Source organism: Streptomyces purpurogeneiscleroticus (assembly GCF_020024005.1).
Taxonomy (GTDB): Bacteria; Actinomycetota; Actinomycetes; order Streptomycetales; family Streptomycetaceae; genus Streptomyces; species Streptomyces purpurogeneiscleroticus.
On the sequence record NZ_NHSG01000178.1, the window covers coordinates 18261 to 75931 of the forward strand.

Sequence of the window (57671 nt, forward strand, 5' to 3'; positions counted from 1 at the left end):
GACGGAAGGCCGCGACCTGGGTGTCGTTCCACAGCCCCAGGTCATACGGGCTGATGCGACCCTCGGGGCTGACGGCGGTGGCCTCGGTGATGATCAGGCCCGTGCCGCCGACGGCGCGGGCCGCCAGGTGCTGGAAGTGCCAGTCGTTGGGCACACCCTGCTCGGGGCCCTCCGGCGCCGCCGAGTACTGGCACATCGCGGCCATCCACAGACGGTTCGGAATGGTCAGCTGCCGGAGAGTGATCGGCTCGAACAGTGCGCTCACAACGGGCTCCCTGGACGTGAACGAAGACGGGACTCCGGACAGGGCGAGGCGAGCCCGAAGCCTTGGTACGAAGGACATCGTAGTACGGAAACCATCGAACTAAACAGACCGCCCGACGACTCGATGCCGAACTACGACGCCTCTCGTACAACGGGGGCGGGTCGGGGATCATTCCTCACCCGGCCCATCGAGATCCCCGTCACACACCACTCCAGCTCTCGACATTTCGCTTCGACGTGCAGCCGGACAAAGACGGTCCGGGATCACTCGGGCCGCTGGCATTACCGCGATCGCCAACGGTTGCCGGAGCCGAGCGGGCCTCTGGTCTCATGGGACCTGCCTCAGGTCATATGCCGCACCCCGAGACCATCCGCGTGGGGCGCAGGGAGCGCCTGACGTCCGGCCCGAAAAGAATCGCCACGTCAGGGACATCCCGCAAGCGCGGGGAGTACTACGCCGCTCATCTCGCGCTCAGTGGCGATTTGGGGCCACCCCTCGCGAGTGCGGGGAGCACATCCGGAAGGCAGACACGGCGGCGTCGGCACAGCGCGTGGCCCCCTGTACGTGGGCCTCTCGGTCAGGACCGGCAGTCGCTGCACTCCGGGATCAGCCCGCCGCGCCGCGCCATCTCCAGGCCCGCCGAGCCCGGCTTCTGCGCAGATGAGATGCCGTCCGCGACGACCCCCGCCCAGCCGGAGCCGCCGTGCGGGCCAAGGCCGATCGGCGTCAGGAAGCGACCGGCCCACGCAAGGCTGTCCGGGTCGGTTCGACGCGGGACATCGAGAGCCGCACCCGCCCGCCGCGGCTTCCGCGCCCGCCCGCGCCACCGCTGCTGGAATCCGGCGCCGGGCGGTCGCTCAGCCGTAGAGCGGATGAAGACGCCCCGACAGCGAGGCGTTGGGGCGTTGCTCGTGGCCGGTGCGGGCGAATGCGCCCGCCAGTCGGCCGCCCACCACGCCGAGGGCAAGGTCGTGCCGGGGCGCGGTGCCCGTCGAGCCGGTGGCGAGCCGCGGTCCGAGGACGTACGCCTGCACCAGCCAGCCCTCGGCGGCCGCCCGGCCGACGGCCTCGCCACAGCGTGCCGAGTCCCCAACCGTCGACGCCAAAGCGCCTTGCCCATCAGACGAGCAGTTCGGCCCGCGGATGCCCCCAGCAAGCCGCCGTTGGCGACCGCGCGTCTCCTCACGCCGGGTTCGTGGCTGTCGGCCGGGTCAGAAGAGCATCGGGCAGAACGGTGCGGGATCGTGATGAAAGGCGTGTGTGGTGGCGGCCAACGCACCGGCGCGGTGCTCCGTGACGCGACCGGCCGCGGCGAGCTGCTTGAGGGACGTGCCTCCCAAGTAGACGGCGCCCAGTTCCCAGGCCGACAGCGACAGATCCGCGGCCGCGGTGGTACGCGCGCAGTCGCCGCCGTCGACGCCGGTCCGCAGCCGCCAACGCCCCTGGTTCCAGGGGCAGTCAGTGTCGGCGACTTCGATCACCACGTCGACCTCGGCCGCGTATCCGCGTTCTCCCAGGGCGCGTCCGAGGTCGACCACGCGCACGTAGAGCTGATCGCGCACGACGGGCACCGCGCTTCGCGGATCGGCCAACAGAGCCAGGACGGGGTCGTCGACGGGCCGGTCGGCGTGCACCGCTCCGGCGAGGTCGATGTCGAGCAACGCGCGCCATACGCTCGTGTACGCGAGGGGGTCTTCAGCGAACAGCTCGCGGACATGCACGTCGTAGCGCGGGTAGGAGTCCTCCCAGCGGGCGGTCAGCGAGTACAGCGCGTATCCGCGCGGTCGGCTGCTCTCGTCCCGGTCCTCGGCGAGCACGCACAACAGGCGGCCTGCCTTGCCGCGGCGTTCGGGCAGGTCCAACAAGGCGCGACGGGTCCACGCATCGTCGCGGTGGAAGGCTCCGGGACGTCGGTCCGGCGCTCCTTGGTGGATGCGCGCGATGTCCGGGACGCACTCCGCGGGGTCCACGACGCTTACGGGCAGCGGCGGTTCATTGTGCGGGTGCGTCATGTCGCGGGCATGGCGCGGAATTCGCAGGTGGATCGCGCGGGTGGCGCTGCCGAACCCGAAGCGTCCGTAAATCGCCGGTTCGGTGGTGTGCAGGGCGGCGACGGGCTCCTCGCCGCGCTCGTACAGGCGGGCGAACGTACGCACCATCAGGCCGCGCATCAGACCGCGGCGCCGATGTGCCGGGTCCGCGGTGACATAGCTGATGCCGGCGACGGGGCGTCGGCCGCCAGGCACGCCCATGTCGAGGGAGTAGACGGCGAGCGTGGCGCAGGTGCGGCCTCCGCGGTGCGCGAGCAGCGAGCGTTGCGGCTCGAAAACCGCGGCGAGCACGTCCTGATACGCGGAGGCGGCGTCGTATCCGCCGTAAGCCAGTGCCACCGTGTCGGAAAAATGATCCCAGGAATCCGGGGCGGCGAATTCGTACCCATCGGCACACACGGACGTCTGATCCACGGGCGGCCACACCTCACAGACAAGGGGAGCTGATCATCGGATTTCGATCCGGTGATTTTCAGGTTCTTCACGTCGAATCGGTGATTTTCGGCGTCGGCCGATCCACGGCCCTCGGCCTCAATCGGGCATTCGACCGCTCAACATGCTTCATACGACACGGACAAACTGTCAAGGCTCGTTGCGAGTCTTCACCGGAACGGGCGTGCGGCAGACCGGCGCATTCGGTAGCACCGGAACAGACCATTCGAAGCGATGGTGTCCTGGGCAACGGAGGAGACCATTCGACTCAGGTCCAGGAAGATTGACTTCGTCGCCCTATGATCTCCAGAACGCGACTACATCGACGTGGACACCAGCGCGGGCGACTTCACGGGGGCCCGGTTTACACGGCGAATTTATGCGGCCGTGACTCGATGCAGAAGAGCACCGGCGGCAACACCATCGACGCGAGGTTCCACAAGGCACTGGCGCGTACTGTCCGAACCGAGCTCGTCGGACCGGACGCTCGCCGACGCCCTCGCCCTTCTGCCGACGGCCGACCCAGCAGAACGGGCGAACGCGACCGACCACGCCCACAGCGGCGGACTGGGCGACGTCCTCCGGGACGGCACGGCGCGGTTCTCGACCACGCGCACCCCGAGAGCCTCGCGCGCCGGATCGGATGGCGACTGCCGGTGTTCGACACCTTGGGGCTCGGTGACGCGCAGCCTCTTCACCGAATCCGGGTTCCCCGCTCGCGGACCACCGTATGGCCGCCGGACTCGGTCGTCGCGAAGACCGGAGGCTGCGGACGAACCCACACATGCGCGAATGGCATGTCATAGGCACCCACGCACCCCACCAGGACCAGGTCTTCCGGCCCGAGCAACGCGGGTCCCGGCACCCCGCGTGCGAAGACGTCGCCCTCGTAGCAGTTGTTGCCATACACGTCGAACGACTCCGAGGCAGGCATCGCATCTGCGTTCGATGGCGCGTCGGCTCGCACGAACTCGATCGGGTGCGGGCGCGATTTGACCGTGCGGGAGAGATTGGTCCCGGCGTCGAGCACCACGAGGTCGGGGGCGTCGGTACGTTGCTTGCGCACGGCCACCCGGGCCACGAGCACACCGTGTTCCTCCACGAGGCTGCGCCCCGGCTCGATCACAAGGCGTACATCTTCGGGCGGCAGGCCGATGAGGCGGCACTCCTCGGCGACCTCTGCCGCGAAATCCCGCCATGGGGCTCGGGGGTCGGCGGTAGCGCGGCGAGGTGGGAAACCGCCGCCCAGGTTCAGGACGAACGGCTCGCCTGATGCCGCGGCCCACACCCGCAGGGTCTCGCACCACCGACTCACTGCGGCGCGGTACGTCTCGGGGCCACTGGCCAGCGTGCCCACGCCCAAGTGCACGCCGCGCACTCCGATGCCGGCGTCGGCGAGGAGACGCCACGCGTGCGGCGCCTCGCCGGGCAGCAGCCCGAAGCGCGACCACCTCCCCGACGCGGTCGGCATCGCGAGCCGCAGACACACGCGTGGCGTAGCGCCGAAATCCCGGGCTGTAGCGGCGAAGTGCTCGGCCTCGCTCAAGGAGTCGACCTGGACACCGACGCCGAGGGACACGGCGTGCGCCAACTCGGCGGCATTTTTCACGGGGCCGTCGAAAAGAATATTCCGCGGCGCGAAACCGTCTTCGAGCGCGGTCCGTAATTCCGCTCCGGAAACCACCTCGGCTGTCGCTCCCAGGGAACACAGAAGCTGTGTGAACACCGTGAGTGGGTTGCTCTTGTACGAGTACGCGAGCGTGAAACGAGGAAACCATTCACGCCACGCCTTGTCCATCGCCGAAAAATCCCGTTCGACGCCGCCCGGATCAACCACGTAGAACGGCGTCGGCGTTACCAGAGCCAGCTTTTCGGCCAGATACTTAAACCGCTTGGCTATCAAGATCGCTCTCCCGGAACTCCCGCACAATGACTGTGACGCGTTCAATGTAGAGCATCCAATCAGGGAACCCGTCGACCCCATGAGGGAAATGACCCGGGGCCCACACTGCACAGCGCAATGTCGCAAAGTCACCGCTCTTTCGACGAAATTTCGACGATTGATGACCACGTGCACTGGGCGCCCTGCTCACCTACGGGCTCACCGCCGCCCGCCTCTGTGACCACGCCCGTCACTGGGAACACCGCACCCAGCACCCCACACCGGTCCATTGAGTGCGCCGGGAAGGCCGTCGTGTCATGAACGGTGGACACAGCCACATGCTCCACACCGATCTGACCAGCAGCGCGGGAGAAGGGTTCGAGCAGGTCCGAGTGACCGTGCCGGCAGTTCATGTACTGGCGTTCAAGGTCGTCGCACGAGCAGTCCGCATGAACAACATTGTGAGGCGACTGGAGACATGACTGCGTCTCAAGGCACTTCCAGCTACGAACCGTTGCAGATGTTGGGTAGCTCAGCTCGCCTGTGCTTCATCGGCGGCGATAGCGGCGCCGCGCATCGCTGGGGGCAAGCCCAGGTGCTTATCGACGTTGCACGTCAGGTAGGCCGGCAGGCGAGCGAAGAGGGCGCCTCCTCCATGGACACCCACGTGCCGGAGTCGGCGGAAGATCGCTGGCCAGTTTGCCGACCGCTGTGATCGCGGGTATCCGCGGAGCGGCAAGTGAAGTAGAGCGAGTGGCTTGCTACTCGTGTCTCGAACGGGCCAAGCCGACGCTCTGAACGCAGCGTCGAGATTGAGGCGAAGCCTCGATGCCAGTACTCGGTGAGGAGCCATGAACGGAGAGCTCAGGCGGCGAGCGCGAGAGTCTCGCGAGGCGTGGCCTGAGAGTTGATGCAGCTTGCGTGAGCTATCTGAATACCGACGATCGCGCCCTGCGCCTTGATGAAGTCGGTGATGCGGCGGAAGGCGGCGACCTGGGTGTCGTTCCACAGCCCCAGGTCGTACGGGCTGATGCGGCCCTCGGGGCTGACGGCGGTGGCCTCGGTGATGATCAGGCCCGTGCCGCCCACGGCGCAGGCCGCCAGGTGCTGAAAGTGCCAGTCGTTGGGCACACCCTGCTCGGGCCCCTCCGGCGCCGCCGAGTACTGGCACATCGCGGCCATCCACAGACGGTTCGGAATGGTCAGCTGCCGGAGAGTGATCGGCTCGAACAGTGCGCTCACAACGGGCTCCCTGTACGTGAACGAAGGCGGGACTCCGGACAGGGCGAGGCGAGCCCGAAGCCTTGATACGAAGAACATCGTAGTACGGCAATCATCGAACTAGGAAGCCGCTCGACGACTCGTTACCGAACTACGACGCCTCTCGTACAACAGGGACAGGCCGGGAGATCATTCCTCGCCCGGCGCATCGAGACCCCGTCACACGCGACTCCGGGTCTCGACGTTTCGCTTCGGCGTGTAGCCGGACAATCACGGTCGCGAATCGCGCGGGCCGCCAGCATGACCACGACCGCCAACGGCTGCCGGGGCTGAGCGGGCCACTGGCCTCATGAGTCACCCCTGCCTCAGACCATATGCCGCGCCCCGAGACCATCCCTGGGGGCGCGGGGAGTACCTGATGTCCGACCCGCAGAGAATCGCCATGTCAGGACCATTCCCGTATATGTGGGCCTCTCGGTCAGGACCGGCTGTCGCTGAACGCGCCATCTCCAGGCCCGCCGCGCCCGGCTTCTGCGCATGTGCCGTCCGCGACGGCCCCGCCCGGCCGACGCCCCAGCCCGGGGCCGCCGACACCAGGCTGCGCACCTCACCGAACAGCTCCGGACGCCGAGCCCGCGGCGCCTCGGCCGCCGCCTGGATCTGCGCCTCGTCCGCGTCCTCGTCATCCACGGCCAGCAGTCGCTCCGCGTCAACCAAGTCGTCGCCCTCGGCGCCCAGTGCGCCCGCCATCGGGGTCGGATCAGGTCTGGGCCATGGCGTTGCACCCCGGAGACAGGCTGCGCGCATGGGCCCTTGCCGGGGATGGGAAAGCAGTCCTCTGCCGCCCGAACTACCCGACGGCCCGGCCACCTTCGTGCTCGCAGGACGGTTCGCCAGTGGCCGGATTGTGGCCGGGTTGTGGCCGGAGCCCGCGGAAGCTGAGGTGGGTCCTGACACTCCGGCGCCTCGGATTCATGGCGTGCTGCCGTGGGCGTTTGGGTTCAGCCGGCGGGGGTGCGTTTGTCGGTCGTCACTGCGACGCGGTGCATCACTCGCCGGTGGGGGAGATAGTCGGCGACCGCGTAGTGCTGCGTCCCACGGTTGTCCCAGAGGGCGACCGTGCCCGCTTCCCACTTGATGCGGACGTGGAAGTCGGGCCGGTTGATGAGGTCGAACAAGTAGGTCAGGATCCTGGCGCTCTCGGGAGCCGAAAGACCGATCAGGAACCGCGTGAACGACTCGCTCACGTTGACGTAGGGGCGTCCGGTCACGGGATGGTGCGCGATCACCGGATGCACGGCCGTTCCGGCCTTGGTGAGTGCTTCACTGATTCCTTCGTCGCCTCCTTGCCGGTATGCGCCGGTCCGGAACGCTCCCATGTCGTGCACGGCTTCGAGCTGCTCGAGGTCGCGCCGCAGCCCTGGGTCAAGGGCGTCATGCACGGCGAACATGCTCGCCCAGAGCGTGTCGCCGCCGACAGGAGGGACTTCGACCGCCTTCAGGATCGAGGCGAACGGTGGCTGGGGCCGGTAGGTCATGTCGGAGTGCCACTCGGCAGCGTCCGGCTTGTCCTCGCCGCCCCATGTCAGCACGACGACGTCCTCGAAGTCCGGATGGGTCGTATAGGAGTGGTGCCGGGCACCGAGGGTGCCCAGCGCCTCCCCGAGCTGCACCATGCGTTTCGCATCAAGGCCGGCGTTCGGGAAGACCAGGACGGAGTGCTCGGTCAGGGCGGAGTGCACCATGTCGGCGACCTCCTCGGAGACGTCACCGTTTTCCAGCGGCAGCGTTGCCGTCGCGCCGAGTGCGGGTGTGAGTCGAGTGCAGGAAAGCTTCATGATGGGGAGGCTAGGAGGTCGGGCGCGGCTCGGACAGACGTCGGCCGGCTGGCCTGCCCCAACCAGAGGTTGGGGTGAACGTCAGATGGGAGGGTGCTGTGCGCCTGCTGGTCCGCGATGTCCGACAGTTGCAGCGGCTTGTCGTTTTCGAGGCGGTGGGCCGCCTTGGCAGCTTCGCCGCCGCAGCTGTCGAGCTCGGCATGTCCCAGCCTGCAGTCTCCAAGCAGATGAAGGCTTTGGAAGGCTCGTTGCGGACCGCGCTCTTCGACCGGGGGGCCAACCGATCGGAGATGACGCGGGACGGGGCGTTCCTGCACCAGACCGTCACCGAGGCGTTCGACATCCTGGAAGCCCGGTTGTCCCGGCTGCGAGGGCGCGTCGACCAGTTGCGCGTCGCGGTACAGCCGTCGGTTGCCGAGAGCTGGTTCGTGCCGCGCCTGGGCGACATGCGGGCCGCAGTCGCACCGACGGACGTCCACCTCACCATCTTCGACTCCGAGCACGAGCTCACCGACATCGATCACGACGTGAGCGTGCGTTTCGGCGACGGCCCATCGCCGGGGTTGCGCTCGGAGCAGCTGGTCACCGAAGCGGTGGTCCCTGTCGCCTCTCCCGAGCTCGCCGACAAGCTCGGCCTCACACCGCACTCTCCGGCCGACGCCCTGCTCACGGCGCCCCTGCTGCACGTCGACCGCACCGGTCGGAGCTGGCAGGACTGGGCATCCTGGTTCGCCGGGAACGGCCTGGCGTACGCCACTCCTGCCAACGCGGTGGTGTACCCGACGTACGGGAGCGCCGTCCCACTCGCCATCAGCGGCAACGGCGTCCTGCTGGGCTGGCGCACGCTCATGGGTGACCATCTGCAACGCGGACTGCTGCTCGAAGTGGGCCCCGTGGTCACGCAGCCCAACCGAGGCTACTTCCTGCAGTGGCCTCCCGCGCTCACGCGCGACGCCGGATTCCAGCGCTTCCGAACATGGCTGAGGAAAACAGTCTCCAGCCAAGGAAAGGAAGACCTCCGGCGCTAGCTGAGCTCATGGCGGCCCAAGGCGCTGGCGTGCGTGGGCCAGCCGCGCGAGTCGCTGGACGTGCCGTCCGGCTGATGGCGGGGTGAGGCCGGCTCGGCCGAGCAGGTACAGCACCCAGGCCGGTTCGAAGACGTCGATCGGGCAGACCTCCGGCAGTCCCCCGTCGCCGGTGGAGTCGGTGGCGCGGTGGCTGCGAGCGTCCGTGGGCCGACTCGGCCGGGCGGCCCGTGTGCCGGACGCACTGGTGGCAGCTCCAAAGCACGGCGGCACACTTGAAACCCGGCTGTGCGGCCTCCACGAGAGGCTTGGTTCGTCTTGACCAGGATGATGCCATCGGAGCCCTTCTTCGCGTAGATGCTCGTGGTGTCGCTTTTCAGCACGAGCCATCTGTCGTTCCCGATGCGCACTCCCGCAGCCTGCGTTGCTGCCGGATCGCTGAAGAGATCCGGAACGGACTTGGCGAAAGCAGCTGTGACAGGGGACTTTGCCGACGAGGCCAAGATGGCCCATCGGCACCGGTGATGGCGGCGTGAGTCATGCCGGCGCCGAGCAGGCTGCCATTCACGTACGTCTGCCATTGATCCGACATCGGTCTCCTCCTATGACGGCTGGGGCTGCCGATCGCACGCGGCATCGGGAGCTTGTCCACCGCGATCTCAGCGACCAGGCCCGGCTCCACCAGCGTCACGTCCAGCGGCTTTCGCGAACACCACGACGTCGTGAAGCGCACCCCCTCCCACGCGTGCCCCGGCCCCGCCGGCCGCAGGCGCCCGGCCAGTTCGCGCACGGCGTCCGGGCACAGCGGTGTGCTGCGCCCGACCGCGCGCAGCTGGCCGGTGTCGTCGTAGCGGCCCAGCACGAGCGTCTGCGGCTGGCCCAGCCTTCCCGTGATGGCGCCGATGACAGCCTCGGTCGTGTCCCGGCGGCGCACCTTGTACAGCGCGCGGGCGCCGCGCAGATAGCGCTGCTCGCTCCCCGGATGATCAGCCCCTCCACGCCAGGAATCTCGGTCCAAGACATGAGCCAGTCCTGCGCTGTCGCGAGGTTGTCCGTCTCGGGGCACAGCGTCCAGGGGGCGTGCAGAGCGTGGTCGGTGAAGAGCAGTTCCAGGCGGGCGCGGCGCTCGGCATACGGAACGTGCAGCAGCTCCTCGCCGTCGACCTGCAAGCCGTCGAAGACGATCAGGTGGGCGGGCAGCTCCTGAGCGAGGCGGGGGGGCGCTGCGGTGGCCGGCGGCCGCGCGCCGCTGAAACGCCTCGAACGACATCCGGTCCCCCGCCCACACGACCAGTTCGCCATCGAGGACCAGGCCCTTCGGCAGCATCGTGGCCGCGTGCACCAGCTCGGGGAAGCGGACATGGATCAGGCTGCCCCGGCGGGACTGGATTCGCACGGGCGCGGTGAAGAGCAGGGCGCGGTAGCCGTCGAACTTCGGCTGAAAGATCAGACGGCCCGGCAGCACACCGGGCGCAGGCACCGTGTCACGGGCCTGCGCCAACATCGGCTCCACCGGCGGTCGCAACACCATACGTCCGGTCAACGGGCTGAGGGTTGTTCCCGCGACCGGGCGCGGCCAGTGGCATCGAGGACCGTCCGCTTCATCGATGGTCAGGCCCCAGCGCATCTTGTCGGCGATCCAGTCGGTGACGTACTTGCAGCGGTAGCCCTCGGCCGGCGGCAGCCAGGTGGGTTCCTGGTCCGCCTTCGCCAGGCGCGCGGGCCCTGGCGGTAGCGGTCGTTGTACGGGCTGTAGTGCTCTCCCCCGGTTAACGTGCAGTACGACCCCTGCTCAAGGGCGATCAGCGCCTTGGCCTTGAGGACCTCGGCACGGGTGGTGCAGCCGTCCTTCTCCGCGTCGATCCAGTACTGAAGGCGGCGCACGGGTCGCGTTCAGTCCGGCGCGCCGGCCGCCAAGAGCGTTACGCGTGGATGCCTCCGGGAATATCGATGGCTGCGCGGACACGCCAGCCTCCGTCTTCCTGATGTGCCTCGGTGTGGTCGGCAAGGAATGTGACGATCCCCAGACCGCGGCCATGCTCATCGTCGTCTGCATTGTCATCGCCACAGTGTGTACGTGGTGGTGCGGCACGTTCGCCGAAGTCAGCCACCTCCACCTGAAGCAGGCGACCCTCCAAAGAGACCGTGACGGCCATGTCGGCCCCTCCATGCTGGGCCGCGTTGGTTGCCAACTCACTGACGATCAGGAGGACCGAGGCGCGGTCCTCCTTGGTGACGCCCCACCGGATCAGCAGGTCCTCGGTGAAGCGGCGTGCGGTGCGAACGTGGAGTGCCTGGGCGGGCAGCACGATCGTGCGGCACTTCGAAAAAACGGTGACGCCGGTGGCCTTGGTTGCGTTCGGACACGACTGGGCGGCTCGGTGCCTGTCGCCGCCTGGGAGCCTGGGCGCAACTGGTGATGCCTCTCGCAGAGGGCTTGCGACTGTGTCGGCCATGGGACTTCCTTCGGTTAGCCCGGGCTGAATCGGGCCTCCAACCCCGTTCCTCATACAAGGCCGCCCAGGAACGTTCCCCCATGGCCTTGGGGACGAAGTTCTCTCCTTTCCTGTGCATCTTGCACAAAGGGTTCGTGGCGGGCCCTGGACAAGACAGAGACGCGTGTGTCGCAGGTCTGCTTTCGGCGGCCCTGGAACGTGCCTGGTGACGTCCACCTGCAGCGTCAGGTTTAAGGAGCCCCCGCGGGTTCCGTTGTCGATGGTGCACAAACGGCCGCCGCGATTTGTCGACGTTTGACATGGGCCCGAGCCTTGAGTCTCCCTACTGTTCCGGTCACGAAACATCGCCGCGACGTAGAGGTGAACTCGGTGACCATCGGATATTTGCCCTGGGGCCGACCGGAGCGGGTCATGTCCCGCCCTTGTCTGCGCGATCCCCGCCACGAACTGACGTACGCCGAAGTGGCCCGCCGGGCTGATGCCGTCGCGACCCAGCTGTCCGAGCACGGAATCGGCGAGGGCGACGTCGTCGCGATCATGTTGCCCAATCGGGTCGAGCTGCTGCTGGTGATGCTCGCGGCGTGGCGCCTGGGCGCGACCGCCACACCGATCAATCCGGTCTTCACAGCCAACGAGGCGGAATATCAGTTGCGTGACTCGGGTGCCGCGCTCGTGGTCAACAGCGGCCCCGGGGCGCCGACCGCCGGCCTGCCGTCGATCGCCGTCGAGGCATTGCGGGCAGAGCCCGCCGATGCGTTGCCCGGCCGCGAGGTGCGTCCCGAAGAGCTGGCCCTGCTGATCTACACGAGCGGCTCGACCGGACGCCCCAAGGGTGTCATGCTCGAGCACTCGCAGCTGCTGGCGATGACGTCAATGCTGTCCGGGCACCTCCGACTGACCGATGGCGACCACTGCCTGCTGGTCCTCCCGCTGTTCCACGTCAACGCCATCTGCGTGAGCTTCCTTTCGTCGATGCTGGCCGGTGGACAGCTCACCGTGTTGGAGCGATTCGCGCCGGTGCCGTTCCTGGAGGCGGTCGAACGGCACCGGCCCACCTACTTCGCGGGCGTACCGACCATCTACGCGCGGCTGGCTGAGCTTCCGGCGGATGCCGTGCCCGACACCTCGTCGCTGCGGTTCGCCATCTGCGGGGCGGCACCGGTGTCGAGGGAACTCCTCGAGCGGTGCGAGGAACGGTTCGGCTTCGTGATGGTCGAGGGGTACGGGCTCACGGAGGGCACCTGCGCCTCGACATGCAACCCCGTCGAGGGCGTGCGCAAGCTCGGCACGGTCGGACCCGCACTGCCCGGGCAGCAGATCGCCACCATCGCGCCGGACGGCAGCATCCTCCCGCCCGGCGAGGTGGGCGAGGTCGTCGTGCGGGGCCCGAACGTGATGCGCGGCTACCTCAACCGCCCGGAGGAGACCGCTGCGACGCTCGTCGACGGATGGCTGCGCACCGGCGACGTCGGTCGGGTCGACGAGGACGGCTACCTCGTGCTCGTCGACCGGGTAAAGGACATGATCATCCGCGGGGGAGAGAACCTGTACCCCAAGGAGATCGAGTCCGTGCTGTACGGCCACCCGGCTGTCCTCGAGGCCGCCGTGGTCGGCGCCCCCGACCCGGTCTACGGCGAGACCCCCATCGCCTACGTCGTCGCCTACTCCGACGTGTCTGTCACCGCCGGCGAACTGCTCGACCACTGCCGGCAGAACCTCACCAAGGTCAAGCTGCCGGTCGAGGTCCACCTGCTTGACGCGCTGCCGAAGAACCCCGTCGGCAAGATCGACAAGCCGGCCCTGCGCAGGGCCCTGCAACCCCGATAACCCAGACCGTTACCGCACCGAATCGAGATCCAACTCCGTTCGGCCGGTACCCCCTTGTCTTCGAAGGAGCCGCACGTGGGGTTCAAAACAGGTGATTTCCCGCCCGTCGACGTCGAGACGTTCCTGGACAAGCCGTTGCGTGAGCGGATCAGGACGCTCGCCCTGCACTGGGTGGAGTACGGGTTCGGCTCACCCAAGGTGATCCATACGACCTATGTCGTCAAGCTGCTCGTCCTCTACATGCTGGGCGGCACGGCCGTGGCGACCTGGACCTCCGGGCTGGGTCCGTTCTGGGACGTGGCCCATTGGTGGAACGAGCCGATCGTCTACCAGAAGTTGGTGCTGTGGACGGTGTTGCTGGAGACGCTGGGACTCGCTGGTTCCTGGGGCCCGATCGCCGGCAAGTTCAAGCCGATGACCGGGGGCATCCTGTTCTGGGCCCGTCCCGGCACGATTCGTCTGCGGCCGTGGCGACGGGTGCCGTTCACATCCGGCGACCGCCGCACGCCGGGTGACGTCGTGCTCTACCTCGCCCTGCTCGCGACTCTTCTGGTCGCGCTCCTGCTGCCGGGCGTCCCGAGCGCCACGCTGTCGGTGGTCCTCCCGGAGAACACCACCGGACTGGTGAATCCTGAGCTGCTGATCGCGCCCATGGCGTTGCTGGTTGTGTGCGGACTGCGCGACAAGACGATCTTCCTGGCGGCTCGTGGGGAGCAGTACCTGCCGGCCCTGGTCTTCTTCACCTTCCTGCCGTTCGTCGACATGATCATCGCGCTCAAGCTGCTGATCGTCGCCGTGTGGGTCGGCGCGGGCGTGTCGAAGTTCGGGCTGCACTTCTCCAACGTCGTGCCTCCGATGGTCTCCAACAGCCCCTGCGTACCCGCGAAGTGGTTCAAGCGCGCCCACTACCGCGACTTCCCGCGCGACATCCGCCCCTCGAAGGTCGCTGGGGCCCTGGCGCACATCGGCGGCACCACCGTCGAGATCATCACCCCTCTGGTGCTGCTGTTCTCCACCGATCCCTACGTGACCCTGGCCGCCGTCGCGCTCATGGTCCTTTTTCACCTGTTCATCACCTCGACGTTCCCGCTGGCGGTGCCGTTGGAGTGGAACATCCTCTTCGCGTTCGCCTCGGTGTTCCTGTTCTGGGGCTTCCCCGCCTGGTCCGGCTACGGCATCGGTGACGTTTCCTCCCCGTGGCTGACGGTCGTGATCGCAGGCGGGCTGCTGTTCTTCCCGGTGCTCGGCAACCTGCGGCCCGACCTGGTGTCCTTCCTGCCGTCGATGCGCCAGTACGCCGGCAACTGGGCCTCGGCGCTGTGGGCCTTCGCGCCTGGTGCGGAGGACAAGCTCAACTCCATGGTGCACCGGCCGACGAAGAACCAGGTCGACCAGTTGCAGGCGATGGGCTACCCCGCCCCGGTCGCCGAGGTCACCATGCAGCAGACGATCGCCTGGCGGGCGATGCACAGCCAGGGCCGCGGCCTGTTCTCGTTGCTGATCAGGCACATCCCCGACCTCGACCGGTGGACGGTGCGCGAGGCGGAGTTCGGCTGCAACTCGCTGATCGGGTTCAACTTCGGTGACGGCCACCTCCACAACGAGGACCTGATCCGCGCCGTGCAGAGCCGCGTCGGCTTCGCGCCCGGCGAGTGGATCGTCGTGTGGGTGGAGTCCCAGGCCATCCACAGCAAGGTCCAGCACTACAAGGTCATCGACGCCGCCCTCGGGGTGATCGAGCGCGGGACGTGGCGGGTCGCCGACGCCGTCCGTGAGCAGCCGTGGCTGCCGAACGGGCCGATCCCGACCCAGGTCACCTGGTCGGCCGCCGCACAGCCGGTGCTCGCCCGGCGCGAGGGCGAGAACGGCTTCGGCGAGAGGACGCCTGCATGAGCACGGCTGTAGTGGTCGGCAGCGGACCCAACGGGCTCGCGGCCGCCGCCCTCCTGGCCCGGGAGGGCGTGCAGGTCACTGTTCTCGAGGCTGCCGACGCGATCGGCGGCGGCACCCGCAGCAGCGAGGCGCTCCTGCCCGGGCTCCTGCACGACCACTGCTCCGCCATTCATCCGATGGCCGTGGGATCGACGTTCTTGCAGAGCCTCGACCTGGCCCGCTACGGCCTTGAGTGGAGGCTTCCGGAGATCGACTGCGTGCACCCGCTCGACGGCGGTACGGCCGGCGTCCTGCACCGCTCCCTCCACCGGACCGCCACCGGTCTGGGACTGGACGGCGGCCGGTGGCGCCGGCTGTTCGGCGGTCCCGTCGCCGCCTACGACGAGCTGGCCGAGGACATCATGGGTCCGCTGCTGCGGATCCCGAGCCACCCGCTGCGGCTCGCCCGCTTCGGGATCCCCGCGCTCGTCCCGGCCACGGTCCTGGCCCGGATGTTCACGACCGGGGAGGCCCGGGCCCTGTTCGGCGGCGTGGCGGCGCACGCGTTCCAGCCACTGCACCTGCCACTGAGCTCCAGCATCGGTCTGGGGATCCTCACCGCCGGGCACCGACACGGCTGGGCGGTCGCCGAAGGCGGTTCGCGCTCGATCACCGATGCCCTGGCGGCGCTGCTCGTCGCCCTCGGCGGCACGATCGAGACCGGCGTCCGGGTGAGGTCGGCCTCCCATCTGCCGGCCACGGACGTCACCCTGTTCGACCTCGCGCCCACCGCGGTGGCCGACATCCTCGGTGACCGGCTGCCCCCACGCATCGCCCGCGCCTACCGGCGCTTCCGGTACGGACCGGGTGCCTTCAAGGTCGACTTCGCCGTCGAGGGCGGCGTTCCCTGGACGGCCGAGCCGGCGCGCCGGGCCGGGACGGTGCACCTCGGCGGCACGTTCGCCGAGGTGGCCACCACCGAGCGGGAGATCAGTGCCGGACGGATGCCAGAGCGGCCGTTCGTGCTGGTGGGCCAGCAGTACCTGGCCGACCCGGGGCGCTCGGTCGGTGACGTTCACCCGGTGTGGACCTACGCGCACGTGCCGAACGGTTACACCGGCGATGCCACGGAGGCGATCACCGCCCAGATCGAGCGGTTCGCCCCGGGCTTCCGGGAGCGGATCGTCGGCCGTGCGGTACGCACGACCTCCGACTTCGCCGAGTACAACCCGAACTACGTCGGCGGGAACATCATGACCGGCGCCAAGAACATCCCTCAGCTGGTGTTCGGACCTCGCCTCACCCTGAACCCGTACGAGGTCGGATTGCCCGGCCATTACCTCTGCTCGGCAGCGACCCCGCCCGGACCCGGAGCGCACGGTATGTGCGGCGCCCATGCCGCCGAGGCCGCCCTGCGGTACCTGAATCGCGCGGCTCGCACCCGGTGATTCCACCTCCTGTCAGCCCGGAACGCAGGACACCCCATGTCACGGGCGGTGTCGACAGACAGAACGTCGGCAGCCGGGATGCGCCGCACCGTCCGGGATCGACACAAGCACTCCGTCCGTCAGGAAGCCACATGCATTCCATCACCAGTCTCGGCGTCGTCGGCTGCGGCCTCATGGGCTCCGGCATCGCCGAAGTCGCCACGCGCAGCGGTCTCGACGTCCTCGTCGTCGAGGCCGACCGCAACGCCGCTGAAGCCGGCCGCCGTCGCATCACCGCATCCCTCGACCGTGGGGTACGGCGCGGCAAACTCAGCGAGGAACAGCGCGATCACGCACTCGACCGCCTCACCTTCACTCACGACCTCGGCGACCTGGCCGACCGCGAGTTCGTCATCGAGGCAGTTGCGGAGAACCGTGATCTCAAGGTCGACGTCATCCGGTTTTTGGACAAGATCGTCGAAGACCCCGCGGCGATACTGGCCACCAACACCTCCGCGATCCCCATCGTCGACCTGGCCGCTGTCACCGATCGGCCCGAGCAGGTCATCGGCATGCACTTCTTCAACCCCGTGCAGGTGCAGCAGTTGATAGAGCTCGTCCCCGCCCTCACCACCAGCCGGGAAACCACGGAGCGTGCTCGCCACCTCACCGGACAATTGGGCAAGCGTGCCATCCAGGCGCCTGACCGCTCAGGGTTCGTGGTCAACGCCCTGCTCATCCCCTACCTGCTCGGCGCGGTACGGATGGTGGAGTCGGGGGGCGCACTCCCGGACGACGTCGACCGGGGCATGGAACTCGGCTGCGCCCACCCCATGGGACCGCTCCGTCTGCTCGACCTCATCGGCCTGGACACCGCCCAGGCTGCAGCCGAGTCGATGTACGAGGAGTTCAAGGAACCGCTGTACGCGCCGCCTGCCCTGCTGCGCCGCATGGTCGCCGCCGGCCATCTCGGCCGCAAGAGCGGCCGGGGTTTCTACCACTACGCCGCTTGACCCGACCGAAGATCCCGACGAAACAGATCCGCGTCGCCCGCCTGACGTCGGGAGCCTGAAGGCGAAGGTGTCCGTACCCCTTCACGGGCCGATCGAAAGTCTTGAATCATGCCTCGCGCACAACTGCACGCCTACGTTTCGCCAAGTTCCCCCGCACAGGAGAACGCCTTCAACAAGTGGTTCGACGAGATCCACATCCCGCAGGTCGTGGAGCGGATTCCCGGGATCATCGGCGGCCGCCGCTACCGACTCAGCGAGACACAACTGGTGCCCGCCGAAGACCTGCCCACCCGCCGCTACCTCTCGATCTACGAGATCGACACGCACGATCTGCCGGCCGTGGCGGACCAGCTGGTCCAGGCCCTGGGGGACGGAACGCTCGACATCACCGACGCCATCGACATGCACGTCCTGGGCCCGGTCCTCCATTTCTACGAGTCGGTGTGAACCATCCGCCCCGAGCATCGACCGGCAGCACATCCGTAGTGATCACCAGCGGTGCCTCGTCATCGGAGGCGACGGACTGATGCCGGATGCCCGGCGCCCGACACCCCCCCCCGGGGGACGGCGCCGCGTCGCTCACGGCCGTGGGCTGGGAAACTTATGGTGGACAGGTCCTCTCCAGCGACCCCGCCTGCATGCCCACGGCGCCGCCGACCGGCGTGGACGTACTTGGAGGTGCGATGACAACCGGGACGGACGAAGAAATCCTGCGACTGGTGGCTCAGACCGCGCGGCGACTCAACGACGGCCAGCCCGACATCGCTCTCGCCATGAGCCGACGCCTCGCCCGCCAGATCAGCCACCTGGACGAGGACCAGCGGCTCGTCGAGCTGCTCGAGGCCAGCGTCGATGCCAATGTGAAGACGATCATTCACATCCTCGCCAACGACATTCCCATCCAGCACCTCCAGCCCACCACCGCCGCCACCGAATACGCCCTGCGCCTCGCACAGCGCGACATCCCCGCGCACTCCCTGGTCCGCGCCTATCACATGGGCCAGAACAACTTCATCGAAGCGAGTTTCCCGGCAGTGCAGCAGCTGGACTGCCATCCCGACCTGAAACTGGAGGTACTGCGCCATATCTCCGGTGTCGTCTACCAGTACATCGACTGGATCTCGCTGTACGTGTTCGACACGTACGAAAAGGAGAAGAGGCGCTGGATCAGCGCTCGCGGAAACCTGCACTCCTCCCTGATCCACAAGCTCATCGCCGGCCAGCCCCTGAGTACCTCCCTCTTCGAGCACGAGACCGGCTACCGCCTTGACCAGTTCCACGTCGGTGCGGTCGTCTGGAACACCGAGGCCGCGCTCAGCCCGGACGATCCCCGCAACCTCGAACGCTTCGTCCTCAGACTCGCCGCCAGCTGCGCCTGTATCGGCCCTCCGATCATTACAGCGGTCGATCCCAGCATGGTCTGGGCATGGTTGCCGTTCGGGCCGAAGCCGCCTTCGCTCGACATGGACGCCGTCCGCGACGCCACCGTCCACCTGGTCAAGGAATGCCGGCTCGCCCTCGGCCTGCCGGCCCGCGGCTTGACGGGCTTCAAGCGCACCCACGAACAGGCACAATCCGCCAAGGCCGTCGCTCTCGCCTCCAACGGCCGGACCCCTGCCGCAGTGAGCTTCGGCGACCCCGGGGTGGCCATGGTCTCGCTGCTCGCCAAGGACATGGACTCGACCGGTCAGTGGGTGCGCGAAGTGCTCGGTCCGCTCGCCCGCGACGACGACAACGCCGCCGAACTGCGCCGCACCCTCCATGTCTTCTTCACCATGGGCGAGAACTACGGCAAGACCGCCGAACTGCTCAACGTGCACCGCAACACGGTCAAGTACCGGGTGAGCAAAGTGTTTGACCCGCCCGGACTCCTCCCCGCACACAATCGTATGGACATCGCACTCGCCCTGCAGATCTGCCACTTCCTCGGTCCGGCAGCGCTGTCCGGCGGCTGGCAGGGAGAGTGATGTCACCTAGGTAGCGTCTGGACGATCACGCCTCGAGCCAGATGAGCGTGCTGGCCAGGGTGATGGCGGCCAGGTAGCGGTCGGGCAGCTTGTCGTAACGGGTGGCGATGCCCCGCCATTGCTTGAGGCGGTGGAAGCAGCGCTCGACGACGTTGCGGCGCCGGTAGACGGCTCAGTCGAAGCCGCAGGGCCGTTCACGGCGACGTCGTCGGCCCGCGAGCTGGTCTACGCGTTCGGGAATGGTCGCTTTGATTCCGCGTCTGCGCAGGTAGGCGCGGAAGGTGCGGGCCGAGTAGCCCTTGCCGGCGACCACCCGCTCCGGGCGGACACGAGGCCGTCCCGGTCCGGGCCGGAGGACGCGGATCTTGTCGATGACAGTCTCGGCCTGGGTGCAGTCGTTGCGCGTGCCGGCCGTGACCGTGAAGGCCAGGGGCCGGCCACGTCCGTCGCAGGCCAGGTGGATCTTGCTGGTCAGCCCGCCGCGGGAGCGTCCGAGCCCACGTTCGTCGAGCCCCCTTTGGCGGCCGTGTGCTGGTGGGCTCGGACCATGGTGGAGTCCAGCGCGACCAGCCAGTCCACCTCCGCCCGCTGCTGGGCGGCCAGGAGTCGGTCGAAGGTTCCATCAGCGGCCCAGCGGGCGAAGCGTCCGTGCACGGTCTGCCAGAGACCGAACCGCTCCGGCAGATCCCTCCAGGGCACACCGGTGCGGAACTTGAACACGATGCCCTCCAGGACCTGGCAGTGATCCCGCCACCTGCCCCGGGCACGACCCGCTGGCGGCAACAACGGCTCGATCACCGACCAGGCGGCGTCAGTTATCTCCCCATCCCTCACGACCAGTCCAAAGATCGGATGATCGGAAAGACACTACCTAAGTGACGGGGAGGATAGCCGCGAACATCTTTTCCGGGTTCTGTGGCTGAGGGTTGACCACGATGGGCTTGGGGTTCGAGGACCCGTCCTCGGCCGCCCTGCGACCGATGTACGTGTTGGACGCGAGGTTGCGCAGGCGGTAGTGGGCCCCGTCGTCATCTTCGGATGGGTCGAGGACCCACACGGCGTTCGGCGGGTAGAAAGGCGGCAAGCTCTTCCCTACGGGAATGAAGCCCACTTCGACCTGGGCGTCCGCCTCCTCCGGATCTGCGAGCTTGAGTCCCTTACCGAAGCCCTCCACTGCGTCGATGATGACGAAGTGGTTCTCACCCCTGGCCTCGTCAGAGACGAGCTTCCACGAGCCGGCGGGGGGCTCGGGCGTCAGGACTGCGAACGCTCGTCCGTCGATCCCCGCGACACCTCCTCCGGCGAAGTGGATGCGCACTTCCGTGTCACGGAGCTGGTCCAAGCTGCCCATGCCGCCTCCTCGCCATCGACTGGACCGCCGACCGGTCCGAGCCGGAAACGTCTCAGGAGCTCTGAAGTTACGCCACAGGGCAGCGGACCACCTGAACGAAAAGAAACTTCTGGCCACGGGCTCAGGGGCTCAGCGGGCCTCGGGAGAACCCGCGGGGTGTCGCGCAACTACGACACCCCCTACTACTCCTTCACACTGCTTGGTGGGACGCCCGGTCGGTGGCCCACCGGTCCATCCTCACAGGACCGGCGCGGTGCCCGGCGTCGGGTGCCGGGCACCGCGGAGGTCTACCGGGCCGTGCTGTCGTCCCTGCCGGGTCGGCAACCCGCTAAGAAAAGCGCGGCTACATCTAGCTGGGAACTGTCACCGCAGCAGCCCCCATCATGTGGCTCCGCACATGATCGCCCGGACAGGGCCTAGACGACCAAGATCGATCTCAGCGCCAACCACGGTTCCATCCCCGGGACCGGTCTCCCGGGGGGCGACTGTGTCCGGATGCGGATGGCTGATCATCATCTCGCGCTGTCCGGACGGCAGCCACCACAGTGGCGCGATGGACGCAGGACTTGCCGCCGTACTCGGCACCACCGTCGGAGCCATCGGTACGCCAGCAACAGGCGCCACCGCGGCGCTCCTCAGCCGCAGCACAGCCCGTGACCAGGTCAGGACCGAAACCTTACGGGCCCTCCGAGAGGCACGGCGGGCCACCTACGCCGGCTTTGCCGAGACGGCCGGCCGCTACGTGGACATGCTCGCCACCACGCTCATCCCCCTCGAACGCGTCGATCGGTTCCCGGAGCAGCGCGAGGCGTGGATCGAGAACGCGCACAAGCACTGGAAGAAGGCGCTCAGGTTCAGGCAGGACGAGTTCCAGCAAGGGCGGATCCTTCTCTACCTGGACGCCGCACCCCCGGTGGCCGGCGGTGTGCTGGGGACGACCGCACAGACCGTGTTCAACAACGACGACCGGCCGTGGAACTTCTACTACGGCGCTAACTGCGAAAACTTCGCGTATGCGCTGGCAGAGGGCGAGCACAACCCCACCGACAAGGTGTTCAGCTGGAAGTAGCCCTCGGCAACGGCTTCGCCCCTGCCCCGCATGACGGCGGGGCAGGGGCGAAGCCGTCAGATCGAGGCGGGAGGTCGCTTCGTACGCGGCATCCGGACTCATCTGCCGCCGGCACACAGCCGACCAACCTGGCGCTCTGCCGGCGAAGCCCCTGCCGTCGGAGGACTCCGCGCGGTCGAAGGGGACGGAGCCGCCGCGTAACTTTGCGCCGCGGAGACCGTGCCGCCGGAGATCTCCACGTTGCGGAAGGAGACCTGGCCACCGGAGAGCTTCGCGCCGCTGACGTCGGCGTTTGCGCCTTTCGCTCCGCGTGGCGGCGAGGAGTCAGGCGGTGGCCGGTGACGGCGTGTGGGAGACGGTCACCACGGCAGGCACGGAGTGGCCTGTCGTCCGCAGCGCATCCCCGGTCGCTTCGGTCAGCCACGCTGCCACCTCCGGAGACCACTCCCGCGCGCGGACCACGAACTGTGCCATTGGCCGGGTTCCCTGCAGCAGCTCGCCGCTCGTCCCGCGGCGCGCAAGATGCGCCGCGTCGATCCTCGAAGGCATACGCGTCTCGGCCGCCGTGCCAAGGCGCTCCTGCACAGCGGTGAGCACACGCGCTGGCTCCTTCGGGGCGTCCCATGCTGCGGTGGGGGCTGCGGAGACCGTTACGCGGACATCGACGGGCGCGGACGGGGAGGCCAGGGAGAACCACTCCCGCATGTCGTCCAGGTCATCGGACGCGTCCCCGGCGGTGATCTGGAGCGGAAGGTAGGTGCACAGCGCGGTGAACGCGACGTCCCCCACCCGCCCGAGGGCGTCGAACAGCATCCGGGTCATCGGCAGCACCGGCAGACGCGGGTGGCGAACGTCTTCGGGAATGTCGGCCCGCATCCAGGCGAGTTCGCGGACTTCGTCGCCGCCGGCCCAGTCACCGCCCTTGTCGCATTCCAGCCAGCGCTCCGGGTCGTGAAAGAGCTTCTTCCCCTGCGGCGTGCGCCAGCCGTAGGGCGCGTGCCAGCCATATGCCTCCGCGCGCACCAGGGCAAGATCCATCACCGTCTCGCGGAACTCCTCCGTGTCAGCGTTCTCAAGCCAGGAATGCCGGTTGAGGACCCCGTGCACTCCCACAGTCATTCCACAGTGCATAACAGCTCCCCAACCGGCTTCCCGTGCTCACGTCACACGCCGCAACGCAGCTTCACGGTCTTGGTGTACGCCTTCTCCGGCGAGTCATTGACACCGACGACGTCGACATCGATCAAGCTACGCCACTGACGCGTCCTGTGGTTGTTGCACTTCTTCAGCGCGGTGGTGCTCGGCTTCCGGCTGCGCGGCTTGGCCGGCTTGATGGTCTTCACGCCCTTGGCGACCGTGTGCCAGCGGCTGCCCTTCTTGGCCCTCACCTGCAGCCACACGGTGACCTTGGCCTTGCTGCCGTCGTCGCTGAACTTCCGCCACCAGCCGTGCGCCGAGGCAGTACGCGGCGCGGAGCTGGAGACGTGCACCCTGTCCCCGTAGGTGCGGAAAACACCGGCCCCTTGGGCGTGGACGTCACCGCTGGTGCGGGTCGCGCCGGCTCCGTCGGAGTCTGCGTGAGCCGGGACGGCCGCACCGGTGGTCAGCAGCACCGCCATGGCGGTGGAGGCGCCGACCGTTGCTTCGGTCCTCCAGTGACGACATTCACGTATCCGCTCGACTGCTCATTTCGTTTGAGGCAACAGCCAACCTCTCTTCCACGCGCAGCTGTTGTGCGTCCCTCGCGATCACCCGAACCACACGAGGCGCCCCGGCCGCCCTAAGCGGGAGCCCCAAGTGCAGCGAAAGGGGCGATGCCCCCAACAAGTAACGAAGAGACGGAGTTCTCAAGCACAGAGCGCCAGAGAACTGCACGTAATGACTTGAAGGTTGGTGCAGCTTGCGTGAGCTATTCGGACGCCAGCGGCGGCACCCTGGGCCTTGATGAAGTCGGTGATGCGCCGGAAGGCCGCGACCTGGGTGTCGTTCCACAGCCCCAGGTCATACGGGCTGATGCGACCCTCGGGGCTGACGGCGGTGGCCTCGGTGATGATCAGGCCCGTGCCGCCGACGGCGCGGGCCGCCAGGTGCTGGAAGTGCCAGTCGTTGGGCACACCCTGCTCGGGCCCCTCCGGCGCCGCCGAGTACTGGCACATCGCAGCCATCCACAGACGGTTCGGCATGGTCAGCTGCCGAAGAGTGATCGGCTCGAACAGTGCGCTCACAACAGGCTCCCTGTTCATGAACGAGGGCGGACACGACTCCGGACAGAGCAAGCCCGAAGCCTTGATACGAGAGACATCGTAGTACGGCAACCATCGAACTAAGGAGATCGCCCGACGACCGACTCGCCACCGAACTACGACGCCCCTCGTACAACCGAACCCCGCCGGGGAGCATTCCTGATGCGCCGCGCGTGTCGCCAGCGTCACGGCCGACCGGGCGAGGGTGGCGTGACGGAGGGGTGGCCCACCACGACCGGACAAAGGGCTATGCCTCATAGAGATGACTCACATAAAGGGAAGCCCCCTGGAAAGGGGGCTTCCCGCACCAACCGACCATCAATGAGCGTTTTCGTACGCCTCACGGATCTCCGCAGGGATACGGCCGCGCTCGTTGACCTCGTAGCCGTTCTCCTTGGCCCAGAGCCTGATCGCCGCAGTGTCGCCACCGGCGCCTGCGTCAGCCTTGCCGCGCGGGGCACCACCGCGCGCCTTCTTCACACGTCGGCCGGCTTCCATGAAGGGCCGCACCGCTTCCAGGAACGAGTCGTACGAGTCCGAACCGAGGTCGATCTCGTATGTCGATCCGTTGACCGAAAAGGTGTGAGTTTTGGCGTCCTCGATTTCCTCACCGGTCAGGTCGTCCGTAATGACCGTGATGACCTTCTGAGCCATACCCATCCCTCCACATATTCCGCAGTGATAATGCAAGGGATGCTAAGCCCGCAAGGCCAAAAATGCCAACAGAACCAGATTAGACTTCCGTCACGGCAAGTAACCGGAACGCTCTCAACAGATCCCGCACACACTCCAGTAGGCCAGGACTGCGCCCCACGAACCATACCGCCCTGCAACGAATCAGTCGGCCTCGCACTCGGTGCGGCGGCACCGCCAGCCGGACAGCACTTGTGCACTAAAAGCCGCACTGAACCAGTTCCACAGCTCCACGAGCCGGGGGTCCACAGCACAGAGGTTCTTTGCCGATTTGCAGCCAACTGACGAATTGCAGCGAGAGACAGGTGACCTGTACAAAACAGGCGCCAACGCCAGCACAATCCGCCCGTACCGATCACCCGGCTTCACGGCGACGGAACTCGCACATGAGTCAGCAGGGAAGAACGGACTGCACGAATTCTTAATGCCCCCAACGGGCACGATACCGCTCACAGCCGCTGACGCCGCGGAGGCAATCCCGCGGCCACGGGGAGCGCAAGAGCGGGCCAGCGCAGACACAGTCATGGATCGGACCACCTCCGCGGAGGCGGGGACACGCGATCCCGGGACATCGACCCGTGCACTGGACCAACACCGCAGCGGCGGGGGACAGCCGAAGATTTCGACACGGATCTCCACGATGCCAGGGCCGTACCCGCAAGCACGGGGAAGTCTGCCTGGCAACTCATGTGCGAGCCGAACCAACCATGCTCACTATTAGTGTGAGTCCCGGCCACTCGGGTGTTCTGCACAGAAAACAGCTCGACCACTGTTTCATCACAGCTGGTCCATAAATCCCCATATCCATGGATGATGTATCGCACAGCACATGCATCCCAGGGGGGACCATGCACATACGCTCCGCCGCTGTGGCAGTGGCGGCACTCGCCATGCTGCTCACTGCTTGCTCCGACAGCACTACGGCTAAGCCGGAGCCCACCAAGTCCCGCAGTAGCAACCGGACGGAGCCGGCTGCCACGCCACACAAGCCGTTGACCTTGGGTAAGTCCAGTAAGTGGGTGGACGAGTCCGACGGCAGCAGAGCCGCTGGGGCCACCACCGCCATCGCCTACGAACAGCCCGTCGCTCGGGGCTCCGTGCAGCCTGAAGAGGAATTCGGTTCCGAGCAGGCGGGCTACGTATGGGCGGCGCTGGAGGTCAAGGTCTGCAGCACAGAGGGACAGGAGGTATACGTCAACAACACGCCGTGGTCCCTGGCATACGCCGACGGCGCTCGCGTCGAACCGTCGAGCGTTACCTACGGGGACTTTCCCAGACCGGAGTACCCGATCGGCGACACTGCGGTGCGGGTGGGCGACTGCGTACGCGGGAAGATCGTCTTCCCGGTTCCGGGGAATCAGCGTCCGGAGCGAGTCGTGTACGCACCGCCAAGCAGTGACGCCGTGGAATGGTCAGTGCCCTCTGTCTAACGCACCAACTACTCCTGGTTCGAGAACTACTCCCCGCACCCACGGAGACGATCCTGTCCGCTCTGAGGCGGAGGCTATCAGGCCCCGCTCCCGCACTGAACGACGCACTGTCCCGGGCAAGGGGCCGCTCTACCGACCAAGTAGTCATCGTGGCACCTGCATTACCGAAGGCGCGCGCGTTGCTCTACATTCCCTCTCATGTCAGCATCTCGTCCTCGCTCATGGGGCCCTTGGCGCTTTCTGCGGCCTATGAAGGGCGTCAGCCATGTCTGTGTCGTCCAGCACGCCGACAGCCGGCAGTCCGGCGTGTTGAAGACTCCCCGGACCAACGGTGGCAAAGTCACCACGACCACGCAGGAACGCTTTCAGCGAGAAGTGCGCTGGATGCAGCAGCTGACCGGTGAGGAGATCACAGGCATCGTGCCGGTCTTGGACGCCGATCCGCACGACCCGCCGAAATGGTTCGTCATGCCGCAAGCGCAGACGCTGCGGTCGGCGCTCAGCCCCCGTGGCCTGAATGCGGAGCTGCGGGAGGTAGTAGCGTCAATTCGTGAGATCGCGGATACGCTGGCCCGGCTCCATAAACGGGGCATCGCGCACCGCGACATCAAGCCCGACAACCTCCTCTACGCTCAGCAACGGCCTTTGGTGGCTGACTTCGGGATTGCGGGCTGGCCCGAGCGACCGCAGCTGACCGCTGTCGGTGCCGCGATGGGGCCGCTGTATTTCCTGGCCCCGGAGATGCGGTCCTTCGACCCGAAGAAGCCTGCCTTCGACGCCGACGTGTGGTCACTGGCCAAGACGCTGTTCGTGCTGGCCAAGGGCCTGGAGTTTCCGCCCGAGGGCACCCACTACGAACAGGGCAGGGCGTACTCGCTGTGGGCCGAGGGCGCGGAGGCATCGATGGACCTCACTCCGGTCCTCGAAGCCGCGACCGCATACGAGCCAAACCGCCGACTGACAATGGCCTCCTTCCGCGACGAGCTCTCAGCATGGCTGGAACTCCACCCCGACCCCGTCAGCCCGTCCCATCCCGCCTTCCGCCGGGGCCTTCGCGCCCTCAAAGCTGCCACCGCGGAGACCCGCCGTCATGAGGACGAACTGCGGCGCATGCTGCCACCACAGATGCGACTCCTGGCCTGGGCACAGCACGGGCAATCAACCCATTGGCTGGGGCCGGCCGTGGACGCCCGCAGCCCCGAGGACGTGAAACTGCTGGACCTGCACGGGTATCCGGACGACCCCGACTACAACGAGGAGGTGGACGGCATGTGCCTGATGAGCACGCTGCCGGATGAGCAAGGGCGGCGCATCGTGCTGGGCGGCTTCCTCATGGGAACCGTCACCACGCTGGCAGCCGAACTTCAGCAGGACGGCGCCCTGCTCGACAGCTGGAGCGAGGACGTCAACATCCTGCTGCCTACCGCGGCCATCGCTCTGCGTCGTATGACGCAACAGGCACAGGACGCGATCGTCGTTCGGTGATGCTCACCGAACGACGATCTAAGCGATCCACCTCACCACGCAGTCGCCGCCCCCTCGATCGAACCGCCCCCGCGAATGCAGGGAGCACTGGTTGAGCATCCCGATCCGTCGCGACCACGCCGGATCATCCCCGCGGGTGCGGGGAGCAGGTTACAGCGACGATAGCGACGTCGGGTCAACTGGAGTTAGCCCCTGCATGCGTGAGGTACCTCCGTACCGCCGTCGTGTTCAGCACGCTGACGGGTGCGTTGTGACGGGATGTCGCTGGTGTCTCCCTCATTTTCTCTCCGCCAGCTGGGACTGCTTCATATCCTTGGCCTTGCATGCTCCCCGCACCCGCGGGGATGACCCCCAGCACGGATCCGTATCTGTCACCCGCGCCCAGTGCTCCCCGCGCGCGGGAATGGCCGCCCTCGTTCTCGGTTGGAGCAGTACGGTCACCCGCCTGCTCCCCGCACTCGAGTGGGGCGGGGACGCCTCCCACGTACCGAGTGCATCGGCACACTCAAGCAGTCTCTACTAGCACTCATAGACGGAGCGCGTGACGAACTACGTGACAACGACGACGTGCAGCGGCGAGCGTCTGCAGACGTTCGCCGCTGGTTGGCGCACGTCAGAGCTCAACTTCCACACACGCCTGCGAGGTGAGCCACCGCTTCCCGGCGAGGCCCATGCGCTGCCCGGTGACGAGCCTCTTTACGTGTCGTAACCTGTTCGTCACCACATAGGGGAGGGGCATATCGTGCGTGCGGGGCGCCTGTGGCAGTGATCGACACTCGGCTGATACAGACCGCTGTGATCGGAAACTGCGACTCTGATCAACCGGTCATCCTCCCCGAGGAACCACACAACCTCGACCAGTTCCGTCTTCGCTTCGGAACAGATCGTTTCTGGTGCGGCACTCTGCTCGGCGGCTGCGGCGAGCAGCTGATGACGAAGCGGTACGAGGACAAGGTCTGCCACTTTGCCCACTTTCCGGATCCTGAGGGAGCCCGTGACTGTCACCGCACCGCCAAAGGCGTGGAGAGCGCTGACCATCTGTTCATCAAGCGGGACGTGGCTGCCTGGCTGGCGGGTCAAGGCCACGCGGCGCAGGCCGATCTGCGCAGTCTCGGCCACGGGCCAGGTGACGCTGTGGACTTCTGGTTACGCGCGACGGAGCAACTTCTGCGGTTCGAACTGCGCTCCGAGGACTACCGCACCTGGCGTCGGGCAGCTGACAGCCTCGCTGCCAAAGCGGGACACATCGAGTGGGTCTTCGGGAGCGATAGCCCTCTCGTTGACGACATGATGGCCCGACAGGGCTACGCCCTTCGCGTCCGCTGCGAAACCTCGGGAACCGACCGCCGCGTCCTGATCGGCGTCGCAACTCGCCAAGGGCCTGTTGTGTGGGCCCCGCTGGACGAGTGCCGGATGACTCCCCACGGCCTGGTGCCGCCTGCCCTGGAGGGCTTGGGTGCCGAGGGGACGGTACGGCCAGGTGGCAGCCGTAACGACCCGCTTCCCGCCAGCCTGGCGCTGCGCGGCACCGAGATCACCTTCGCTGTGGACGGCTCCGCCACGCCTCCGGTCGGATCCCCGTTGACCGCACCTGGCCGCTATCTGATCACGGCGTACGTCAAACCCGCCGGCAGCCGCATCGTGCAGGGCTACATTTCCCTGCCAGACGACAGCCCTGCACCGACCGAGGACTACGTCTATCAGCTCTCAGGCGTCGCACGAATCCTGATCAACGACGGCTCCACGACTGGCGAAGCCAGGTGGGCGATTCGCGCCGACGGGCTGACGCAGCTCAACGGGCTTGATGCGGAACATACCGGCCTGTGGCGCCCTGATGTCTCCCTGGGCAGGCCCCTCAAGACCGCGATCGCCCTGTCTGCCGGCGATACAAAGCCGCAGTCGGTCCCGCGCAAGTGCAGCAAGACGGCGGCTCGTATACGCGAGGCGCTGCTGGAGACTGCAGCGGCGCGGACCACGACCACTTGGGAGGAGCTTTCCAGGAAGATCGGGCTCGACGTCTCGAACCTGCCGAATGCCAGGCGCCGGGATCTGCTCGTCGAAGTTGATAGTCCTGCCACTCCTGAGAAGCCTCTGCTCTCTGTCCTCATCCGGGATCGGGCTGGGGAACCTCTGACGTACCTCACCACCGTCCTGGCCATATTGGGAAGGCGGACGCCGGGGTCGGGCTCCGCCATGTGGCGTTGGTGCAACCGGGAAGCCAGACGCACGTACGCGGCGCACAGCCCCGCAACGAGTGCTGCACCAGCAGCACGGAGCACCGAGGCCCGAGTGCCGTCCGATACAGACGATCCGGCGCCCGTTCCCGGCACCGCCTCGCTCGCGCGACTCCGCGCGCTAAGGGAATTGACCGACGAAGCCAAGAGAGTCCTGTCCAGAGCCACCGGGCGACGCGCTGCCCGCCTGGAGGAGGCCCTGGTAAAGGCCGAAGCGGCAGTGCGTGCTTTCGAGGACGCTTCATCGCGCGGACGCATTCGCAACATAGACGGCGGCGTCCTCCTTGAACTTGAACGTTTGATCGGTTATCCCGTGAAAGCGGAGAGGCCGACCGCCAGCCGGGGGAAGCAGAAGGCCGAGCGGGCGGCCCCCAGTCTCCCCAGGCCTACGCGGCAGCCGGAGCCGGTACCGCCCCGAGCGCGCGAACAGCGCAGTGCGCTGACCAACGAGGTAGTGGTGGACCGGATGCGTCCCGTTCTGGAAGAGCTCACCCTCGCAGGAGACACCATCGATACACTCATGCTCCGGGGAAAAATGGCACACATGAGGATCCTGCGGAGCCAGCACAAAGGTGCCCTGCCGGGTGACCTGCAGACGATGTTCGACGTGTGCAGCGACCGGCTGGCTCAGAGGCAGAGAGCAGGATACGCGGCCGTCACCGAGACCCCCACTGCCCCTCCGGTATCGACACCGTCCCAACGCCCAGTCCCCGCCGCCATGGCCGTCGCGCCTGCGGCCGAGTCCGCGACCGCGGATCAGCCCCGCCTCCCCGCAGACGAGCTCACCAAGATCGCCCGCGCCCTGAGGGACGTTCTTGAGAACGTGGCACGGCAGCAGTCGACCATTACGTGGTCAGGTATCCGGCAACGCATGGAGCGTCAGCTGCCGCACCTTCACCCTGACGACCAAGGCGAGGTGCTCGTGATGGTCGACCGCGACACCCCTGCGGGCGAGCCGCTGCTATCTGCACTGATCACAGTGGGAGACCGGCACGTTCACCCGCTCTACAGGCACGTGGGCCACTCCCTCGGGCGGCAACTCCCGTGCCCGGAGAATGGGCTCGAATCACAGTGGCAGATGGACGTTCTTCGCCTCCACTCCCTCTGGAGACACCGCTGATTCCAGCTGCCGGACCACTTGCAGGGCGGCGCGGCCACGCTGGCTAATGACGTCACATGCCTGAGAGACGATCATGGATATTGTCTCCCAGGCGAGCAGTTGTCTGCGTACCGCCAGTCGCACTTGCAGCATCCTGCGGGCTACATCCCAGTACCGCATTCCCAGCGACGCTGTGCGGGCCGGCATCGCTCGCCGCATCGTCGCGGCCACTGGTATCGCACCCGAAGACGCCCCCGGTGACCGCCGCTGGGTCGCCGTACGCCACGCCAACTTTCGTGGCCTGCTCTTCGCACCCGCGAGGATGGTCCCGCTTCGCCCCGTTCATCGAGTCGAGGTCGGACGCGATCATCGTTCGATGACCCTCGCTGGCCCTGCAGCCTGAACGAACAGCCTCAGTCAGAATGTAGCCGCACGCATCCGGTGCCGCCGTCTCGGCACCGGCAGGCCGATGAGGCAGACGATATCGACTGCGTCGTATCGATCAGCTACAGCGCCGCCCGCCCCGGTAGACACTCGGCTGATACCTGCACCGAGCAGCCGCTGACCTTACCTCATAGGGAGGCCAGCGGCGGAACGCCGTACCCAGCCGCCCGCTTGGCAGACATGGCATACGAGCGCGGGCATTGGCCTCGGCCGGCTGACTTGCCGCCAAGGTCCACCGGCTCGGATAACTGCTGTCGCCCGCCCTCTCCTTCCGGACAGCGATCGGACCACGCCCTAATCACATCAGCACCGACCGGGATGTGTGCCTGTGGAGGCTGAGCCGCTAGCGATACTCGAGAACGTGACGCGCAGAGAGAGTCCCCGACATTGCGATGGCTAGCTGTCGACAGCAGTGATCGTGATGGCCGAAATCTGCCTATTGAGCTTGTACATCACGAGTTGAGAGCATCGTGACGAACGGAGTACAGGATTCGGGGGAGATCTATGTACCAGCAGCATGCTGCCGTGATGGGCCATGATTTATGGGACCGTTTAGCCGCTACGGCACCTGCCCGTCTCCGCCCCGCTCGGAGCATGCTGCTGCGGCAAGGTGATCCCGGTACGCACGTGTTACTCCTGGCCTCCGGTTCGGCGCTGGTGACGCTGACCGGTGCGAACGGGGAGCAGACGCTGCTGGCGGTGCGGGGAGCGGGCGAGCTGCTGGGCGAGCTGGCGGTTCTGGACAACCAGCCACGCAGTGCGTCGGTCATCGCCGCCGAGGAATGCCGCGTGCACGTCGTCGCAGCCGAGCATTTCCGCCCGTTCGTGGAACGTCACGGTCTGCTGGCCCCGCTACTGCGACACTCGATCGCACGAGTGCGCGAGGCGGAGACGGTGCGCCTGGAGCTGGCGACGGCGCCCGTTCCCGCGCGGCTGGCCTCGGCGCTCGGCCGCCTGGCTCGCGCCTCCTCCGCGCCCGACGGGACGTACACGGTGCGCCTGACGCAGGCCGAGCTGGCCCAAATGGTCGGCTCTTCGCGAAACGCGGTGGGAATGGCACTCAAGCCGTGGCGAGAGCAGGGATGGCTGGCAACAACGCCTTCCGGTGGCCTCTTGGTGCGCGACATCTCTGCCATTCAGGATCACGCGCGCGTCCAGAGGTGACCTACCGCACGCATGCGGTGCCCACTGCTGGGCATCGCGCCATGCGGGACACCTACAGCATGAGGCGACCACCCAGTCTCCTACCGCTGAAAGGCATGGTTTCCCATGACACTCCCCCTCCCCTCCGGAGCGGCCGACGTGCCGGCGGAGTACGCCCTCCTAGCCGTCGACATGAAGGAATACAGCAAGATCCCGGAAGACAAGATGGCACCGGTCCGCACCGACCTGGACGACATCCTGACCACTGTGTTCGCGCAGAGCGGGATAACGGACTTTGCCGAGCTGGAGAACGGCTACAAGGACCGTGGTGACGGCGCCGTCTACGTCCTGGACCGTCGGCACACCGCACGCCTGGTCGACCCGTTTCTCAGCCATCTCCATCACGCGCTGGAGCGGTACGACCGCACGCGTTTGGAGAGCGCGCCGCAGCTACGGTTGCGCGCCAGCATCCACGTCGGGCCTCTGACACCACCGGCTCACCGCAACAGGGCGCTGGTGGAAGTCTGCCGTCTCGTCGACAGCGACGCCGCTCGCGGAGCCATGGATGCCGCCCAGGACAGCGGAGTCCTCTTGGCCGCGGCTGTCTCCGACCCCGTCTTCCGCCGGAGCGTGGCGGAAGCCCGGACGCCGAATCTGCGCAAACGGCAGTTCCTGCACGCTCCTGCCCGCGTCAAGGACAAGCCGGGTTTTGAGGAGCCGTGCTGGCTCTTCGTCCCCGGTCTACTCCCCGCCGCGGTCCGCCCCTATCTTCCCGACGACGAGCCGCTGGCCGAACCGGAGCCCTCCTCCCCGCCAAGCGGCGGTGCTCCGGATGGCGGGGTGAAGCAGAAGGCCAAGGCCAGTGGCAAAGCACGTGTGGTCCAGGTCGGCGGCAACTACACCACCGGGGAGGGACGGCGATGACGGACACAGAGAACACCGGCGCCGGAACCAGCCAGAACGCCAGCGCCTCGGGCGGATCCCGAATCACTCAGGTCGGCGGTGACTACACCGAGCACGACCACCGCTACGTGCGCGGCTGGGAGTACCTCCACGGCGTCCGCGTCGACGACCACGAGATGGATCTAATCGAGCATGCTTTCGTCGACCCCGCTGATAGCGCGGGACCCGGTGTGGTGGCCCGCGCCTCGCGAGCGCTGCGGTCCCAGCCCGGCCAGAGCAACGTGCTGGTCCTGGTCGGCGAGGCGGGTACGGGTCGGCGTGCCGCTGCGCTGCGCGTCCTGCACGAGGCTGGAGTGTCTCGGGAACGGATCCGCTGGTTGGTGCCGGACTGGGAGCGACCGCGCACTGAGCAGGTGCCCCACACCAGCCAGCACGGCTTCGTCCTGGATTTGAAGAGCGGTCCCACGCTGTCTGAGGACTTCTATACGGGGCTGTCCGACTACCGCAAGACAGCCGAGGCCAGCGGAGCCTACCTGATCATCTTGGCCACACCGGACACCTGGAACCCCGGTTCCCTGACCACGGTCTACAGTGTGCCTCTGCCCCGTCCCCCGGCCAAAGAGATCGCCACGGCCCATGTGCGGCGTCTTGCACCGGAACGGGAGGACTGGCTCACGACAGGGCCTCTGGAGGGACTGCTGGCGCCCACGGCGCGGGCCGGGGACGCCGCGCGGCTGGCCAGAATCATCGCGCAGGCCCCGAAGGACGACCGGCAAGCGGTCGCGGAGGAGTTCAACGACTGGCGCGCTCACCTGCAGCGCTGGTTCGAGAAGCATGCAGAGCCGGATGATCTTCGTGAGCGTGCGCTGCTGCTCGCTGCTGCCCTGCTGGAGCGTGTGCCGGCCCGCATCGTGCTGCAGGCGGCGGACGAGCTCTTCTCACTGGTCGGCGGGGCCCTGCCGCGCGGCGGTCCGCTCGCCGGGCGTGACCTGGACAAACGGCTGGATGCCATCGATGCCAGTACGGTCGAGGAAGAGGCCCTCTCGCTGGACGTGGACCATCACGGTCTGTCCGAGGCGGTGTTGAAGTACGTCTGGCTGCAGCGGCCTCAGCTGCGTCAGCCGCTGCTGGAGTGGGCTTCCCGTCTCAGTGCTCCCGGCGGGACCGCCGTGAAGTACCTGCGGGAGATCGCCGATGCGTTGGTACGGCTGTCCCTGCTGCCGGGCGGGTCTATGGTGCAGTCCGTCGCAGGTTCCTGGATAAGCACAGGACGTGCCGCACACCGCGAGCTGGCCCTCGAAGTGCTGGAAGCGATGGCCCTCCACCCAGTCACTGGTCCGGGCGTCCGCAAAAACCTCTACTCGTGGGCCCAGCAAAAGAACACCAGCCCGGAACTCGCCGCCGCCATCGCCGACATCTGCGCCGGCCGACTGGGACAGACCTATCCGCGTATCGCCCTCACCCGGTTGCGGCTGCTGGCTGCGCGGGAGGATTTACGGGACCGGGCAGCAGCCTGCCAGGCGGTGCGCAAGCTCGCCGCCAATGCCGCGCAGCCTCTCTTGATCCTGTCGGAGATCATCCAGTGGACCTCCTCGGAAAGCGATGTCATCCGGCGGGTAGGCGCCGAGACGTTCCTGGCGCTGACCGAGCTCGCAGACGGGCTGCCGCTTCCCCTGCTTGCTGAGCAGTCGGCAGCCGGCTTCGAAACCGACGCGGCTGCCTGGGAGATGCTCGTGCGCGGCTGGCGCGCGGCGCTGGCAGAGAACGCCACGACACGCAAGGCCCATGAACAGCTGGATGCCTGGCTCGACTCCGCCAGCGTTCCGGACGAGCAGGTCATGCCGCTGGCCGCAGCCGTCCTGCGTACGCGGCTCGCCGAACCGGGCGCGGCAGCGGTGCTGGTGGGTTCCGCGGCCCAGACCGAACTGGGACGTGACCGGCGCAGGGCAGTCTTCGGACAGCTCCTCTCCGAGCAGTTGCACGCACCCGGCGCGGCAGAACAGCATCCGCTCGCTGCGGCAGAGAACCAGGCTCTCGTCGATACTGTCCCGCCGCAGTGAGATCGCCGCGCCGACGCCGCAGGACAACCGGCCGGATCTCCTATCCGGCCGGCGACATGGGCCATCCGTTCGACATAGGGCCCGAGCCGATGGCCAGTTGTCTTGGCAGCTCCTGCTTCACCGTGCGCATCGACGGTGCATGGCGTGCGATCCCTGGCACGCAGCCGGACCACCTCGATCCTGCGACGCCGGCGCGCGTGCATCTGCGCCGACAGGCCACCGAGGTCTTGCGGTGCCATTCGGTACTCGACCTCGGTGCCGCGCAGGACGCGGTCAACGCCGCTTTGATGCCGTGGGGCCGTCCCGCACCGGGGCTGGAGGCCACCGGTACTGCCCGCCTGTCAGTCTCACCGCGGGACCGTGAGCTGGCCGAGGAGAGCGCACGCCGGCTCCGTGCCCTCGACCTTGAGCACGAAGCAGAGATGCACCGGCTGCGCCATCTGCAGGACATCCTCTCCGACCCGGATTTGCTCCGGGTGTGGTGGATGAGCCGGTTCCCTGACCGACCTGAGCAACTCGAGCAACTGACGAGCGCGCTGGAACACCTGGCGCCGCCGGGACAACAGCCGGCCGGGCACCGGACGGAGCTTAGGCAGTTCGCCGACCAGCTCATCGACGTCCTGCACAACCCCGCACAGCAGCAGCTCCTGCTGCAGGCCGTCATCCATGCCTTCCGCGCCCTGGGCCACACCGACCTTGCTGATACTGCGGCCCGCTGGCTGGGACCGCCCGAACAGGAAAACACCCCATGAATCTCACCACCAGACGATGGCTTCTGGCTCCCTTACGGCAACTACGCACCCACCGCCTGATGAGACAGCACGGGCCTTCCCTGCCCTACAGCACCGCATGGGCCTTGATCGCCCTGCACATCGCCCCCGCAGAGCACAGCCTCGTGCGGGCCTGGGCCGCAGAGAACCTCGCGGACCGTCCCGGAGTCTGCCACGACCGCTGGGACGAACTGAGCGAGACTGAACAACGCCGCCGCCGCGTCTGGCTGCACCGCCATGGCCACTCCCCCGTCCAACTGCTGCAGCTGGACCCCGGCCTCATCGAAAGCGCCGGGATCCGTGTAACGGACTGGCAGCTCCCTCCGGACCAGGCAGAACACGCCCTTCGGACGGCTAACGAGTAGGACTGGGGCGGGGGCGTCCAAGGGCAAGCACGTGCCCCAGACACATGCCTGGACCACACGGAAAGCGCCGAAAATGGTGACGCTCGATCGACCCAATACGAGTACCAGTTGATTTTCACGTGCAGCCTGACGCGGCTACGAACACGATCGCGTCCGGGATCTCCCGGTTGCCTCGAGACCGGCGCCAACCTGGCCTGCGGGCGTGCCAGCTTCGGTGGCACGCCCGCTGGAAGCCCCGCAAATCGTCCGACATCAACCGCACGACAAGCCCGCTCGCCGTACACGCAGCACCTCGCAAGATCACAACGACCGACTAGTTACTCGCCGAAGAGGCCCGCGACGTCGACAACGCCCGAGGCCACGGTTCCGACCACGCCAAGTGCTGTTACGTAGAGACCAATGACGGTGGCCCTCTCCATTGGAGTGAGACGCCTCCAGGTCGATCCTCGCGGGATGTCCTGCAGGACATCTAGCTTGGCGCGTCGGCTGAAGAAGAGAGGAGGAAGCGTCAGTGTGAGCGCTGCCAGAGAACAGCCAAATACGACTATGGTCGCAACCCTCGGGTCAACAAGCGGCCCCTGTGGCAAAGACCCCCAGACGACCAGGACGCTCACTGCGCATACTGCGACTGTGGTGAGTACAGCCGTCCGCTGCCTGTGTGGCTCCTGAGCCTCGCTGGCTCCCCGGTTGCGCAAGAACAGCTCGATACGAGCCTGCTGCCCATGGACGAGGATGTCGTTCGTCCCTTCCACCCGGACGTGTAGCCATTTGGGCGTGATGTCGATCAGGACCTCCAGCTCGCCCCCTGGGACCTCGGCTCTGAATTGGAGGTTGTCCCAAGGGACGTGACTGTCGTAGCTGGAGGCCGAAGTGACGCTGTTGATCAGGTCCGACAGCGAGTCGGCGGTCCAGCGTGTGTTGTTGTGTTCCGTGGTCACAGTCACGTGCGTCGATGGGATGTGTCCGGTTGCGCGGGCGAAGAGTTCGGTCAGGTCGGAACGCCCGAGGCGGCAGTTCTTATAGGTGTTCTTCAGTGTCGTCGCAGGCGCACCAATCATGAAGGCCAGTATGAAGTAGCCACGTTGAGCAGTTGCAATGACCCGTTGGTTCAGTGACCGGCTTCGTGTCACCCCAGCGGCGCCACCCTGAGGAAACCCCAGACAACGTGGGGCGCGTGACACTTCGTCGAGCCGGTCGCACTCAGGCACGGTGCCGGTCCCGACGCAGCGCTCCCCCGGGATCGTGCAGTTCTCTCCGATCGCCGTGTCGGTGACCGTGACCCGGCCGTCCTGGCACGAGTCGCACATCGGCATGTGTGCGCGCCTTCAGCAGGCGTGTGAACTGCCCGTCTGCCCACAGTGCGGGAAGGTACTGGGGATTCGCCCAGCCCATGGCCGTCTCCACTCGCCGAGGCCGGCTTCCATCGTGGCGTCCGCCGGACCGGGACTGCCAGGGGCGGCTCGCGTCGTACGGAGGGCTGCCCCGCGGGGGCACGTCGGGGCCCGGCCGTGTACGGCCGGGCCCCGAACTCCGGGCTCTGGCCATCCGAGGACGGCGATCAGGCCCGACAACTTCTTCCAGGACGGAACGATGCACGGTCCGAGTGGCCCTACGGCCCTCGGGCTGGGCGCCGCTCAGCCCGCCAGCTGAGAACCCCGGTGACGCCCGTACCCGGGTGGCCGATGGCTCTCATCGCGTTGACCAGCCGCCAAGCATGATCAACGTCTTTCCCCTTGGGTCGGTTGAGTCAGCAGCCTTAAGGGGCGCGTCGCGCGGGCGATGAGTCCCGACGAAGCTGATAGCCAGTCTGGGGACCGCAACTAAACAGCAATGGGCAAGCAAGCCGGGACGGAAGATGAACCAATCCCCGGGGCACGAGCAACGACGCTGGTCACAGGAGGCCCGATCGATCTCGTGCTCATGTTGTGCCACTTAGATGGAGGTTGAGCCAACGGCCTCTGCCCTTCGACAACCCCCTAGGACCTGAGACGCTTAGCGGCTACCGGGCATGAAGCCGTCAAGCACCGTGCGGTAACTGTCCGTTCGAGCCATCGACTGCAGCTTTGGGTGCCCGCCAACACTCGCGGTCTCGGTTCGGTGAGTCAGCAGCAATCAGCCGGTGGCGGGCCGTCCCGGGCCGCCACCGGCCAGTCCCGAGGGGTATTTCATGTCCCGCATCGACGAGGCGTCAGCCTCAGCTAATTCGTCGGCGGTTCGCTTCGGCATGCCACAGGCCCTTGTGCTCGTGGCGTTTCTCGCCGCGGCCGTCGTCCTCCATCTCGTCGCGCGCATGGCGGTGCGCGACGTCGCCTTGCTCCTTACCGTCGCCGGCGGCGTCGGTGTCGCCGTCCTCCTGGCCGCACACGTGAGGGGAGGGAAGAAGGGAGGCGGCGGGCGGATGTTGCGGAGACTGCTGGCCGCAGTCCTCAGCAACGGCTCGGGGAGCTGAGGCCGACATGGCCCGTCCCGAGATGCCGATCGACTACACCGTGCGCGAGGTAGGCAACCTCGCTGCCCACCTCCGCACCCGGCGCGCCGCAGCTGGCCTGACCTACGCCGAGCTCGCCGCCTACACGCTGTGCTCCGCGGCCACCTTGAAGCGGGCCGCCCGCGGCGGCACCCGGCCGCCCGAGTGGACAACCGTCCGCGAATATGTGCGGGCGTGCGGTGCTCCGGAAGATGAGGCTCGGGCGCTGTATGTACGGGCCCATGAGGCGGCCGCAATCGCCGTGCGTACCGCGCGCCGCTCCGCGGTGGTGCCCAAGCCCCAGCTCGTCCGCGATCTAGCCGACCTCAGTGGCGCCCTGCGGGATGCGTACCGGCGGGCCGGCAGCCCCCCGGTACGCGAGATGGAGCGGCGCGCCGGGCCCGGGCGCCTGTCCCACAGCACCGCCCACGCCATCATCACGGCGCGCGGGCTGCCCAAGGACGTCCGGACCTACATCGCCTTCCTGGAGAGCTGCGAGATCAGCGGCTCGTCTCTTATCCCCTGGTTCGCCGCTTGGGCCAAGGTCCGCGACCGCGGCAGCAGGCAGCCGGTCTTCCTCGCCTCCACCCTGCGACCCAATGAGCTGCTGCTCATCGAGTGGTTCATCAGGAACTTCCCGTTGCCCTCCGACGGCAGATCCGGACTTGTCTTGGACCTCATCGACGGGCCGCGCCGACTCGACGCTGAGGGCGCTCGGCCTCGGACAGCGGGAGGCGAGGTGCGGATCGCAGCCTGACACGGCGCGGTTGGTCCCGTTGGACCCAATGGGACCAACCGGCCTCGCCGCTGGCCTGGGTGCAGGAAGCGGCGCGTCACGCTCAGGCCAGCTGACACGGTGACGGGTTGCCAGGGAAATCCTGACATTGATCCAGTTTCCACCCTCGCGGTAAGGGTCGCGCCGGATAACGCCGCGTTACCCGACGCCATCGAAGCGTTCGGGAACCGGTCGGTTGTTGAACAGAGGAAGGGGGGAGCACCGAAACGCTGTACTCCCCTCACATCGGCCTATCTGTCGCTACCAGACTCGGAGGCAGATGCACGTCCGGTCGATGAGCTTCTGCAGCACCTCGATCAGAACTCGCTGTTTTCGTTCGTCCATGAAGGGCCAGATCAGCCAAGCAGGCACTGACAGAAGCGCGAACAGCAACAGCCGAACAAACGAGAGTGAAACCACGAGCGACCTGGGGATCGGTGCGAGCACGACAGCTTCGTCAGCACGCCGAAACGGGCCCTCGGCGGACCGCTCGCGTTGCAGTGACTGCGTTAAGCTCATAAGGGAACCTTCGATCTTCCGGAAGTGGGTTCGCTTGATCAGCGAGCTGTGGGCTCGCTGGTCGAATCGGCCGGGTGGACGGCTCCACCCGGCCGATCGCCCTTGCCGGAGACGACTGTAGAACAGTCCGAGACCGTCTCTGACCTGCCCGGACTTTCTGGCGCCATCACCCGAATGGGTGAACGGTCGAATTTCCGCGGCCTAGCAGGGACCGGCCATCGATAAGCCGCCCACCTGCAGTAGTCACAGTCTGTGAAAATCGAAAAAAGTCGCCGTTTATGCCCTGCGCCTTACTCTGGGACCGAAGTTAGACGAGAGGGAATCGGCTGATTTTCGCCTACAGTGGCGCGAATTCATATGGCGTCAGGATTCCATAGGTCCGAGGGGTGAGTGCGGTGGGGTCGGCCCGTCAGGACGCCGTCAAGGCACTAGGGCACGAGCCTGAACAGCCCATAAGGCCGTGTTCTCCCAAAGCTGCCACGAAGGGAAAAGTAACTCGGCGTGTTGAACAAGTGAGCGCACAAAGCAGGACCCCGGTCAGTCGAAGTGACCGGGACCCTGCACGTTCACCCTAACTTCGCGACTTTGCGTCTCAGGCGCCAGGCGGTGACAGGTAGTCCGGGTCGCGCAGCGCGATATCGCTCACGGTGATGCCATACCTGTGCACGATCTCGTCCAACTGCTCCTGCCGCACGGCCAGAACGGCCCCCACAGCAATTCCGCATGCGGATGTGGTCACTTACGGCGCCGATTGCATCGCGCAAATGCTGCGATCAGCTTGCCCTCTGGGGAAGCCATGCCGACCGAGCCCGTGGGCAGCGCGGCCTTATAGGTGCCGCTCATGCCCTGCGCGCACGAGGCCAACCGGGTGAGGCCGCGCGGGACGCGACAGCCAGCTTCACCGGAGAGGCGAGCCCTGTCCCTCATTGCCGACGCATGGGCGATGTCGAGCAGGCGTGGCTCAGAAAAGTACGAGGTCGCCGGAGCGGGTAACTCACAGGCAGCCAGTACACGCCCGCATAGAGCTCCTGTCGCTGGCTCGGCCGCCCAGCGACGAATCCAAACCATCGAACTAAACAGACTGCCCGACGACTCGATGCCGAACTACGACACCTCTCGTACAACGAGGACAGGCCGGGGATCATTCCTCGTCCGGCACATCGAGACCCCCGTCACACTGACCCCAGGCGCCGACGTTTCGTTCTGCTGAACAGCCGGACCGGTCGGCGCATCCGGGTGGGCGGCTACAACCGGTCGTACTCGGGGGTGACCAGTGGCGGCTACGGTTCTTCGGTTTCGGGCGGACCCGTGGCGTAGCCGGACTGGAGCAGTTCACCGAGCCCGGGCACGTCCACTTCTCGGTCAGGGACACCGGACGCCCGCATTCACGACGGGGTCCGCGCCGGGCTCCTGCCTGGCAGCAGGACCGGTGGGGTCCGGGCAGGGCCGCCGGCCCACCGCCGCGCTCGGTACCCGCCGTACAAGCCTTCTCGCACCGTGTTCCCGCCGTCGCGTTCCGGCCTTAGCTTCGCGGCGCCGTGCGGTGTTCCGATCAGGGGCAGGGGTACCCGCCGACCGATTCGAACGCCAGCTTCGAACGTCAGCGAATCCTGAGGGAGGAGCCATGGCTCGGACCGAAGAGCCCCACCGCCCGGCACCTGAGCAGGCGTCAGCTGTCGGCGGTACGGCCCGGCAGGATGTCCAGCATGGTGCGCGAGTGGCGCAGGAGAAAGGGCAGGAGGTAGCGGGCACGGCCCGTGAAGGCGCGACGGAGGTAGCCAAGGAGACGGCCGCGCAGGGCCGGTACCTGTACGAGAAGGCCCGGGACCAGGCGGCCGGTGAGACCGGAGCCCAGGTCCGGCGGATGGCGGCCGGCCTGCGCCGCATCGCCGACGACCTGCGGCACATGAGCGACGAGGCCAAGCCCGACTCGCCCGCCGCGTCCCTGGTGCGGCAGGCGGCGGACCGCGGGCAGGTGCTCGCCGACCGCCTCGACCGTCAGGGCCCCGACGAGTTGCTGAACGGGATGAAGGACTTCGCGCGGCGTCGCCCCGGCCTGTTCCTGGCCGGCGCGGCACTGGCCGGCTTCGCCGTGTCGCGCGTCGGCCGGGGCATCGGCAGCGCCGCGAGCACGCCGTCCGGGGCCGCCGGTGAAGAACGCCCGTCCGTGCCTGCATCCGGTCCGTCGGTGGGCAGGGTCCCGCCGAACGCGTACCAGCCGGCGGCGTCCCAGCCCGTGCAGGAGGAGCCGTCGCAGCAGCCGCCGGACCGCCCGCTCACGACTCCGGGTCTGCCGCCGCGGACGTCGGAGGACGTGCAGTCCGTACAGCCGCCGCCCGGTTCGGCAGCGCCGCGGGGCACTCGGCGGCCCGGTGGGGAGTGGTGACCGTGGCCGGTCGACGCCCCGGACAGCCGGGGACGCCTCGGTCCGGTGACGCCGAGCAGCGCGACCCGCGGCTCGGTACTGCGGACGACCGCGCCACCCGGCCGGTTCCCCGTCCCGGCACCGCCGCCGAGCCGGGGCCCGAGCCCGAGACCGGCGGCGCCGGGACGCCCACCACGGAGCGCGACGCGTCGTCCTCGGTGGGCGAACTGATCAGCGATGTCACCAGCGACCTGACGCGGCTGGTCCGCAACGAGTTCGCGCTCGCCAAGGCGGAGCTCAAGGAAGAGGGCAGGAAGGCGGGCAGGGCCGCGGGCATGTACGGCAGTGCGGGTTACGCCGCCGGCCTCACGCTGCTCCTGGCCAGCCTGGCGGCGGTCTACGGTCTCGCGCACGTCATCGACCTCGCCTGGGCCGCCTTGGTGATGGCCGCCGTGTGGGCAGTGGTCGGCGCGGCCCTCTATGCGGCGGGCCGCCGGCGGATGCGCTCTGTCCAGCCGACGCCCGAACGGGCGAAGGATTCCCTCAGGGAGGACGTGAAATGGGCACGACACCCGACGAGCTGAGGCAGGAAGCCGACGCCACACGCACGCACCTCACGCAGACCGTGGACCAGCTGGCCGATCGGGTGAGCCCGCCGCGGGTGGCCCGCCGGAAGGCCGGGGCCGCGCGCGACCGGCTCAGCACGATCAAGGACAAGGTGATGGGCACGTCCGGGCCCGGCGGCCCGAAGGTGGGCGAGAAGGTGCGCGGCGCTACGGAACAGCTGGCCCAGCAGGCCAAGGAGGTGCCCGAGCGCCTCGAGGGCCAGGCCCAGCAGGCACCCGCGCGGATCCGTGAGCAGACCCAGGGCAGTCCGCTGGCCGCCGGACTGATCGCGTTCGGAGCCGGCATGCTCACCGGCGCACTGTTCCCGGCGACGCCGGTGGAGGAGCGCATGGGGCGGGAGGTCCGTGACCGCTCCGAGGACCTGGTGCAGCCGCTGAAAGAGACGGCGCAGGAGGCTGCCCAGAACGTACGCGAGCAGCTGCGCGAGCCTGCCCGGCAGGCCGCCTCAGCCGTACAGGAAACCGCGGAGGAGGCCGGCCGGTCCACCAAGGAGCAGGCCAAGGAGTCGGGTCGGGAAGCCGGCGAAGAGATCCGCCGGACCGGCCGCCGCACCACTGGCGAAGCCCGCCGCGAGCCCGAAGGCCCGTAAGGACGATTCCCATCGGACATACCGCTCGACTCGAACGTACCGCTCGACAACGGAGGCCGCGGCCCTTGGGGGTCGGGGCCTCCGGCCCTGGGCAGGGCTGACGGAGTACCGCACCGGTCGGCCCCCGGCCTTTCTGCTCGGCCGTCCTGTGTACGTCTCGGCGGCAGGGCCGGAGCCTCGATGGGCAGCGCGGCGGATCGCGGCGTCCTCGGTGGCCCTTTCTACCGCGGCCGGCGTGCTCGCCATGCGGGCGATCCTGCGTGGCTCCGGTCATTCGCGGCAGCCGCGCGGCTGACCTCGGAACGAGGAGGTGCGGCCACCGCGGTCGGACCGGCAGCGGGCCGACAGTGGAGCGGCAGTGGACCGGCAGCGGGGCGGTTTCGGTGTTGTGAGAAGGTGAATGCTTCTACGCGGCTGTCGAATCGAGGCGTCAGCGCAGTGTCCGGAGGTGGTCGTGAGCAGGGGCCAGGCGTCGCAGGAGACACCGGTGGATGAGGAAACAGCGGTCTTCCTCAAGGCACTGGCGAGCGAGACCCGGCGGCGGATGCTGGCGCATTTTTCGGGCGCCGGTGAACTCAGCGCCGGGGAGATAGCCGAGCGGAACGGTCTGAGTCCCTCCACCGCCTCCGAGCATCTGCGTCTCCTCCATCGCGGCGGTCTGGTCGACGCCCGCAAGGAGGGGAAGCAGATCTACTACCGGATCGCCGGCGTCACACTGGACCAGCGCCTCTCCGCTCTGCAGGACTATCTGGAGCACTGCCGCCTGCCGGCCGCCCTCCCGGTCGGTGCCGATACCGGTACTGATGCCGGTAACGGTGGCAAGGGGCGGGTGGCTGTCTGGGGGCGTCTCAAGGCGTCCGCTTCGGCGATGCAGAATCAACTCGTGTCGCGCAAGCACGAATTGCGCAGTGGCGCTTTCCGTGACGCGAGTATGGCCATGTGCGCTCTGGTCGCTGCTGCCGACGGCATCATCGACCCCGCCGAGCAGGTCCGGGTCGCTCAACTCATTGCGACGAACGAGGTATTGCAGAACTTCGCCGCGGACGACCTGCAGCGGCGTTTCGAAGAAAACCTCGACCGGCTGGCTCTCAATTTCGAGCACGGGAAGACCGCCGTCCTGCACGAGGTCGGCAAGGCGAGGAAGAAAACCACCGAAGCGCGCGCCGTCATCCAGATCGGCATCATCATCGGCGGCGCCGACGGTGCCTTCATCGAGAGCGAGCAGGCCGTCGTGCGCGAAGCCTGCCGTGCGCTCGGGCTACCCCCGCAGGAATTCGGCCTCTGAGGGAGAAGGGCAAGGAGAAAGCAAGGAGGTGTATTCACTCTCCTTGCCACTCTCAACTTATAGCGCACTGGGGGGCTTGCGGCAAGGCCCCGGTCGTCCCGCAGAATCACTGGCTATGCACCCCCTGACCAGCAGTGCGTTCGACCTTCCCGACCACCTTTCCGCCAAGGCCGACCCGGCCCTGATCGACAACGACGAGCGGCATTTCGCGGCCATCGCCGAGTGCCTTGCGCAGACGATCGCCGAACTGTCCGACCGCCTCGATGCCGAGCGAAAGGCGCCCGGCGGCATCGGCCGGGCGGCCATGGACCGGGACGCCGAGATCCACCGGCTGACCGGCCGCCTGCGCGCACTGCGCCGCTTCGGTCTGGATCTGTGCCTGGGACACATCGTCCGTACGGACAACCCCGAGCCCGTGTACATCGGACGCCTCGGCCTCACCGACAGCGCGGGGCGCCGGCTGCTGCTCGACTGGCGCTCCCCCGCGGCCGAGCCGTTCTTCGCGGCGACCCACGCCCACCCGATGGGGCTGGCGAGCCGCCGCAGGTACCGCTGGACCCGCGGCCGGATCAGCGACTACTGGGACGAGGTGTTCACCCCCGACGGGCTCGAAGGGCACGCCGCGCTCGACGACCAGTCCGCATTCATCGCGAGCCTCGGCGGCAACCGGTCGGAACGGATGCGCGACGTGCTCGGCACCATCCAGGCCGACCAGGACGCCATCATCCGGGCGGGCTCCCGCGGCGCTCTCGTCGTCGACGGCGGTCCGGGCACGGGCAAGACCGTCGTCGCCCTGCACCGCGCAGCGCACCTCCTCTACTCCGACCCGCGACTCGGACACCGCCGCGGCGGCGTGCTGTTCGTCGGTCCGAGCCGGCCCTACCTCGCCTACGTCGCCGATGTGCTGCCCAGCCTCGGCGAGGAGGGCGTGCAGACCTGTACCCTGCGCGATCTCGTCACCGAGGGCGCCGCAGCGGCGATCGAGACCGACCCGGACGTGGCCCGTCTCAAGTCGTCCGGGGACCTGGTGAAGGCGATCGAACCGGCCGTCGGCATCTACGAGGAGCCGCCCACCGAGGGGATGACGGTCTCGACCCACTGGTCCGACATCTGGCTGAGCGCCGACGACTGGGCGGCGGCGTTCGACGCGGTGGAACCAGGTACGCCGCACAACGAGGCCCGTGATCAGGTCCGTGAGGAGCTGCTCACGATTCTGATCGAGAAGCACAACAGTGAAGACGGTGAGGGCAGCGACGTACCGGCCGAGCTGCTCAGGAGGTCGCTGCTGCAGGACCGGGAGCTGATCAGGACCCTCAACCGTGCGTGGCCGATGCTCGAGGCGACCGACCTCGTCGGGGACCTGTGGTCGGTACCCGCCTACCTGCGCAAGTGTGCTCCCTGGCTCAGCCGCGACGACGTGCGCAAGCTGCAGCGCGCGGACGCCCACGCCTGGACGGTGTCCGACCTGCCGCTCCTGGACGCGGCACGGCAGCGGCTCGGCGACCCGGAGGCGTCCGTACGCAGGCGTCGGCAGGAAGCCGCCGTCGCCGCCGAACGTGCGCGCAGGGCCGATGTCATGGACAGCCTGCTGCAGAACGTCGTGATCGACGAGAGCGAGGGCGCGATGGGGATGCTGCGCGGGCAGGATCTGCAGGACACACTGATCGACGAGAGCGCGCTGCCCGGCGCCGAACCGGACCTCCTCGCGGGCCCCTTCGCGCACGTCATCGTGGACGAGGCGCAGGAACTGACCGACGCCGAGTGGCAGATGCTGCTGCGGCGCTGCCCGTCCCGGAGCTTCACCATTGTCGGCGACCGCGCCCAGGCCAGGCACGGGTTCACGGAGTCGTGGCAGGAACGGCTGGAGCGGGCCGGGCTCGACCGGATCACCGTGGCCTCCCTGAGCATCAACTACCGCACGCCGGAAGAGGTCATGGCGGAGGCGGAGCCGGCCATCCGCGCGGCGCTCCCGGATGCCAATGTGCCGACCTCCATCCGGCGCAGTGGTATCCCCGTCGTCCACGGATCTGTGGCGGAGCTGGACTCGGTCCTCGATGCGTGGCTCGGTGCGCACGCCGAGGGAACCGCCTGCGTCATCGGCACTGGTGACATCCACAAGGGCGGATTCCGGGCGACGTCCCGCGTGCGGTCGCTGACCCCGGAGCTGTCGAAGGGGCTGGAGTTCGATCTGGTCGTCCTCATCGACCCGGAGGCGTTCGGCGAGGGCATCGAAGGAGGCGTCGACCGTTATGTCGCGATGACCCGCGCGACCCAGCAACTCGTCATCCTCAGGAGCTCTTGAACGCCAGGTCGCGGGCGATGCCGTTGCGTTGGATTTCGGAGGTGCCGGTCAGGATCCGGAACATGCGGATCTTGCGGAAGAGGTACTCGATCTCGTTGCCCTGGGTGAGTCCTTCCTTGCCGTGGATCTGGACGGCCTCGTCCAGGAGCCGGAAGGCGGATTCGGCGACGAAGAGCTTGCACATGAATGCCTCGGTGCGCGCGTCCTCGCCGCGGTCCAGCGCGGCGAGGGCCGCATAGGTCATGGAGCGGGCGGCGTAGAACTCGGTGGCCATGTCGGCGACCTTGTGCTGGATGGCCTGGAGCGACAGGAGCGGCCGGCCGCCCGCCACTGTGCGGTGGCGGGTGCGTTCCAGCGTGAGGTCCAGGGCGCGGCGCATGGCGCCGAGTGCGGTGGGGCAGTGCAGGAGACGGTTGACGGTGACCCGGCCGAGGGCGATCCGCAGTCCCTTGCCCTCCTCCCCCAGCAGATTCTCGGCGGGCACCCGGCAGTTATCCAGGACGATGTCGCTCTCGATGTGCTCGCCGGACATCGGGGTGGCCCCGTCCAGGACCCGGCAGCCGGGTGTGTCCAGGTCGAGGAGGAAGGCGGAGAAGCGCGGCTCGTCGTCCCCGCGCTCGCTCCCGCCATTGCTCCCGCCCTTGCTCTCGCCTTCCCCCTCGTTCTCGCCGGTGCCGGCCATGCGGGCGACGACGATGGCGAAGTCCGCGAACGGGCCGGCGGAGGAGAAGACCTTGTGGCCGTTGAGGACGTAGTCGTCGCCGTCCCGTCGGGCGGTGGTACGCATGGACCGCACATCGGAGCCGGCGTCGGCCTCGGTGAGCGAGAAGCAGCAGGCGCGCTCCGCGCGCACCACGGGCAGGAAGTAGGTCCGCAGCTGGTGTTCGGTGGCGTACCGCAGGATGTCACCGGCGCGCAGCGGGCCGCCCATGTCGCCAAGGACGCTGTGGCCCAGTACCCGGCCGCTCGCGCCGATTTCCTCCTTCAGCGCGGCCAGTTGGGTTTGGGTGAGGTCCTGCCCGCCGTGTTCCTTGGGCAAGTGGATGCCGTAGAAGCCCAGTTCGCGGCTGCGCTGCCAGACGGGCTGAAGGTCGGCGCGGGTGAGACGACTGGCCCGGGTGATGCCCCGGTCGCATTCGTAGGCGGCCAGTTCGCCGTCCAGGTAGTCGCGCAGCTTGTCGACGAGGGCGGCGAGCTGCGGGTCGGAGTAGGCGGGGCGCAGGGAAAAAGTCATCGGCCGTTCTCTCCTGGTACGGGGCAGCGGGTCAGTTCACGCGGCGGGCGGCGTCGGCCCAGTACGGTTCGCGTACGGCCTTGCGGTCGAGCTTGCCGTTGCGGTTGTGCGGGAGTTCGGGGACGAACTCCACGGAGCGGGGCTTCTTGTACCGGTCGAGGCGCCCGGCGCAGAACTCGATCAGTTCGCCCGGCGTGACGGCGCGCCCCTCGTGGGTCACGACCACGGCCTTGACGGCCTCGCCCCACCGCTCGTCCGGTACGCCGACGACGCACGCCTCCCGTACGGCGGGGTGTTCGTAAAGGGCGGCCTCGACCTCCGTGCAGTAGATGTTGAAGCCACCGGAGATGATCATGTCTTTCTTGCGGTCGACGAGGAAGAGATAGCCGTCCTCGCGCATCCATGCCAGGTCGCCGGTGTGCACCCAGCCGTCCTTGAACGTCTCGGCGGACAGCTCCGGCTCCTGCCAGTACTCGCGTACGCAGTCGGGGCCGCGCACGATCACTTCACCGACCTCGCGCGGCCCCAGCTCGCGGCCGGCCTCGTCCACCACACGTATCTCGGTGTCGTACGCGGCACGGCCGCACGACTGCAGGAGTTCGGGGTCCTCGGTGACGGCGCGGGCGATGTCCTGGCCGGTCAGGCCCGCGACGACGCTGGTGGTCTCGCCCAGGCCGTAGCCCTGCGCGACGATCGGCCCGAACAGGGCGACGGCCTCGCGCAGGCGCTGGGGCGCGATCGGCGCGCCGCCGATGCGGAGGCTGGTGAGGCTGGAGAGGTCCCGGTCGGCCGCCCCGGGGTGAGCGAGCACCATCGTGAGCATGGCCGGCACGAGGAAGGTGGCGGTGATGCGCTCCTTCTCCACGGTCTCCAGGAACGCCTCGGGGCTCCAGGCCGGCAGCACATGGGTGGTGGAGCCGCCGAAGACGCCGGCGAGCAGCCCCATTCCGGTGGCATGGGTGATGGGGCCGCAGGCCAGGTAGCGGGTGCCGGGGCGGGGCCGGGATTCGTCGCTCATCAGCTGTTTGCGCATGTTGGCCAGCCGGTTGCCGAAGGTCTGCACGGCGGCCTTCAGCGCGCCGGTCGAGCCCGAGGTGAAGTTCAGGACGCACGGCTCGTCCTCGTCGACCTCGACGGCGACCGGATCGCCGGTCCCTTCGGCGAGGAGGTCGGCGTACGGAACGCCCACCGGGCCGGCGGCCGGTATCTCGTCGGACGGTGCGTCATCACCCGGTACGTCATCGCCCGGTACGTCGTCGAGCGGTACGGGCAGGCAGTCCGTGCCCGCCGCGGCGATCGCGGCCAGCGCGTCCTCGCGGTGCGCAGCGTCGAAAACCAGGACGCGCACCGGGGCGTAGCGCAGGATGTGGGTGATCTCGCCGCGCCCCAGCCGGGCGTTGACCGGCGCGCGCATCAGTCCCGCCTTGTACAGGGCGAATTCGGTCTCCACCAGCTCTCCCCTGTTCCAGGCGAGGGAGGCGACCGCGTCGCCGGGGCGCAGGCCACGGCCGATCAGCGCGGCGGCCAACTGGTTGGTGCGGCAGTCGAGTTGCCGGTAACTCCAGGTGCGTTCGCCGCATACCAGCACGGTCTCATCGGGCCAGTACCGGGCGCTGCGGGTGAGGTAGGTGCCGAGGTTCAAGGGGTTCTCCAGAGCCGAGGGGCGACATTGAGAGGCAACACGACAACCTGAACGTTTCTAGACAGCTTGTTCAGTAACTTATTCGCTGTCAAGGCTCACGTAGACTCCCCCGGGAGCGACGACGGAACGAAACGCGGCACGAGAAGCGGTACGAGAAGGGGATGCGATGGCCGAGGACAGGCGCACCCGGCGCACCCGGCGGGCCTTGAGCAACGCGCTGGTGGAGCTGGTCCTTGAGCGCGGCTTCAGCGCGCTCACCGTGGAGGACATCACCGAGCGCGCCGATGTCGGCCGGGCCACCTTCTACAGCCACTTCCGGGACCGTGAAGACCTCTTCGCACGGGTGACGGCCGGCCTCCTGGACGGCCTCTCCGAACGGCTCCGCCCCGTCATGGCCGAGAGCCCCGTCGGCTTCACCGGCAAACCCGTACTGGAGATGCTGCGGCACGCCCGCGAGGAACGCGATGCCTACCGGATCGTGCTGCGCGGCGAGGGGGACGGCCGGCCGCTCCAGATGTTCACGGACGCGATCGCCCGGGCCACCGCCGAGGAATTCCGGGACCGCGCCGAGCGCAACGGTGTCGAGCCCAGAATCGACCCGACCCTCCTCGCCCGCGTCTGGGTGGGCGAGCAGATCGCCGTACTGCGCTGGTGGGTGGAGCACGAGACGCCGCCGATGCCGGTCGAGGACGTCGTACGCATGCTCCTCGACCTCGGCATGCACGGCCGATACTGGGCCAGCGGCTTCACCCACGACGAGTCGACGGACGGGACGGCGTCAACGTGAGGAAGAGCATCGGGATCGGAGCATCCCTGGCGGCTGCGGCACTGCTCACCGCGTGCGGGGGCGCCGACGGAAACACCCACCCCTGCACCCTGATGGACGCGCCCGCCGGTATCCAGGTCAAGGTCCACCCGGAGCCGGCGCAACGGACGGCCGACGCGACACTCACGGCCTGCTGGGGCGACACCTGCCGGAAGCGCGCACTGCAACTGCGGGAAATCACCCGGCCGGAAGAACCGGCGGCCAACTGGCCCGGCTTCGCGACCGTACGCGACCTGCCGGGACAGCCGGTGCGCGTCACGCTGGTGCTCAAGAACCAGCGCGGCACCACCCTGCTCGACCGACAGATCACTGTCACTCCGAAGCCCACCTATCCCAACGGCCGCAACTGCTCCCCGGCCGGCCACCAGGCACGCGTGACGGTCACGGAAAAGGGCTCGCTGCTCCCCCGCTGACGAACGTCACTTCCGTCGCTGCCGAGCCGGAGTGCGGTGCTTGTCCGGGCAGAAGATCCGGTCCAGGTGATACTCGAAGATCGCGGTGGCGGACTCCGGGGTGCGCTGGCCGACGAGGACGCCGGTGCCGAGTCCGGCGGACATGGCCAGCAGGCCGGCCGCCTCCGACCGGGGGTCCACACCGGGCCTCAGCAGACCGGACTCCTGTGCCTGCTGGAGGAACCCGTTCAGGGCGGCCTCGGCGGCATCGGGGTCCTTGATGAACGGCTGGGCCGCGAGCGCCGGATCGTTCACCGCCAGGACGGCGTACGAGGTGTAGAGGAGGTGGAAGGTGCGGCTCTCCTCGTCGGTCGGCAGCGCCGCCATCAGGAGCGCCTCGATCATCGCGCGCGGTCCCGGGTGGTCCCCGGCGGCCCGCAGCCGGGCCGCGACCCGCTCACTGAATCGCTCGGCGAGCCGCTGCAGCCCGAAGAGCAGCAGCTTCTCCTTGGTCTCGAAGTAGTACTGCACCAGCCGCAGCGAAACGCCCGCCTCCGCCGCCACGTCGCGCATCCCCACGGCATGCAGCCCGCGCCGGCCGGCGACCCGGACGAGCGCCTCGGCGATCTCGGTCCGCCGCGCTGCGTGATCCACGCGCTTGGGCATCGTCCGGCTCTCCACTCCTCGTTGACGACATGGGTGCAAGACATGGGTGCAGATGCGCACTCCAGCACCCTTGTGCAGGCGCGTACTCCACCAGCCAGGCTTGATGGTACAGCCGTACCATCATCATGGTACGTTCGTATCACAACGTTCGACTACCCGGAGGTGGCCGTGCCCGAGACCGCTGCCCGCATCCAGCCCGAGGTCGGCCGCTATGTGAGCGACGTCCGGCGCGACCGCTACTTCGCGGCCTGCGACGCGGTGTACGCACTGGGGGCGCCCGCGCTGGCGGAAGAGGACGTCACGACGTCCTTCGGCACCACGCACGTCTACCGCTACGGCCCGACGGACCCGGCAGCCCGCCGCCGCACCCCCGTCGTCCTGGTGCACGGAGCGGGCTCCTGCTCCGCCATGTGGTACCCCAACACCCCCGCGCTCAGCGCCGAGCGGCCGGTCTACGCGATCGACACCCCGGGCGATCCCGGCCGCAGCGTGCAGCGCGCACCCCTCCACCGGCCCGAACACGCCGCCCAGTGGCTGGACGAGACGCTCGCCGGGCTCGGGCTCGACCGGGTACATCTCGTCGGTTCGTCCTACGGCGGATGGCTGGCCCTGAACCAGGCGCATCGCAGGCCCGGCCGCCTGGCCTCGGTCACGCTGCTCGACCCCGGCGGCCTGGAGAAGGTGGGGCTGCGCTTCTTCGTCTGGATCTTCGCCGGCCTGTTCGCGACCTTCGCGCCGAAGGCGCTGCGGCCACGGCTGGCGGCCTGGCTGGAGCAGCCGGTGCTCGTCGTGCCGGAACTCCGCACGATGATCAGGCGTGGCGTCCGCGCCTACCGCATCCGCCGCCCGGCGCCGCTGCCCCTCTCCGAAGCCGCACTGTCCGGCATCCGCACCCCGCTGTATCTGGTACTCGGCAAGCGCAGCCTGCTCCTGCACCCGCAGCGGCAAGTGGAGCGCGTCCCGCGCCTGATACCGGGCGCCCGGGCCGAGATCATCGCTCACACCGGCCATGGACCGCAGATCGACCACGCCGAGGAGATCAATCGCCGGATGCTGGACTTCATGGACAGCGTCTGAACCGCCGCCGCCGGACGGCGTGCGGAACACGTCGTCCGGCGGCGGCCCCCGTTCAGCTCGCCAGCAAGGTCGTGATGGCCTTGTCCAGCGCGCCGCCGACGTCCTCGATGTGACGGTGCCGGCCGTCCTCGACGATGAGTTCGCCGCCGGTGACGACATGGCTGACGTCGGCGGCGGTGCCGGCGAACACGGCGTGGGCCAGTGGATCGCCGGCCCGCGCCCCGGCCGTGCGCGGCGAGTCCAGCCGTACGGTGGCGAGATCGGCGAGCCGGCCGGCCGCGATCGCGCCGGCGTTCCAGCCGAGTGCCGTCATGCCGGCCGAGGTCGCGGCGGTGAGCAGTTCGGCGGCGGTCCAGTGGCCGCGGCGGCCGCTGATCAGCCGCTCGTCCAGTTCGATGGCGCGGGCCTCCTCCCACAGGTCGATCATCATGTGCGCGTCGCTGCCGAGGCTCAGCGGTGTGCCGGCCGCCGCCAGCCGGCCGGCGGGGCCGATGCCGTCGGCGAGGTCGCGTTCGGTCGTCGGGCACAGGCAGACGCCGGTGCGGGAGCCGCCGAGCAGCGCGATGTCGGCGGAGTCCAGGTGCGTCGCGTGCACGGCCGTCGCGCCCTCGCCCAGTACTCCCTTCTCGTGCAGCAGGCGGGTGGGGGTGCGGCCGTACCGCTGGCGGCAGGCGGCGTTCTCGGCGGGCTGTTCGGAGAGGTGGACATGGAGCGGGACGCCGCGGCGGCGAGCGTCGGCGGCGACGAACGTCATCGCCTCGCGCGGCACGGCGCGCACGCTGTGCACGGCGGCGCCGATGCGGAGCCGGTCGCCGTCCCGCATGGCGCCCGTGCGCCGCGCCCAGTCCTCGGCGCTGCCGTCGCTGAAGCGCCGTTGCACGCCTTCCAGCCGTCTGCCGTCGATGTCCGCCATGAGGTAGCAGGTGTCGAGGAGAGTGAGGCGGAGCCCCGCGTCGGCGGCGGCGCGGGCGAGCGCGCTGCCCATGGCGTTGGGTTCGTCGTACGGTGTGCCGTCCGGGTTGTGGTGGACGTAGTGGAACTCGCCGACGGCGGTGATGCCGGACAGCGCCATCTCGGCGTACGTGGCGCGGGCGAGGGCGTACATGCGGTCGGGGTCGAGGTGTCCCGCGGCGTCGTACATGACGTCGCGCCAGCGCCAGAAGTCGGTGACCCCGCTCTGGCTGCGGCCGCGGATGGCGCGGTGGAAGACGTGGGAGTGGGTGTTGGCCAGGCCCGGTACGGTCAGTCCTGGCAGTCGGTGGGCACCGGGCGGTGCCGGGGTGTTGTCGGTGACACGGGTGATCCGTCCGTCGGCCACTTCGATGAGGACCTGCTCGGCGACGCCGGTCCCGCCGAGCCAGGCGTACTCGCAATGAAACGTCATCCGGCCTCCCTGACGACGGTCCGCCGCGGCCGGTCACGCACCGCGGCGACCACACAGCTCTCCGTCAACGGTAGTTGACCTCCGAACGACTGGGAACGCCTCGCGCGGACGTGGCGTCAAGACGTCTGTGGCATAGGCGAGTTCAGGATGACTTCGGCGGGCCGGAAGGGCCCTCTTGCGGCCCGGTCGGCGCCGGCCCCGTGCTGCCCCGCGGCTCGATCCGAGGCAGCGGCTCCTGGGTGTGGCCCGCGGGCGCGCCGTCCAGGAGAGCGGTGAGGGCCTGCGCGGCGTGCCGGCCGAAGGCGGCGGTGTCGCGCACCGGTGCGGTCAGCGCCGGGTGGACGCTGCGGCACAGGACCGAGTCGTCCCAGGCCACCAGGGAGAGCTGGTCGGGGACGCGGATGCCGCGCTCGGTGGCGACGGCGAGCCCGGCGACGGCCAGTACGTCGTTGTCGTAGATCAGGGCGGTGGGCGGCCGGTCGCGGTCCAGCACCCGGCGGGTGGCGGCCGCGCCCTCGCTGTCGGAGTAGTCGGTGGTGACCGAGGCGGCCTCGGTGAGACCCAGCCGGGCCGCCTCGGCGCGCAGGGAGGCGATCCGGCGCTGGGTGTGGGCGAATTCGGGCAGTCCGGCGATGTGTGTGATACGGCGGTGGCCGAGCGCGTGGAGATGGCCGACGAGCGCGGCCATGATGCCCGCGTCGTCGGCGCCGAGGGTGGAGATTGCAGGGCTCTCGCCTTCGGCCACCTCCGGCGCGGGGGCACCGATCATCACGGCGGGCAGGCCGAGGCCGCCCAGCAGGTCGGGGCGCGGGTCGTCCTGGCGCGGGTCGACGACGAGGACGCCGTCCACGCGGTGCTCGGCCCACCAGCGGCGGTAGGTCGCGCACTCCGCGTCCAGCCCCTCGACCACCTGGAAGAGCAGCCCCAGCTTCCGTTCGGCCAGCTCCTCCTGGATGCCGGAGACCAGCTGGAGGAAGAAGGACTCCACGCCGAGGGTGCGGGCAGGGCGGGCCAGTACCAGCCCGACCGTGGCCGAGCCCTCGCCGGACAGCGCGCGGGCGGCCGCCCTGGGCTGCCAGCCGAGCTGCTCGGCGACCCGGCGGATGCGGTCGCGGGTCACCGGCGAGACGCCGGGGCGGTCGTTGAGCGCGAAGGAGACCGCGCTCTCGGACACCCCGGCGCGCAGGGCGATGTCCTTCATGGTCGGCCGCCGGGCCGGCGTACGGCGCATGCTCCCTCTTCCGCTGCCCTACTAATGCGCTTGAGTGCGGAAAGACTAAAGCGCATTAGCGCTTGGCGCAACAGGCCCGAACTCACGGCGCTGACCTGTGTGTTCGGAGTGGGAAAAAGAAATCCGCGCAAGAAGTGTTGACGTAACTCGGCGGCTGCGGGCACCTTTTGGGGCGCCCACCCAGGACCGACTGAAGGAGCCCTGCGGTCATGCCCACTTTCCGGGGTACACGTGTGTCCGGACCCGCCCGTACCGCCGTACCGCTGCTGGCGGGCGCACTGCTCCTCAGCGCCTGCGGGGGCGGTGCCGACAATGGCGGCAGCTCCGCCGACGGCAAGGTCAGCGGCCACATCACCTTCCAGACCTGGAACCTCCGGGCCCAGTACAAGGACTACTTCAACGGCCTCATCGACGAGTTCGAGAAGAAGCACCCCGGCACGAAGGTGAAGTGGATCGACCAGCCGGCCGAGAACTACCCCGAGAAGCTCAGCGCGGACGCCGGCGCCGGCACCCTGCCCGACGTCGTGAACGTCTCGCCCGACCTGTCCTACCCGCTGGCCAGAGCCGGGCTGCTGATGAACCTGGACAAGGAGCCGGTCACCGCCAAGGCGAAGAAGGTCTACACGCCGGAAGCCTGGGCGGGCAATCAACTGCCGGGACTGGACGGCGCGTACGCCTTCCCCTGGTACCTCAACACCGGACCGCTCTTCTACAACAAGGCGCTGTTCAAGAAGGCCGGGCTGGACCCGGAGAAGCCGCCGACGACGTACGACGAGCTGTTCGCCGACGCCGAGAAGATGGCGAAGTCCTCCGGCGGCAAGGTCGCCACGCTCGCCGGGGTGCCCGCGATCGAGGACTTCGGGCGGTACGGCGTGAAGCTGATGAACGCCGACGCCACGAAGTTCACGTACAACGAGCCGCGCGGCGTGGAGCTGCTCACCGAGTACAAGAAGCTCTTCAAGAGCGGCGGGCTGGACTCGCAGGCGCTCAGCGCCACTCCGGAGAGCGCGGGGCGGAAGTTCCTCCAGGGCCGCGTCGCCATGAACCCGGGCAGCGCGCCCGACCTCGTGGACTTCAAGGAGAACGCGCCCGACCTGTACAAGAACCTCGGTATCACCGACGCACCGACCAACACGGGCAAGCCCAACATGTATGTGATGGGCCTCGGCGTCAACGACCGCAGCGAGCACAAGGCCGCGGCCATCGCCTTCGCGCGCTTCGTCACCGACCAGCGCAACCAGGAGTCCTTCGCACACGAGGTCGCGGTGTTCCCGAGCACCAAGGGCTCCCTCGACAAGCCGTACTGGACGAAGGACGACGGCACCGACGAGGGCCGGGTGCGGGTGGCCGCGGCGAAGATGCTGGACGGCGCGGTCAATTACACGCCCGTGGTGATGACGGACGAGATGAAGACCGTGCTGCAGAACGAGGTCGCCAAGGCGCTGCAGGGCGACAAGTCGCCGAAGCAGGCGCTGGACGACGCGGTCGCGCAGAGCAACCGGCTGCTGCAGCAGGGCTGAGCCATGAGCGTACGGACCCATCGCGCGGCCAGCCCGTGGCTGTTCCTGCTGCCGGGCCTGGCGGTGGTCGCGGCCTTCATCCTCTACCCCTTCCTCAGCACGGTGCAGCATGCCTTCACCGACGCGCGCACGCTCACACCGGGCGTGTGGGTGGGGCTGCGCAACTTCCAGGAGATGCTGCAGGATCCGCAGTTCTGGACGGCGC

46 protein-coding genes and 6 pseudogenes (1 of these 52 only partly in view) are annotated in these 57671 nt (G+C 68.1%); 30 read left to right on the top strand and 22 right to left on the bottom strand.

The features are described 5' to 3' along the window. From CCS38_RS10965 to CCS38_RS10990, 6 genes and pseudogenes are all read right to left on the bottom strand, one after another. The coding region (locus CCS38_RS10965; RefSeq protein ID WP_443742952.1) for an oxidoreductase at window positions 1–265 on the bottom strand (265 nt) is incomplete at its 3' end. 857 nt (window positions 266–1122) lie between these two features. Next, window positions 1123–1371, bottom strand: a complete 249-nt coding sequence (locus CCS38_RS10970; RefSeq protein WP_223733035.1) for a hypothetical protein — start codon at window positions 1369–1371, stop codon at window positions 1123–1125. 105 nt (window positions 1372–1476) lie between these two features. Further along, window positions 1477–2730, bottom strand: coding sequence for a GNAT family N-acetyltransferase (locus CCS38_RS10975; RefSeq protein WP_223733036.1), 1254 nt, complete (start codon window positions 2728–2730; stop codon window positions 1477–1479). Between the two features lie 712 nt (window positions 2731–3442). Then, the gene (locus tag CCS38_RS10980) at window positions 3443–4651 is read right to left on the bottom strand and encodes a type III PLP-dependent enzyme domain-containing protein (RefSeq protein ID WP_223733037.1); all 1209 of its coding nucleotides are present in this window, start codon (window positions 4649–4651) and stop codon (window positions 3443–3445) included. Window positions 4652–5548: 897 nt separating this feature from the next. Next, window positions 5549–5872, bottom strand: a pseudogene (locus CCS38_RS10985) (oxidoreductase); the annotation flags it as partial. A 980-nt stretch (window positions 5873–6852) separates the two neighbouring features. After that, window positions 6853–7689, bottom strand: coding sequence for a TauD/TfdA dioxygenase family protein (locus CCS38_RS10990; protein WP_223733038.1), 837 nt, complete (start codon window positions 7687–7689; stop codon window positions 6853–6855). Between the two features lie 98 nt (window positions 7690–7787). Here CCS38_RS10990 and CCS38_RS10995 point away from each other — a divergent pair, with 98 nt between their 5' ends. Next, window positions 7788–8717 carry a LysR substrate-binding domain-containing protein gene (locus CCS38_RS10995; protein ID WP_223733039.1) on the top strand — a complete coding sequence of 310 codons (930 nt, stop codon included), beginning with the start codon at window positions 7788–7790 and terminating at the stop codon, window positions 8715–8717. Here the strand turns inward: CCS38_RS10995 and CCS38_RS35680 are convergent. The 4 genes and pseudogenes from CCS38_RS35680 to CCS38_RS11010 form a co-directional block, all read right to left on the bottom strand. After that, window positions 8714–9295, bottom strand: a complete 582-nt coding sequence (locus tag CCS38_RS35680) for a profilin (protein ID WP_223733040.1) — start codon at window positions 9293–9295, stop codon at window positions 8714–8716. The two genes, CCS38_RS10995 and CCS38_RS35680, sit on opposite strands and share 4 nt — an antisense overlap. Before the next feature lie 106 nt (window positions 9296–9401). Beyond that, window positions 9402–10076, bottom strand: coding sequence for an ATP-dependent DNA ligase (locus tag CCS38_RS35685; RefSeq protein ID WP_372457044.1), 675 nt, complete (start codon window positions 10074–10076; stop codon window positions 9402–9404). Then, window positions 9970–10341, bottom strand: a pseudogene (locus CCS38_RS35690) (ATP-dependent DNA ligase); the annotation flags it as partial. The pseudogene CCS38_RS35690 and the gene CCS38_RS35685, both read right to left, overlap by 107 nt. Window positions 10342–10636: 295 nt before the next feature. Further along, window positions 10637–11170 carry an ATP-binding protein gene (locus tag CCS38_RS11010; RefSeq protein ID WP_223733041.1) on the bottom strand — a complete coding sequence of 178 codons (534 nt, stop codon included), beginning with the start codon at window positions 11168–11170 and terminating at the stop codon, window positions 10637–10639. 411 nt (window positions 11171–11581) lie between these two features. Here CCS38_RS11010 and CCS38_RS11015 point away from each other — a divergent pair, with 411 nt between their 5' ends. The 6 genes from CCS38_RS11015 to CCS38_RS11040 all read left to right on the top strand — a co-directional run bounded on the left by CCS38_RS11015 (window position 11582) and on the right by CCS38_RS11040 (window position 19276). Continuing rightward, a complete protein-coding gene (locus CCS38_RS11015; RefSeq protein WP_223733042.1) occupies window positions 11582–12997 on the top strand; it encodes a class I adenylate-forming enzyme family protein in 1416 nt (471 codons plus the stop codon). A gap of 75 nt (window positions 12998–13072) precedes the next feature. Continuing rightward, the gene (locus CCS38_RS11020) at window positions 13073–14890 is read left to right on the top strand and encodes a DUF3556 domain-containing protein (RefSeq protein ID WP_223733043.1); all 1818 of its coding nucleotides are present in this window, start codon (window positions 13073–13075) and stop codon (window positions 14888–14890) included. Then, a complete protein-coding gene (locus tag CCS38_RS11025; protein WP_223733044.1) occupies window positions 14887–16317 on the top strand; it encodes a phytoene desaturase family protein in 1431 nt (476 codons plus the stop codon). Before CCS38_RS11020 ends, CCS38_RS11025 begins: the two co-directional genes overlap by 4 nt. Window positions 16318–16448: 131 nt before the next feature. Continuing rightward, the gene (locus CCS38_RS11030; RefSeq protein WP_223733045.1) at window positions 16449–17309 is read left to right on the top strand and encodes a 3-hydroxybutyryl-CoA dehydrogenase; all 861 of its coding nucleotides are present in this window, start codon (window positions 16449–16451) and stop codon (window positions 17307–17309) included. Window positions 17310–17417: 108 nt separating this feature from the next. After that, window positions 17418–17756, top strand: coding sequence for a hypothetical protein (locus CCS38_RS11035; protein WP_223733046.1), 339 nt, complete (start codon window positions 17418–17420; stop codon window positions 17754–17756). A 236-nt stretch (window positions 17757–17992) separates the two neighbouring features. After that, the gene (locus CCS38_RS11040; RefSeq protein ID WP_223733047.1) at window positions 17993–19276 is read left to right on the top strand and encodes a PucR family transcriptional regulator; all 1284 of its coding nucleotides are present in this window, start codon (window positions 17993–17995) and stop codon (window positions 19274–19276) included. 25 nt (window positions 19277–19301) lie between these two features. Here CCS38_RS11040 and CCS38_RS11045 read toward each other — a convergent pair. Together CCS38_RS11045 and CCS38_RS11050 are read right to left on the bottom strand one after the other, a co-directional pair. Further along, window positions 19302–20110 (bottom strand): annotated as a pseudogene (locus tag CCS38_RS11045) (IS5 family transposase). Window positions 20111–20147: 37 nt separating this feature from the next. Next, on the bottom strand, window positions 20148–20627 hold the full coding sequence (locus CCS38_RS11050; protein ID WP_223733048.1) for an I66 family serine proteinase inhibitor: 480 nt from the start codon (window positions 20625–20627) through the stop codon (window positions 20148–20150). Between the two features lie 553 nt (window positions 20628–21180). Between CCS38_RS11050 and CCS38_RS11055 the strand changes: the two genes are divergently transcribed. Then, window positions 21181–21696, top strand: coding sequence for a hypothetical protein (locus CCS38_RS11055; protein ID WP_223733049.1), 516 nt, complete (start codon window positions 21181–21183; stop codon window positions 21694–21696). A gap of 324 nt (window positions 21697–22020) precedes the next feature. On the opposite strand, the gene CCS38_RS11060 is transcribed toward CCS38_RS11055, so the two are convergent. The 4 genes and pseudogenes from CCS38_RS11060 to CCS38_RS11075 all read right to left on the bottom strand — a co-directional run bounded on the left by CCS38_RS11060 (window position 22021) and on the right by CCS38_RS11075 (window position 24593). Further along, window positions 22021–22815, bottom strand: a complete 795-nt coding sequence (locus tag CCS38_RS11060) for a hypothetical protein (RefSeq protein ID WP_223733050.1) — start codon at window positions 22813–22815, stop codon at window positions 22021–22023. Window positions 22816–22859: 44 nt separating this feature from the next. Then, window positions 22860–23309: a hypothetical protein gene (locus tag CCS38_RS11065; protein WP_223733051.1), complete on the bottom strand. Its 450-nt coding sequence runs from the start codon at window positions 23307–23309 to the stop codon at window positions 22860–22862. Between the two features lie 288 nt (window positions 23310–23597). Then, window positions 23598–23921 (bottom strand): annotated as a pseudogene (locus CCS38_RS11070) (oxidoreductase); the annotation flags it as partial. Window positions 23922–24257: 336 nt separating this feature from the next. Beyond that, window positions 24258–24593, bottom strand: a complete 336-nt coding sequence (locus CCS38_RS11075) for a histone-like nucleoid-structuring protein Lsr2 (RefSeq protein WP_223733052.1) — start codon at window positions 24591–24593, stop codon at window positions 24258–24260. 1058 nt (window positions 24594–25651) lie between these two features. Here CCS38_RS11075 and CCS38_RS11080 point away from each other — a divergent pair. From CCS38_RS11080 to CCS38_RS11120, 9 genes and pseudogenes are all read left to right on the top strand, one after another. After that, window positions 25652–26062, top strand: coding sequence for a DUF4352 domain-containing protein (locus tag CCS38_RS11080; protein WP_223733053.1), 411 nt, complete (start codon window positions 25652–25654; stop codon window positions 26060–26062). Window positions 26063–26311: 249 nt separating this feature from the next. Continuing rightward, window positions 26312–27547, top strand: coding sequence for a protein kinase domain-containing protein (locus CCS38_RS11085; protein WP_223733054.1), 1236 nt, complete (start codon window positions 26312–26314; stop codon window positions 27545–27547). Between the two features lie 759 nt (window positions 27548–28306). After that, entirely contained in the window at window positions 28307–30901 is a 2595-nt protein-coding gene (locus CCS38_RS11090) for a competence protein CoiA family protein (protein WP_223733055.1), read from the top strand. Window positions 30902–30974: 73 nt separating this feature from the next. After that, a pseudogene (locus CCS38_RS11095) lies at window positions 30975–31169 on the top strand (hypothetical protein); the annotation flags it as partial. A gap of 749 nt (window positions 31170–31918) precedes the next feature. Further along, entirely contained in the window at window positions 31919–32488 is a 570-nt protein-coding gene (locus tag CCS38_RS11100; RefSeq protein WP_223733056.1) for a Crp/Fnr family transcriptional regulator, read from the top strand. A gap of 105 nt (window positions 32489–32593) precedes the next feature. After that, a complete protein-coding gene (locus CCS38_RS11105) occupies window positions 32594–33391 on the top strand; it encodes a hypothetical protein (RefSeq protein ID WP_223733057.1) in 798 nt (265 codons plus the stop codon). Then, window positions 33388–35430: a hypothetical protein gene (locus CCS38_RS11110; protein ID WP_223733058.1), complete on the top strand. Its 2043-nt coding sequence runs from the start codon at window positions 33388–33390 to the stop codon at window positions 35428–35430. The genes CCS38_RS11105 and CCS38_RS11110 overlap by 4 nt, the downstream gene beginning before the upstream one ends. A 56-nt stretch (window positions 35431–35486) precedes the next feature. Continuing rightward, window positions 35487–36182 (top strand): hypothetical protein, encoded by a 696-nt coding sequence (locus CCS38_RS11115; protein ID WP_223733059.1) that lies wholly within the window; start codon window positions 35487–35489, stop codon window positions 36180–36182. Continuing rightward, the gene (locus CCS38_RS11120; protein ID WP_223733060.1) at window positions 36179–36565 is read left to right on the top strand and encodes a hypothetical protein; all 387 of its coding nucleotides are present in this window, start codon (window positions 36179–36181) and stop codon (window positions 36563–36565) included. The genes CCS38_RS11115 and CCS38_RS11120 overlap by 4 nt, the downstream gene beginning before the upstream one ends. Before the next feature lie 317 nt (window positions 36566–36882). Here CCS38_RS11120 and CCS38_RS11125 read toward each other — a convergent pair whose 3' ends face one another. After that, window positions 36883–37623: a hypothetical protein gene (locus CCS38_RS11125; protein WP_223733061.1), complete on the bottom strand. Its 741-nt coding sequence runs from the start codon at window positions 37621–37623 to the stop codon at window positions 36883–36885. 1109 nt (window positions 37624–38732) lie between these two features. On the opposite strand from CCS38_RS11125, the gene CCS38_RS11130 reads away from it, so the two are divergent. The 8 genes and pseudogenes from CCS38_RS11130 to helR all read left to right on the top strand — a co-directional run bounded on the left by CCS38_RS11130 (window position 38733) and on the right by helR (window position 47494). Continuing rightward, a complete protein-coding gene (locus CCS38_RS11130; RefSeq protein ID WP_223733062.1) occupies window positions 38733–39014 on the top strand; it encodes a hypothetical protein in 282 nt (93 codons plus the stop codon). A 7-nt stretch (window positions 39015–39021) separates the two neighbouring features. After that, entirely contained in the window at window positions 39022–39789 is a 768-nt protein-coding gene (locus CCS38_RS11135) for a helix-turn-helix domain-containing protein (protein ID WP_223733063.1), read from the top strand. A gap of 2254 nt (window positions 39790–42043) precedes the next feature. Continuing rightward, a complete protein-coding gene (locus tag CCS38_RS11140) occupies window positions 42044–42712 on the top strand; it encodes a hypothetical protein (RefSeq protein WP_223733064.1) in 669 nt (222 codons plus the stop codon). A 2-nt stretch (window positions 42713–42714) separates the two neighbouring features. Beyond that, entirely contained in the window at window positions 42715–43275 is a 561-nt protein-coding gene (locus CCS38_RS35515) for a phage holin family protein (RefSeq protein WP_223733065.1), read from the top strand. Then, window positions 43251–43907, top strand: a complete 657-nt coding sequence (locus CCS38_RS11150) for a DUF3618 domain-containing protein (RefSeq protein ID WP_223733066.1) — start codon at window positions 43251–43253, stop codon at window positions 43905–43907. The genes CCS38_RS35515 and CCS38_RS11150 overlap by 25 nt, the downstream gene beginning before the upstream one ends. Window positions 43908–44307: 400 nt before the next feature. Next, window positions 44308–44616, top strand: a pseudogene (locus CCS38_RS11155) (ArsR/SmtB family transcription factor); the annotation flags it as partial. Between the two features lie 27 nt (window positions 44617–44643). Continuing rightward, window positions 44644–45192 carry a tellurite resistance TerB family protein gene (locus tag CCS38_RS11160; RefSeq protein WP_504740345.1) on the top strand — a complete coding sequence of 183 codons (549 nt, stop codon included), beginning with the start codon at window positions 44644–44646 and terminating at the stop codon, window positions 45190–45192. A 115-nt stretch (window positions 45193–45307) separates the two neighbouring features. Beyond that, a complete protein-coding gene (gene helR, locus CCS38_RS11165) occupies window positions 45308–47494 on the top strand; it encodes an RNA polymerase recycling motor ATPase HelR (protein ID WP_223733067.1) in 2187 nt (728 codons plus the stop codon). Here helR and CCS38_RS11170 read toward each other — a convergent pair. Both CCS38_RS11170 and CCS38_RS11175 read right to left on the bottom strand, forming a co-directional pair. Then, window positions 47481–48728 (bottom strand): acyl-CoA dehydrogenase family protein, encoded by a 1248-nt coding sequence (locus tag CCS38_RS11170; RefSeq protein ID WP_223733068.1) that lies wholly within the window; start codon window positions 48726–48728, stop codon window positions 47481–47483. The two genes, helR and CCS38_RS11170, sit on opposite strands and share 14 nt — an antisense overlap. A gap of 31 nt (window positions 48729–48759) precedes the next feature. After that, a complete protein-coding gene (locus CCS38_RS11175; RefSeq protein WP_223733069.1) occupies window positions 48760–50370 on the bottom strand; it encodes a class I adenylate-forming enzyme family protein in 1611 nt (536 codons plus the stop codon). Window positions 50371–50536: 166 nt separating this feature from the next. Here CCS38_RS11175 and CCS38_RS11180 point away from each other — a divergent pair, with 166 nt between their 5' ends. Both CCS38_RS11180 and CCS38_RS11185 read left to right on the top strand, forming a co-directional pair. Next, window positions 50537–51157, top strand: a complete 621-nt coding sequence (locus CCS38_RS11180; protein ID WP_223733070.1) for a TetR/AcrR family transcriptional regulator — start codon at window positions 50537–50539, stop codon at window positions 51155–51157. After that, entirely contained in the window at window positions 51154–51609 is a 456-nt protein-coding gene (locus CCS38_RS11185; protein WP_223733071.1) for a hypothetical protein, read from the top strand. Before CCS38_RS11180 ends, CCS38_RS11185 begins: the two co-directional genes overlap by 4 nt. A 6-nt stretch (window positions 51610–51615) precedes the next feature. Here CCS38_RS11185 and CCS38_RS11190 read toward each other — a convergent pair whose 3' ends face one another. Continuing rightward, window positions 51616–52254: a TetR/AcrR family transcriptional regulator gene (locus tag CCS38_RS11190; RefSeq protein ID WP_223733072.1), complete on the bottom strand. Its 639-nt coding sequence runs from the start codon at window positions 52252–52254 to the stop codon at window positions 51616–51618. A gap of 168 nt (window positions 52255–52422) precedes the next feature. Here CCS38_RS11190 and CCS38_RS11195 point away from each other — a divergent pair, with 168 nt between their 5' ends. After that, the gene (locus CCS38_RS11195; protein WP_223733073.1) at window positions 52423–53331 is read left to right on the top strand and encodes an alpha/beta fold hydrolase; all 909 of its coding nucleotides are present in this window, start codon (window positions 52423–52425) and stop codon (window positions 53329–53331) included. A 52-nt stretch (window positions 53332–53383) separates the two neighbouring features. On the opposite strand, the gene CCS38_RS11200 is transcribed toward CCS38_RS11195, so the two are convergent. Both CCS38_RS11200 and CCS38_RS11205 read right to left on the bottom strand, forming a co-directional pair. Next, window positions 53384–54715, bottom strand: coding sequence for a formimidoylglutamate deiminase (locus CCS38_RS11200; RefSeq protein WP_223733074.1), 1332 nt, complete (start codon window positions 54713–54715; stop codon window positions 53384–53386). Between the two features lie 142 nt (window positions 54716–54857). Beyond that, the gene (locus tag CCS38_RS11205) at window positions 54858–55946 is read right to left on the bottom strand and encodes a LacI family DNA-binding transcriptional regulator (protein ID WP_223733075.1); all 1089 of its coding nucleotides are present in this window, start codon (window positions 55944–55946) and stop codon (window positions 54858–54860) included. A 209-nt stretch (window positions 55947–56155) separates the two neighbouring features. Here CCS38_RS11205 and CCS38_RS11210 point away from each other — a divergent pair, with 209 nt between their 5' ends. Next, the gene (locus tag CCS38_RS11210; RefSeq protein WP_223733076.1) at window positions 56156–57466 is read left to right on the top strand and encodes an ABC transporter substrate-binding protein; all 1311 of its coding nucleotides are present in this window, start codon (window positions 56156–56158) and stop codon (window positions 57464–57466) included. A gap of 3 nt (window positions 57467–57469) precedes the next feature. Beyond that, on the top strand, window positions 57470–57671 hold the 5' portion of the coding sequence (locus CCS38_RS11215) for a carbohydrate ABC transporter permease (RefSeq protein WP_223733077.1). Its footprint extends 677 nt past the window's final position; the window shows 202 of its 879 coding nt (coding positions 1–202); the start codon lies at window positions 57470–57472; its stop codon lies beyond the right edge, outside the window.

Excerpts from the sequence above, each read along its gene's own strand:
- CCS38_RS10990 (WP_223733038.1), bottom strand. The coding sequence starts at position 7,689 with ATGAAGCTTTCCTGCACTCGACTCACACCCGCACTCGGCGCGACGGCA.
- CCS38_RS35680 (WP_223733040.1), bottom strand. The coding sequence starts at position 9,295 with ATGGCAGACGTACGTGAATGGCAGCCTGCTCGGCGCCGGCATGACTCA.
- CCS38_RS35685 (WP_372457044.1), bottom strand. The coding sequence starts at position 10,076 with ATGTCCGCTTCCCCGAGCTGGTGCACGCGGCCACGATGCTGCCGAAGG.
- CCS38_RS11010 (WP_223733041.1), bottom strand. The coding sequence starts at position 11,170 with ATGGCCGACACAGTCGCAAGCCCTCTGCGAGAGGCATCACCAGTTGCG.
- CCS38_RS11015 (WP_223733042.1), top strand. The coding sequence starts at position 11,582 with ATGTCCCGCCCTTGTCTGCGCGATCCCCGCCACGAACTGACGTACGCC.
- CCS38_RS11025 (WP_223733044.1), top strand. The coding sequence starts at position 14,887 with ATGAGCACGGCTGTAGTGGTCGGCAGCGGACCCAACGGGCTCGCGGCC.
- CCS38_RS11030 (WP_223733045.1), top strand. The coding sequence starts at position 16,449 with ATGCATTCCATCACCAGTCTCGGCGTCGTCGGCTGCGGCCTCATGGGC.
- CCS38_RS11035 (WP_223733046.1), top strand. The coding sequence starts at position 17,418 with ATGCCTCGCGCACAACTGCACGCCTACGTTTCGCCAAGTTCCCCCGCA.
- CCS38_RS11040 (WP_223733047.1), top strand. The coding sequence starts at position 17,993 with ATGACAACCGGGACGGACGAAGAAATCCTGCGACTGGTGGCTCAGACC.
- CCS38_RS11050 (WP_223733048.1), bottom strand. The coding sequence starts at position 20,627 with ATGGGCAGCTTGGACCAGCTCCGTGACACGGAAGTGCGCATCCACTTC.
- CCS38_RS11055 (WP_223733049.1), top strand. The coding sequence starts at position 21,181 with ATGGACGCAGGACTTGCCGCCGTACTCGGCACCACCGTCGGAGCCATC.
- CCS38_RS11060 (WP_223733050.1), bottom strand. The coding sequence starts at position 22,815 with ATGACTGTGGGAGTGCACGGGGTCCTCAACCGGCATTCCTGGCTTGAG.
- CCS38_RS11075 (WP_223733052.1), bottom strand. The coding sequence starts at position 24,593 with ATGGCTCAGAAGGTCATCACGGTCATTACGGACGACCTGACCGGTGAG.
- CCS38_RS11085 (WP_223733054.1), top strand. The coding sequence starts at position 26,312 with ATGAAGGGCGTCAGCCATGTCTGTGTCGTCCAGCACGCCGACAGCCGG.
- CCS38_RS11100 (WP_223733056.1), top strand. The coding sequence starts at position 31,919 with ATGCTGCTGCGGCAAGGTGATCCCGGTACGCACGTGTTACTCCTGGCC.
- CCS38_RS11105 (WP_223733057.1), top strand. The coding sequence starts at position 32,594 with ATGACACTCCCCCTCCCCTCCGGAGCGGCCGACGTGCCGGCGGAGTAC.
- CCS38_RS11110 (WP_223733058.1), top strand. The coding sequence starts at position 33,388 with ATGACGGACACAGAGAACACCGGCGCCGGAACCAGCCAGAACGCCAGC.
- CCS38_RS11115 (WP_223733059.1), top strand. The coding sequence starts at position 35,487 with ATGGGCCATCCGTTCGACATAGGGCCCGAGCCGATGGCCAGTTGTCTT.
- CCS38_RS11120 (WP_223733060.1), top strand. The coding sequence starts at position 36,179 with ATGAATCTCACCACCAGACGATGGCTTCTGGCTCCCTTACGGCAACTA.
- CCS38_RS11125 (WP_223733061.1), bottom strand. The coding sequence starts at position 37,623 with ATGATTGGTGCGCCTGCGACGACACTGAAGAACACCTATAAGAACTGC.
- CCS38_RS11130 (WP_223733062.1), top strand. The coding sequence starts at position 38,733 with ATGTCCCGCATCGACGAGGCGTCAGCCTCAGCTAATTCGTCGGCGGTT.
- CCS38_RS11135 (WP_223733063.1), top strand. The coding sequence starts at position 39,022 with ATGGCCCGTCCCGAGATGCCGATCGACTACACCGTGCGCGAGGTAGGC.
- CCS38_RS11150 (WP_223733066.1), top strand. The coding sequence starts at position 43,251 with ATGGGCACGACACCCGACGAGCTGAGGCAGGAAGCCGACGCCACACGC.
- helR (WP_223733067.1), top strand. The coding sequence starts at position 45,308 with ATGCACCCCCTGACCAGCAGTGCGTTCGACCTTCCCGACCACCTTTCC.
- CCS38_RS11170 (WP_223733068.1), bottom strand. The coding sequence starts at position 48,728 with ATGACTTTTTCCCTGCGCCCCGCCTACTCCGACCCGCAGCTCGCCGCC.
- CCS38_RS11180 (WP_223733070.1), top strand. The coding sequence starts at position 50,537 with ATGGCCGAGGACAGGCGCACCCGGCGCACCCGGCGGGCCTTGAGCAAC.
- CCS38_RS11190 (WP_223733072.1), bottom strand. The coding sequence starts at position 52,254 with ATGCCCAAGCGCGTGGATCACGCAGCGCGGCGGACCGAGATCGCCGAG.
- CCS38_RS11200 (WP_223733074.1), bottom strand. The coding sequence starts at position 54,715 with ATGACGTTTCATTGCGAGTACGCCTGGCTCGGCGGGACCGGCGTCGCC.
- CCS38_RS11205 (WP_223733075.1), bottom strand. The coding sequence starts at position 55,946 with ATGCGCCGTACGCCGGCCCGGCGGCCGACCATGAAGGACATCGCCCTG.
- CCS38_RS11210 (WP_223733076.1), top strand. The coding sequence starts at position 56,156 with ATGCCCACTTTCCGGGGTACACGTGTGTCCGGACCCGCCCGTACCGCC.